Here is a 57,671-nt window from a genome sequence, read left to right on the forward strand (position 1 = left end):
TGGTTTTAAAGCAACAATATTGATTCCGGGCTTGAAGCCGATCAATTTGAATTTACAAGATCGCAAAGAGGATTATATTCGTCTAGGATTATTTCAAAAAAACGGCACATTAAATGAACCAACGGAATTAATGATCGATCCGATTGCTTTTTATGAAATTGTACAAGTGAAAAATAAGGGTGGGGCTGGATTAAAAAGCTATCGACAAATCAGTGGTGCTTATCATGCAGATGGACTAGGTACGGTTGAAACGATTTGGTATTATAACAAAGGGAAGTGGGAAACCATTCATACGGAGTGGAAATCACGATCAAAATAAAGATGCATCCTTTTCGGATGTATTTTTTTACGGCTGGAGAGCGGTAGGATTAAAAAATATATGACCTTGGCGTTGAAACATTGCGCCCTTCGTTCATTAAGCGTCCTCTAATATCCCATTGCTCGTTGAAGATCGCAAACGACGTCGATAAGAATTGCTCTAATATCCCGTTATCTAATAAAAACCCCATACTTTGTCCAATAGGAGTTCATTAATCGCCCATCTTCCGTTGAAGATCGCAAACAACGTCGATCAAGATAGCTCTAATATCCTGTTATCTGAAAAAAACCACATACTTTGTCCAATAGGAGTTTATTAATCGCCCGTTTCCTGTTGAAAATTGCAAACTACGTCGATAAGGACCGCTCTATTGTCCCGTTATCTATTAAAAACCATCTACTTTGTCCAATAGCAGTTCATTAATCGTCCGTTTCCCGTTGAAAATCGCAAACAACGTCGATAAGGATAGCTCTAATATCCCGTTATCTGAAAAAAACCCCATACTTTGTCCAATAGCAGTTCTCTAATCGCCCGTTTCCCGTTGAAGATCGCAAACAACGTCGATAAGGATAGCTCTAATATCCTGTTATCTAATAAAAACCCCATACTTTGTCCAATAGCAGTTCATTAATCGCCCGTTTCCAGTTGAAGATCGCAAGCTAAGTCGATAAGGACAGCTCTAATCTCCTGTTATCTAATAAAAACCCCATACTTTGTCCAATAGCAGTTCTCTAATCTCCCGTTTCCCGTTGAAAATCGCAAACAACGTCGATAAGGATAGCTCTAATATCCCGTTATCTGAAAAAAAACCCATACTTTGTCCAATAGCAGTTCTCTAATCGCCCATCTTCCGTTGAAGATCGCAAACAACGTCGATAAGGGCCGCTCTAATATTCCGTTATCTAATAAAAACCCCATACTTTGTCCAATAGGAGTTCATTAATCGCCCGTTTCCTGTTGAAAATTGCAAACAACGTCGATAAGGATAGCTCTAATATCCTGTTATCTGATAAAAACCATATACTTTGTCCAATAGCAGTTCTCTAATGTCCCGTTATCCGATAAAAATTACAGTCTTGTCCATTAGCTTTAGACTACCTCTCATAGTCATATGCAATCTACAAACAATAGGCCTACTATCTTTAACAGAGAACTTAAGATAGCCATGTTTATATTAAAAATGGCATATTTGTGAATTGTTGAACAAACAACTTGCCAAAAATGGAAAAACAATGTATCTTATAAGTAAGAAGTAAATGTGAATAAATTCACAAAAATAAAAAGAGATCTAGCAATTATATTTTTTTAAATGCGAATGTGAAAATATTCACAATAAAATATAAGGAGTGATTCAAATGAGAAAATGGTTTGAAAACAAGATCGTTGCAGTCGTTTGGACCGTGTTGCGTGTGTGGCTTGGTGTTCAGTGGTTACAAGCAGGTTGGGGAAAGGTGACAGGTGGATTTGATGCGAGCGGTTATTTACAAGGAGCAATTGCAAAAGCTGGGGGAGAAGCACCAGTCGTTGCCGCATGGTATGGAACATTTTTGGAAACAGTTGCTTTACCAAATGCGAAGCTGTTTAGCGTTCTAGTCGCTTGGGGTGAACTGTTAGTCGGAATTGGCTTAATCGTTGGTGCATTAACGATTCCAGCATTAATCGCCGCAGGATTTATGAATTTAAACTTCTTATGGGCGGGAACAATTAGCACAAACCCTACACTGTTACTAATAGCAATCGTTCTCCTCTTCGTTTGGAAAGGTGCAACATATTATGGAGCTGATCGCTTTATAACCCCAATGGTAAAAACAAAAATGAATGAGCGGAAAAATAAACCGAAGGCAAAAGGCGAGATCATTGCAGAAGGGCAAGCATAATCAATAATCAGACAGTAGTAGCACAGTCAAAGATCGTAAGTCTGTGCTACTGCTTTTTCGTATCGGTAAAGTTCAATTAAAACATCCATTGACAAAAGGAGACGAAATCCAGCTTTTCACTCGTTTTATTTTCATCGACTTATGAAAAAATCCACTACGAATATATCATGAATTGATTTCTTCCATGATACAATAGAAATAGCATTTTGAACCAAAGGAGCTATTTCATGAACAATCAATTACATCTATCTGAAAAGATGACACCTAAACGTGATCCATGGGAAGCCTATTTAGATATTGAGGAACATGGAAAATTAACATTATCAAATATTGAATTCACAACGACTTATTTATGTAATATGCGCTGTGAACATTGTGCCGTTGGCTTTATGCTTCAACAAAAAGATCCGGATGCTTTGCCTATAGAGTTATTATTAAAGCGACTTGAGGAAATTCCTCATTTGCGGGCGATCAGCATAACCGGTGGAGAACCGATGTTTTCTAAAAAGTCGATCGATCAATACGTCTTGCCATTATTAGCCTATGCACATAAACGTGGCGTGCGGACGCAGATGAATTCCAATCTAACAATGCCTTTAGATCGTTATTTATTAATCGCTCCTTATTTGGATGTATTGCACATATCGCATAATTGGGGAACAGTCGATGATTTTATTGATGGCGGCTTTGCTAATATGGAAAGGAAGCCCCCGCGCGAGCGCCGGGCAGACCAATTTAAGCGTATGATTGAAAATAGTCAGGCGTTGGCCGAAGCTGGGGTGCTCGTATCGGCGGAAACGATGCTGAATCATCGCACACTTCCACATTTGGAGCATATTCATAAACAAGTTGTCGAAGAGATGAAATGTGCAAGACATGAAATCCATCCGATGTACCCAAGTGATTTTGCGGCTAATCTTGACATCCTTTCGTTAGCGGAAACGCGAGCAGCTATTCACCATTTACTTGATATACGTGATGAAAATGTATGGATGTTATTTGGCACTTTACCGTTCTATCCTTGTAATCAAAATCAGGAAGACCTTGCTTTGCTAGAACGACTTTATCAGTCTAAAAATGTATCGGTTCGAAACGACCCGGATGGACGATCACGATTAAATGTAAATATTTTTAATGGGGATGTCATTGTCGCAGATTTTGGTGACGAGCCATCGCTTGGAAATATTGAAAACGAAAGCTTAACGACGATGTTTGATCGCTGGATTGATAAACCGTTGGCGAAATCACTTAATTGTCATTGCCCAGCGGTTCGTTGCCTAGGTCCGAATTTATTAGTAAAAAATGCGTATTATCCTGAACAAGATTTTCAGCAACGAAGATCACTTTTGTAATCAATCGTTCATCATCCGTTCATAATCCTCTTCTATATTGAAAATATAAGAGAGAGGAGAGTTTTTGATGAATGGAAAAAACATTGTACTTATTCGATTTTCGGCTATCTTTGCGGTTGTCGGTACCGTGCTCGGGGCTCATATGGCTGGGGCTGGTTCCTACGCATTTCGTCCGATTCATGCACATATTTTAATCGTAGGCTGGTTATCACTCTTCGTTTGGGGTGTTTATTATTCTATTTTTACGATAAAGGTAAAAAAAATCGCCAATTGGCATACATGGACTGCAATTATTGGATCAATCGGTTTAACTTTTGGTATGTGGCTAAACGTTCTCCAACCTTTTTCGATAAGCGCTGGACTATCCTTAGTCATTTATATTGCTGGAGGAGTTACTCTACTTATTAGCTTTGTATTATTTTTAATAACGACATTTTATATTACTGAAAGAGCGGCGGGCGAATAAACTCGTCCGCTCTTTTTTTAGGCATTAAATGACCATCCTAATCGTCAATCTACCTCGGTAAGTTGACGCAAGATTCACTCGACATGTAAAATGAAGGCGAATACATTATGGAATGTGGAGTTTTGCCAATGATCAGGGCTTTTTATCGGTTAAGAGATTCATATTATAATCAAACGATCAAAAAGAAGCTGTTTATTTTAGTTTCGTTGATCATGGTCATTTCCTTTATGTTTACTTTAGTAGGATTGCAGCATGTATTGGGTGTTTATGATGAACAAATGTATAGTAAATCTTCACAAGTATTAAGCACATCTTCGAACAGCATTGAAAACGGGTTGAAAAACATTGAGGATGTTTCTTTTGCCATTGCCTCTGACCCACTCATTCAACAATACTTAACAACGTACGACGCGTATGAAAATAATGATTATGAAAAATATCGAATCCGTACGGAAATCATCGATACATTGCTAGGATATATTAATTCAGAAAGCGTTATTCATTCCGTCCATTTAGTAAGCGCTACCGGTGAAGAATATAAGGTCGGAGCGAGGCCCGTGAATATTCCCGAAACGATCTTACTTAACGCTGAAACTCAATCATCAGAGGCTGCCGGCAGTCATATTTGGCTGCATCAACTAGGGGAACAGTTTGAACTCGTATCGTCACGAGAGATTAGAAGCTACAAAGATTTAAGTTTCGATCATTTAGGCACGCTAATCATTAGAGTGAATTTGGACAAGCTTGTCCGTGGATTAATGGAAGGATCACGGCAGCTTGATGGTCACTTCGTTATTTTAAATGGTGAAAATATTATGTATCCGAATGAATACAATCAATCTCTCGAACAATTAGCTTATTCATTTCAGACGAAATCGGGTTACGATATACAGACGATCGATAATAGAAAGTACTTTATCGTTCATATGCAATCCAATAATTCAAATTGGACGTATTTAAATGTTATTCCTTTTCATCAAATTTTTGAAAAAACGACGATGATTAAAACATTTTTATGGCTTGTTTTTATTTGCATGTTTTTCATTGTCGCTTTTATAGGAATGAGGTTTGCTCGGAATCTTACTTCACCACTAGAAAAATTAGCCGCAAGCATGCGTCATGTTCAACAAGGGAATTTTAAGGAAGCGAAAGAGGAGACGTTGGATATTCCAAATGTTCATGATGATGAGGTTGGAAAACTTCACCAAAGTTTTTTAACGATGATTGACCAAATCGATGAACTTATCCATGAAAATTACTCCAAACAAATTACAATTAAAGAGACAGAATTTAAAGCATTGCAGGCCCAGATTAATCCACATTTTTTATATAACACGCTTGAGTCGATTAATTGGCTGGCGAAAAGTAGTGGCCAACAGAAGATTTCGAGAATGGTAGAATCACTTGGTTTTTTGCTTCGAAGTTCAATCAGTTTAAAGGAGCCACTTGTTACAATTTCCGAAGAGCTTCAAATTGTTTCAAGCTATATTACGATTCAATCTTATCGATTTGAAGAAAGGCTGGATGTTCATATTGAAATAGAAGAGAATTTACAGAACGCACAAATACCGAAATTGACATTGCAACCACTTGTTGAAAATGCCATCCAATATGGATTGGAACAAATGATGGAACCATGTCATATTCAAATTACTTCTGAAAAAGGGAAGGATCATTTTAAGTTAATCGTTGAAGATAATGGCCCTGGAATGGACGCTACTTATTTAAGGAAGGTAAGAAAAGGAGAGGTGAAAACAAAAGGGCAAGGAATTGGATTACAAAATATTGATGAACGAATTAAGCTTTCTTTCGGCGAAGAATATGGCGTTCAAATTGAAAGTGAGCAAGGGAAAGGAACACGGGTAATCGTATCATTGCCTTATGGGGAGAGGGGATAAGCATGTATAAAGTGTTGCTCGTGGATGATGAAAGAATTATTTTGGATGGGATATCAAGTTTTATTCCGTGGGAAGAAGTTGGGACAACATTAATTGGAACAGCGAAAAATGGGATAGAAGCGTTTAATATGATCGAAAATAATCAGCCACACATCGTCATTACAGATATAAAAATGCCCGGCATGAATGGGCTTGAACTAGTAAACAAAACATTTCATACATATCCCAATATACGATTTATTATGTTATCCGGCTTTGGCGAATTTGATTATGCAAAACAAGCGATGAAATATGGCGTGAAGCATTATCTTGTTAAGCCATGCAATGAACAAATGATTTTGGCTGCGATGAAAGAGATCATAGCTGACTTTGAGCAAAAGAAGCAACAAGAGAAATTTGTCATGGATATGAAAGAGCGACTTGATCATGTTCTGCCATATGCGAAAGAACAATTATTCAAAGAATTCGTCACGAGGGATATTTATGGGGAGCGAGATCTGAATTATTACCAAAGAATCTTTCGTTTGGAATTGGATAATCCAGCAATCAAGCTTATTCTTTTTCAAATTGAGGGAAATTTTGATTTTGAGCATATGTTTGCGATTAAAAATATTTCGGAGCATATTCTGGCAAATATTATTCTGAGTTGTACGATCAAAGATTATATATTAATCATTATTAAGGATTGCCATGAAGAACTTCAAACGTATATGAACCAAATACGACACACTTTTTATACATATTATCAACTTGATATGACGATTGCGGTGAGTCAATCCGGGAAACTGGATGAAGCAAAAACATTATACAAGGAAGCGCTTGAATGTTTACAGCATCGCTTTTACATCGGGGAAGGAACGATCATTACAAAGGCGGATATCTCAACACAAACGGTGAAAACCCACACAGATATCTCCTATGATGAACAGACATTTTGTTTACTTATTAAATCTGGACGATGGGACGATGCCAAAAATCAATTAACAGTATTTTTCGAGCAATTGTATGAAAACAGATTGGATATCCAATTAACGAAATCATATGTTATCCAGCTCTTTAATTCAATGATCCGACTATGTGAGCCAGATCAGATGAATTCGTATTTAGTTAATCTTTCTCAGTTTTTAGAGATGGAAACAATTCAACAAATGGAAAAGCTATTTGACAACATAGCAAAAGAGATAACGATGCAATTTTACGAACAAAACAAACATACCCATTCGTCAATCGTTCAGAAAATCATGCAGGCAGTCGAAGAAGAAATTGGAAATCCTGAACTATCTCTCAATTTTATTGCCCAAGAGGAATTGTATATGAGTGCGGATTACGTTGGGAAATTGTTTAAAAAGGAAACTGGAGAACGCTTTTCCAATTATGTATCCAGAGTAAGAATTGAAAAAGCGATGGACATCATTCAAAAGGGAAATGATGTGAAAATTTTTGAGCTCGCTGAAAAACTTGGATATAGTGATCCCCAATATTTTAGCCAGGTTTTTAAAAAGCTGACAGGATTCACACCTTCAGAATATAGAAAAGAGTCGTTATCTATATAAGTTGAAATATCATTTACCTAATCGCTGATTTCGGTTCCGGACGGGCGCTTTCTGTGGCGCTTGGGTTGAGCCTAGCGTCAGTAAAATGTTTATGGTCACGAAAATGCGTTCCGGCGGGTTTTCAGCTCGCGCTATTCTTGCTGGAGTCGCTGCTCTATTCCAATTAGCTGGTGAGTAGTAAAATCATAACTTCAACGTATATAGTAATTTACAAAAAAGGGGCTGAACAAGATTAAGAAAATCGGCTTGTCTATTCTATCCCTCATGCTTGTTATCCTTAACGGCTGTTCAAGTAATGATGTTGAACCATCCCTTACTAGGCAAAATGAAAAAACAATCACTTTAAGATTAGCGTGGTGGGGAGAGCAGCCAAGACATGATTATATGATGAAGGTAATTGAACGATATGAGGAAAAGAACCCTCATATTCATATCGAACCAGAATATGCAAACTGGGACGATTATTGGAAAAGAATAGCTCCGATGGCTGCTGCTAATCAGTTACCTGATATTGTCCAAATGGATTTACTCTATTTAAACCCTTACGCTTCTAACGAATTGCTTGAGGATTTAAAGCCATATATTGAAGAGGGGATCATTGATATCCAATTTATGAATGAGGACATTTTAATTGGTGGGGTGATTGATAAACAGTTATATGGATTTCCACTTGGGATGAATGCACCGGCGATCTTTGTTGATCCGGCATTGCTTTATTCTGCCGAAGGATCACTTCCTACAACTGACTGGACGTGGGATGACTTTAAACATACCGTTATTCATATTAATCAACAATTGGGAATTTATGGGACTAATGGTATGAAGCCACCCGAAGTATTTTTCCCTTATTATTTAAGAACGAAAGGGGAACGTTTTTTCAACGAAGAAGGTAATACATTAGGTTATGATGATGACCAATTCTTTATTGATTATTTTACATTCCAACTTCAATTAGTGGAAGAAGGAGCTTTTCCAAAGCCAGATGTAACAGAGAAAATAAAAGGAATCGCAGATGAACTTCTTGTCAATCAGCAGGCGGCAATGAGTTGGGGCTATTCCAACCAAATTTATGGTTTTTTGCATGCAACAGATCGCTCGCTGGAGCTATACCCTCCACCCGGACCTAATCAAAATGATGGGTTAGTCTTGAAGCCAAGTATGCTTTTTTCAATTGCTAAAAGTTCGACACAAAAAGAAGAGGCAGCAAAATTTATTGATTTTTTTCTGAATGATATTGAGGCAAATCAATTAATTAAGGGAGAACGAGGTGTACCGATTTCTAGTAAGGTAACAGAAGCCGTTTATCCAGAGCTTGATGTAGAGCAAAAGAAAGTGTTTGATTATGTAAATAGCGTGATGAAAAATAACAGGCAAGTGGAAAAACCCGATCCGCTTGGAGCTATTCAAGTCATTTCCCTTTTACAAGATATATCCGAGCAAATCTTATTTATAAAAATCACTCCAGAGGAAGCTGCGAAACAGTTTCGAGAGGAGGCAAATCATATACTTTCAAATAAGTAAATTGATTTATATGTGCAAGGTTGCCTAGTAAGGGCAATCTTTTTTATATTCATTTAATTATGCATCGCCGTCATTGTGTCCAGATTTTTCGAGCTTGCTCTTTCATGACATTTGCCGTGAGTTGGACTCCCCCTCTGATTCATTCCACCATTTAAAGATTTGCTGATTCAAGTGAAAACAACTGTTTTTTAAACAAAATGAACGGTTTTTTAAATTCTTATCCTATTCCGAATACATATATAATTGTCTTGAAAGCACTTTCATTTAAAGGGGGAAACGAAATGAAAAGACTGATAACGTTATTTTTATGTGCCGTGATGGTGCTTGCCTTAGCGGCATGCAGCGGTGGAAGTGAAAGCTCATCTTCTGGAGCGAATACAAGCGGAGAGAAAGATAAAGAAGAGAAAATTACTTTACGCATTGCCTGGTGGGGGTCAGAGCCAAGGCATAATTACACATCAGAAATTCTTAAACTTTATGAAGAGCAAAATCCAAATGTGAAGATTGAATCTGAATATGCTAGCTGGGATGATTATTGGAAAAAATTAGCCCCATCAGCAGCGGCGAATGAACTGCCGGATATTATTCAGATGGATCTATCCTACTTCTCTCAATATGCAGAAAACAATCAACTAGAAGATTTGACTCCTTTTATTGGCAATCAAATTGATACAAGTGATTACAATGATAATATCATTTCTGGCGGTAAGTTAGGTGATCAATTATTCGGATTTAATGCAGGTGTCAACGTTGTTGGTTTTCACTATGATCCGGCACTTTTGAAAAAAGCTGGCGTTGATTCGATTAAAGACGATTGGACTTGGGATGATCTTAAAGAAATTGCAGCAAAAGCAAAGGATGCTGGACTATATCTCGATAGCAGTATGCAACCAGATGTGTTTTTCAACTATTATTTACGGACGCTAGGAAAATCACTTTATAGTAATGATGGATCAACACTTGGTTATGACGACGACCAACTATTCATCGATTTCTTTACGATGCTATCAGAAATGGTTGAAAAAGGATATTCTCCTACTCCAGATTATATCGCTCAACTAAAAGGGATTGAAGATGAGCCTGTTGTAAAAGAGGAAGCAATTGGGATTTGGCAATGGTCCAACCAATTCGTTGGATTGCAACAAGTAGCAGATAGACCGATGGAAATGCATGCAATGCCTGGACCTGGAACAAAAGAGGGGCTATTTATGAAACCGAGTATGTTCTGGTCAATGGCAAGCAATTCAAAGCATAAAGAAGAAGCAGCAAAATTAATAGATTTCCTTGTCAATGATATTGAAGCGAATAAATTAATGCTTGGTGATCGTGGAGTTCCTGGTTCATCTGTCGTAAAGGAAGAGTTAAAACCGTTGCTTTCTCCAGCACAAGTACAAGTTTTTGAGTTTGTCGAAGCTGCTGAGCAAAACAGTTCACCATTTAACGGTCCAGATCCAGTTGGAGCAGGACAAGTAATCGAGCTTTTGGACAACTTATCTGAGCAAATGAACTTTGGACAGTTAAAGCCTGAAGAAGCAGCAAAAGAGTTTAGGCAGCAAGCAGATAGCATATTGTCGCAAAATAAATAATCATTCAGTCTTATTAGGTTCCTTCGTCCGCAAGTAGGCGGAGGATCCTGTTTTTTTAGCTATCGTTTACTTCCATGAGAAAGGAGACAGAAAAATGAGTACTCGAGCATTTAAGCAAAATCTCAGAGGCTATCTATTTATTAGCCCCTTTGTTATTGGTTTTCTAGCATTTACCCTCATTCCAATATTAACTTCATTATATTTTTCATTTACAAAATATAATTTATTTTCACCACCGTCATGGATTGGTTTAGACAATTTCAAAAAAATGTTTACGGAAGATGCAAGATATTGGCAATCATTAAAGGTTACGCTTATTTATGTGTTTGGTGGGGTTCCATTAAGGCTTGCTTTTGCATTGTTAATTGCAATGATTTTAAATACGACTTCAAGAGCCGTAGGATTGTACCGAACGCTATTTTATTTACCTTCATTAATTGGAGGAAGTGTCGCAGTAGCGATTATGTGGAGAAATATCTTTGGCGATACAGGGATCGTAAATCTTGCGCTTACACTTATCGGTCTTCCAGGTGTGCGTTGGTTCGGGGACCCACTTGCGGCACTATGGATGTTAATCTTTTTATCTGTTTGGCAATTTGGTTCTTCAATGCTTATCTTCCTTGCTGGATTAAAAGGGATTCCGTCGACATATTATGAAGCGGCAAGCGTAGACGGAGCGAACTTTTGGCAAAAATTCTTTAAAATTACATTGCCAATGCTCAGTCCGGTTATTTTATTTAATACGATTATGCAAACGATCGCGGCCTTTATGACGTTTGTTCCAGCGTTTATCATTTCGAAAGGGACTGGAGGTCCGCTTGACGGGACATTGCTCTACTCACTATATCTGTTCAAACAAGGCTTCGAATTCTTCAATATGGGCTATGCATCTGCGATGGCTTGGGTGATGCTCATCATCGTCGGTGTGTTAACAGCAGTTGTTTTTTCCACATCTAAGTTTTGGGTTCATTATGAGTCGGAAGGAGGTAACTAATTGATGAAGACAGAGACGGTAAAATCAGTCGATTCAATTGAATCCAGAGAACCATCTAAAGCGGGCAAGTTGGCTAAATGGTGGGTTTATCACATCATCGTCGGCGCATTTGCGATCCTTATGTTATATCCGGTCATTTGGCTCATCATGAGTTCATTCAAGCCAAGCTCATCGATTTTTATTACAGCAAAATCGCTTATTCCCGATCCATGGGTTTGGGAGAACTATTCACAAGGCTGGCAAGGAATTGGTGGAATTGGCTTTGGCATCTTTATTAAAAACACGGCAGTACTTGTCGTCTTAACGATGATTGGCCAAGTTGTCTCATCCGCCTTAATCGCTTTTGGTTTTGCAAGATTGCAATTTTTTGGCAGAGGGTTTTGGTTTGCGTTAATGATGGTCACATTAATGTTACCTTACGAAGTCGTGATGATTCCTCAATATATTATCTTTGCAAAGCTTGATTGGTTGAACTCGATCAAACCACTTGTCATTCCGGCCTACTTTGGACATCCATTTTTTATTTTCCTGCTCGTTCAGTTTATTCGTACGATTCCAAGAGAATTGGATGAAGCAGCAACGATTGACGGGTGTGGAACATTTAAAATCTTTTATAAAATCATTTTGCCATTAATCACGCCAGCGCTTGCGACAGCAGCGATCTTCTCATTTTACTGGACATGGGACTCCTTGCTTGGCCCTGTTCTTTATTTAAACAGCCCAAGTAAATATACGGTTTCCATGGCATTAAATATGTTTCTTAGTAATGAAACTGTATCAAATTGGGGAGCGATGTTTGCGATGTCTGTTGTTTCACTCATTCCTGTCTTTATCATCTTTTTCATGTTCCAGCGTTATGTGGTGGAAGGAATTAGTACGAGCGGGCTAAAAGGATAATTAAAGGAGGGGTGAATGATGGAAACGGCTTCGGGATTTATGGGCGGATTATATCGCCTGTTGGATTGGGTGACAAAACTTGCCTACGTAAATTTATTATGGATTGGTGGGATGTTTGCGGGATTCGTTCTATTTGGAATTTATCCCGCAACGACGGCCATGTTTGCTGTCGTGCGAAAATGGGCGATGGGAGAGCTTGATACCCCTATTTTTAAAACTTTTTTCAGCTCATATAAAAAGGAATTTTTCAAAAGCAATATACTTGGGATCATCATTACTTCATTTAGTCTAGTGTTGTATATTGATTATTATTTTATCAAAACGATGTCGCTCCAAATATTATTTATTCCCTTTTGGATTTTTGTGCTGCTGTTTATTTGCACTTTATTTTATCTATTTCCGATGTTTGTCCATTACGAAATGAAATTAAGAGATGTGATAAAAAACTCATTTTTCGTTATGATCATGAATCCAATTTCTACGGTCATGATGCTTGTTGCTAGCGGCGGCATTCTCTTTTTATTATCGTTCGCCCCTCCACTGCTAATTATTTGTAGTGGTAATATCCTTGCTTTGATTGTTATGAAACCAGCATATAATGCATTCAAAAAAATGAATAAAGGAAAGAGTGCCTCATTTGTTTGAGGTGCTTTTTCTGTAAAATTCCAAATAGTCTTATATCACTATTTACAATATAATCCCAATTCTGTATACTTCATTAACAACGTTGTTATTTTTGGAGGTGAAAATGAAGGCGTTTTCGCAAGGTGTATAATTAAGGGGGAGTTTTATATGAGAAACGGAAAGTGGTTTGTATGTATATTGATTGCTTTTACGATGTTACTTAGTGCTTGTCAAGGTGAGCGAGCGTCAGAAACAAATAATAAAGAATCAATAGACAAGCAGGAAAATAAACCGACAGAATTTTCATTAATGTTTAATTTACACGTTCCCGAAGTACCAGATAAAAGATTGCAAACGATGCTTGAAGAAGCGACGAATACAAAATTGAATATCCAATGGATTCCAGATAATACATATGAAGAAAGATTAAATGCAACAATCGCAACAGGCAGTCTTCCACAGGTTTTTCTTATAAAAACTGTGACGTTTGAACAGCAAAAAGGGGCGATTCGTGATGGACAATATTGGGAAATCGGTCCATACCTTGACGAGTTTGAAAACTTAAGCAAGTTAAAGCAGGAAATTTTAAATAATACATTAGTTGATGGAAAGCTTTATTCTTTATATGCAGGAAGACCTTTATCCCGTCAAGGGCTTATTTACCGAAAGGATTGGGCCGATAAATTAGGGCTTTCAGCGCCGACCAATTTAGATGAGTTATATGAAATGATGCGAGCTTTTACAGAAGATGACCCAGATGGAAATGGAGTGAAAGATACGATCGGTTTAACAGACCGCGGGATTTTAGGAACATTTAATAACTTTTTGACGTGGCACGGAGCCCCGAATGAATGGGGAGAAAAGGATGGGCAACTTCTTCCAGAGTTTATGTTTCCGGAGTATAAAGATACGTTAACCTATTTTAAAAAATTATTTGATAACGGGTACATTAACACAGATGCGCCGGTAACAAGTAAAACCGATCAGCAAGCAATGTTGAAAAACGGAACGGCTGGAATTTATATCGGTACGATGGGCGATGTCATTACATTATATGAAGACGCAAAAACAATCAATCCTGATATTGAGTTTGATGTCCATCACTATATTGAAGGACCTGAAGGAGAATATCGAACTCGTTCGATCCCCGGATATGGTAGCCTGCTCATGTTTCCAAAATCTGCTGTGAAAACCGAGGAAGAATTAAAAAGCATTCTTGCATTTTTTGACTATTTAATGACTCCAGAAGGCTCTAATTTATTATATTGGGGAATTGAAGGAGAACATTATGAAGTGATTGATGGCAAAGCATCCATTATTCAAGAAAACTTAACTGCTTATGATCGGGAAATTCGACCGTACACTCCGTTTGAAATTGGTGAACCAGAAACAAATGGAAGATATGATGGATATTTTGAATACGAACCAAGAGCAAAAGCAGATGAACTTTATAAGGATAACGACAACTATTTAGTTCATAACCCAACAGTCCCATTAGACTCAGAAACATTTACCACTTATTCAGAGAGGTTAACACAAATCATTGAAGACGCAACATACAAATATTTACTCGGTCAAACGGATGAAGCTGGATTTGATGCAGCTGTTGAAAACTGGCTAAAACAAGGTGGAAGCAAGGTGATTGAGGAATATAACGAGCAATACAAAGCGTTGAAATAAATATGAAAGGATGAAAGCCGATTTGAAGTAAAAATGTCAAATCGGCTTCTAGTCATTATTTTAAACTAATTGAAGATGCAAATTCTTTTACCTGGTTTTTGAGCTTGTTTCGTGCTTTTTCATTTCTCATTAAATAAGCTGCACCAAGTGCAACTGTTGTAAGCAGAGCTTTGTTTTTCATTGATTTCTCTCCTTTAAGAAAAATTTCCTTCTATTTTGTTATTCCCTAAAAGGGAGTAAATTATCTCGAAGCTCTCTTTCAGTTGCTCAAATACTAAAAAGACTTCTAAAGCAAAAGGCTTACAAGTCTTGACTATCTATCAACCTGTGAGGACCTTCTTTTTACGAATTAGTGATAAGATCCAAAGCTCCCCCAATAAAAATTAATAAAAACCATATGGGTAGCATATTCAAATGATCCTGCTAGTAAGTCCCCAGTTGCAAGCCCGCCAAAAATGGCAAACCGAACCCCAAACCAACTCCAAGCGGACGGTCAAAACCGAATGGACGCCCACCAAATCTGAAAAGTTTTCCAAGATCAAATCGGCCGACGGAAGTCTCTTTGGGCGATAAGAATGAAAATTCTCGTACGTAAATATGCGCAATTTCACAATAAGGGTGCTAAGGAGAGTAAAATAGAAGAGAATGGGTATTTACCTTGATGATGCTTGAAATAAGTGGCATGAAAAGGAGCGAATTAACAAAAAACTAAACCTTATTAGGTTAAACTAATTCATGCCTCTGTCGATATTATGAGTAAGTATATACATATTTGTCTGAAGGGGAGAAGCTGAATGGTGAAAATGGTGGGAGATTTTTCATCAACATCGGTAGTTGGCACGTCATCAAATAAAATGGAGACTACTTATATTACAAATGAGGCAATCTCATCAAAGGAGCATTTACAACCAGATATCATTCCTTCCAAGCAACAAGTTGAAAAAATCGTGGACGGATTGAACGATTTTTTAAAAGCGACAACACATACGAATTTAAAGTTTGAGTTTCATGACAAATTAAATGAATATTACGTGACGATCGTGGATGAAGTGACGAAAGAGATTGTGAAAGAAATACCTCCGAAAAAAATGCTAGACATGTTTGCAGCCATGACGGAATTTCTTGGCTTAATGGTCGATAAAAAGATTTAACGGTTGAAAGGAGTGATGAACATGCGGATAGCTGGATTAGCAAGCGGCATGGACATTGATTCGATTGTAAAAAACTTAATGATGGCTGAGCGAATGCCATTAGATAAATTAAAACAGAAAAAGCAATTATTAGAATGGAAGCGTGATGATTTCCGATCAATCAACACACTTATGCTTAATTTTCGCGATAAACTTTCGCAATTGAAATTAACAGCAAATTATCGAGCAAGAACAGTAACATCGTCAAATGATGACCGCGTATCAGCAACGGTTACGAGCGGGGCAGCACAGGCTTCGTATTCTATCTCTCAAGTGGAACAATTGGCTACGGCGGCGACACGGGTGAATGGCGGTGTAATATCTAAAGGAAATAATAAAATAGATCCAACAAAAACATTGGCGAGTCAGTTAGGGTCGTTTGAGGAAGGTGCTAGTTTCGAATGGAAGTCTGGTGTCATTCAATCGAAAACGTTTAATAGTACCCAAACGATGAAACTTGAAGGCAAGCCCCTTGAGGCAAGCATAAAAGTAAACGGTAAGAAATATGAGATTGCTACTAATAAAGAGCAAATTGGTGATAACGAGGTATTTATCGAGGAAGATGGTACACTTGTTTTTAGTAAAGAATTACCAAAGGATAGCGTAGTGAAAGTGGATTACGTACTCGAAAATAAAACTGCAAATTTTACTTATCCAGCAAATGCTGAAACACCGTTAACCATGTGGAATGTTGGGGCGACGGGACTTGCTAGTGCTACAATAAAGATCAATGGGCAGGAAATAGAAATTGGGAATGCAGACGAAAACGGCAATGCTCAACTTGGTTCATACGGAACAATCAACCTAAAAACAGGAACAATTACTTTTGATCAAGATAATGAAGAAATTAAAGAACAAGAAGTAAAAATTGAAGTCACCTACACGCAAAATTACTCTACTTTCAATATTAATACGCACACCTCAAAAGGTGAGCAAAATGAGCAGTTTTTTATTACTGACAATGATACGTTAAATAGCGTTATCCGCAAGGTGAACGATTCGGATGCTGGTGTGACAATGTTTTACGATTCTTTTACGGATCGAGTGACATTGACGAGAAAAGAAACCGGCGATTTTAATGAAGGTAATGAAATTAATGTCGATGGCGATTTCATTACAAAAATTTTAAAATTTGATAATGAAGCAAATAACGAAACCGGCGGTACAAACGCCAAATTCACAATCAATGGTCTTGAAACGCAACGCAATTCCAACACTTTCGATATGAGTGGCGTTACGATCACATTAAAACAAACCTTTACAGAAAGCGATGGGACGGTTTCCCTCGCGGTCGCCAATGATTCAAATCAAGTGTTTGAGAACATTAAAGGGTTTGTGGAGCAATATAATGAGTTAATTGCGGAAATTGGAAAAAAATTAAACGAAGAAAAGCATCGCAGCTATAAGCCGCTTACAGATGATGAGCGTGAAGATCTTTCGGAAAAGCAACAAGAAAAATGGGAAGAAATGGCTCGGAGCGGTTTGCTAAAAGGTGATCCGATTTTATCCAGTGTGTTATCGGCAATGCGACTTGATATGTCCAACCCGGTTGAAACACAAGGTCTATTCAAACAACTGGCAAGCATTGGAATTACAACGACAGCAAACTACTTAGAAGGCGGAAAACTAGAAATTAATGAAGCGAAGTTAAAGGCGGCACTTGAAGAAGATCCAACTTCAGTCGAGAATTTATTTCGCGGCAATGGTACTGGAGCTGATCGCGGTATCATCCATAAATTGTATGATACTGTTGATGCATCGATGAAGAAGATTCAAGAAAAAGCGGGCCGAGCGACTTCCACGAATCAGCAATTTGCGATTGGTCGTGAGCTAATAAATGTTGGCGATGGAATCGATCGCTTTGAAGTCAAGATGAAGATGGTGGAAGCACGTTATTGGAAGCAATTTACCGCGATGGAAAAGGCGATCCAACGGGCAAATGAACAGTCAGCATTTCTCATGCAGCAGTTTTTTAATTATTAAAGGCAGCTATTGAAGAAAGCTAGTGTGTGAATGAATAAGGGGTTGAAAAAATGGCAAGGAATAATCCGTACCAAGCTTATAAAACGAATGCTGTTACGACAGCATCACCTGGAGAACTAACATTGATGCTCTATAATGGTTGTTTAAAATTTATTAACTTGGCCAAAAAAGCAATAGAAGCGAACCAAATTGAGGAAAAAAATACAAATATCAAAAAAGCGCAAAACATTATTTCAGAATTAATGGTTACGTTAAATATGGATATGGCGATTTCGAAAAATATGATGGCTTTATATGATTACGCACATCGAAAATTAATCGAAGCCAATATTCATAATGATACGGCGATGCTCATTGAAGTAGAAGAGCTTATGACGGAATTTAGAGATACGTGGAAGCAAGCCATTCAAGTGAATCGCCAGCAGCAACATACAATGGCTAGTGGCGGAGTATAATGGAAGTAATCAAGAAATGTTTGCACATTACGGAACAGCTCGTTGTTTTAGCAAAATCAATCGATCATCAAGATCGGGATCAGGCAATTGAGCAAATTGAGCAATTACTAAGCGGGCGAGAAGAATTGCTGCCACTCATCAAAGGACCATTTTCGATAGAAGAAAAGAGCCTTGGAGAGAAGTTAGTGGAACGAGATCGCGAGTTGATGCCATTGCTTGTTAACATCCAAGCGACGGTTCAAAAAGATATCAATGAACTTTCAAGGAAAAGAATTTCCGCTGGAAAATACGCAAATCCGTATGCGGCAACACAACAGCATGATGGGGCTTTTTATGATAAACGTAAATAATTGGGCGTAATGCACCTCTTGTAACATATTTCGCCTTTTTTCCACTAATTGTTGCAAATTCGACAAAAAATTTATGATGATTAAGAAGGATTTCCTTGTGGTATGTAGAAGTATATATACATAGCCTTTAAATAAGGAGGAATTATATATGCTAAATTACCAAATTCGTGGAGAAAACATCGAGGTTACAGAAGCAATAAGAGATCACATCGAAAAGAAGGTAAGCAAGTTAGGCCGTTATTTTAATGAATCTCCTGAAGCTAACGTTCACGTTAATTTGAAGGTGAATCCAGATAAAAAAGCAAAAGTCGAAGTAACAATACCGATTCCGCAACTTGTGCTTCGTGCTGAAGAGACGCATGATGATTTATATGCGGCAGTCGATCTAATTGTAGACAAACTTGAACGACAAATTCGTAAACATAAAACAAAAGTGAATCGGAAATTCCGTGAAAAAGGAAATGTAAATGAGTTCTTCTCAACAAGGGTGAATGATACTGCTGTTGCACTTGAAGAGGAAGAAGAGGAATTAAATATTGTCAGAACGAAACGCTTTGATTTAAAACCAATGGATAGTGAAGAAGCGGTCTTGCAAATGAACCTATTAGGACATAGCTTCTTTATATATACGGATGCTGAAACAGACGGAACACATATCGTGTATCGCCGCCGGGACGGCAAGTATGGCTTGATTGAAACGAACTAAATATATGATCAATCCTGAAGAAAATGGATTTTTCTTCAGGATTTTTATGTTTTTGTCGAAGGAAACTATAATCAATCAGTAAAACGGGATCATATATCCGCATTTTTATGATTATAATAGGACCTATCTGAAGCGGATAGAAAATCATGCGACTGTTCCTAGGAAAGACATTTGTTCTATTTTTTAGAAGGAAGCTGATTTTACATGAAACAAACAGACATTTTTATTGCTTTTTTTCGATCGGGCATTCTAGGATTTGGCGGTGGACCTTCTGCTATTCCGCTTGTACATCGCGAGGTCGTTACAACATTCAAATGGATGAATGATGAAGAGTTCTCAGATGTGCTTGCACTAGCAAATACACTTCCTGGTCCAATTAATACGAAGATGGCTGGATATATCGGATGGAGAGTGGGCGGATTTTTTGGCATGATCAACGCGCTTATTGCCACCGCCGTCCCAACGGTCATACTTATGATTATTTTTTTAACACTACTTACAAGTCATAAAGATAAGCCGTGGGTTGCGGGAATGTCCAAAGCTGTCATCCCAGTAGCCGGTGTTTTGATGGGAATCTTAACTTGGGATTTTATTAAGAAGTCGAGGGCATCCTTTGGCTGGATACCGGTATTATTTATAATCATATTAAGTGTTGTGCTCATGCAATTTTTCAATATTCATCCTGCAATATTAATTCTTGCCTTACTTGGAATGGCCTTCTTCCCTCTTAGAAAAAAAGGTGAAAAAGGAGATCAATCATGATTTACTGGCAAATCTTTCTGGCGTTTTTTATTCCAGGCATTCTCGGTTATGGCGGGGGCCCGTCGTCTATTCCTCTCATCGAAAATGAAGTTGTTGGACGCTATGGGTGGCTAACGGTGAATGAATTTAGTGAAGTACTTGCACTTGGCAATGCGCTTCCTGGTCCGATTGCAACAAAAATGGCGGGTTACATCGGCTATGAGCAGGCAGGAGTTCTCGGAGCTATCGTTGCTTTATTTGCTACAATCGCTCCTTCACTTATTATGATGCTGGCTTTGCTTAGTTTATTATTAACCTTTAAAAATTCCCCCCAAGTGAAAAGAATGACGCAGCTTGTTCGACCAGTGATTGCTGTGCTGCTTGGCATGATGACTGTGAATTTTTTTGTTACTTCGATATCAATGGATGGTTCAGGCTATTTCCATACAATTTTAATCGGTGTTGTGAGCTTGCTACTGTTCGAAAAATGGAAAATCCACCCTGCTTACGTTATTGCAGGGGCCCTTGTGTATGGGGCTCTATTTTTACAATAGATAAAGATGACTCGCGATTAATGGCTAAATCGCGCCACCATTGAACATGGTTTCCATTAGTGTTAAAATTAATTAGATGGTCAGTCTCTTTTTGTGTAAATAACATCAATGAATTGACGATAACAAATGGGTTATTTTCAATAAATAGATAGAATGAATAAGTATCGCCCATATATTGATAATAAAGGGAGCGTTATGAATGGTTGCTATTCTCAATAAACTTTTTGATCCAAATAAACGCGAATTAAAACGTCTTGATAAAATTGCTGAACAAGTATTGAACTTGGCATCTCAAATGGAAGCTTTAACGGATGACCAGCTACGTGAAAAAACGGAAGAGTTCAAGAAGCGTTATCAAGATGGCGAACAATTGGATGATTTACTTGTTGAAGCTTTTGCTGTTGTTCGTGAAGGTGCGCGAAGAGTACTCGGTCTTTATCCATATCCTGTGCAAATTATGGGGGGAGCTGCCCTTCATGAAGGCAATATCGCTGAAATGAAAACAGGTGAAGGGAAAACATTGACAGCAACGATGCCTGTTTATTTAAACGCGCTTACCGGAAAAGGCGTGCATGTCGTGACAGTCAACGAATACTTGGCAAGCCGTGACGCCACGGAAATGGGTGAGCTCTATGAGTTTCTCGGTTTAACAGTTGGTATTAACTTAAACAGCATGTCGAAAGAAGAAAAACAAGCGGCTTATGCTGCTGATATCACATATGGAACAAATAATGAATTTGGTTTCGATTATTTACGTGACAATATGGTTCTTTATACAGAGCAAAGAGTGCAAAGACCTTTGCATTTTGCCGTTATTGACGAGGTTGACTCGATCTTAATTGATGAAGCGAGAACACCGCTTATTATTTCGGGACAGGCACAAAAATCCACCCAATTGTATAAATTGGCAAACTCATTCGTAACCATGTTGAAAAAAGAAGAAGACTATACGTATGATGAAAAAACAAAAGGGGTTCAGTTAACAGAGGAAGGGATAAATAAGGCTGAACGATCCTTTAGAATTGATAACTTATTTGATATTACGCATGTGACTTTAAACCACCACATTAATCAAGCGTTAAAAGCACATGTCAGCATGCACCTTGATGTTGATTATGTCGTACAAGAAGGCGAAATCATCATCGTCGATCAGTTTACAGGACGATTGATGAAAGGGCGACGCTTTAGTGATGGCTTGCATCAAGCGATCGAGGCAAAAGAAGCAGTCGATATTCAAAACGAATCGATGACAATGGCGACAATTACGTTCCAAAACTTTTTCAGAATGTATGAAAAGCTTGCTGGGATGACGGGAACGGCGAAAACAGAAGAAGAAGAGTTTCGCAACATCTACAATATGCGCGTTATTGCAATTCCAACAAATAAACCAATTGAGAGGGAAGACCGCCCTGATTTAATTTATGCTTCGATGGAAGGGAAATTTCGTGCGGTAGTTGAAGATATTGCCGAGCGCCATAAAATGGGACAGCCGGTCCTTGTTGGTACGGTAGCAATTGAAACATCCGAGTTAATCTCATCAATGCTGACGAAAAAAGGGGTTAGACATAATGTATTGAACGCTAAAAACCATGGCAGGGAAGCGGAAATCATTATGGAAGCTGGACAACAAGGAGCCGTCACAATTGCAACAAATATGGCGGGACGCGGAACAGATATTAAGCTCGGTGAAGGGGTAAAAGAATTAGGTGGCCTTGCGGTAGTTGGGACCGAGCGTCATGAATCACGAAGAATCGATAATCAGCTTCGTGGTCGTTCAGGACGTCAAGGTGATCCTGGGGTAACCCAATTTTATTTATCAATGGAAGACGAGCTCATGCGTCGCTTTGGCTCTGACAACATGAAATCGATGATGGAACGGATGGGAATGGATGATTCTCAGCCAATACAAAGTAGAATGGTGTCAAAAGCTGTTGAATCCGCCCAAAAACGAGTCGAAGGGAATAACTTTGATGCTCGTAAACAGCTTTTACAATATGATGATGTGTTAAGGCAACAACGGGAAATTATGTATCAACAACGTAATGATGTAATGGAATCGGAAAATCTTCGTGAGATATTAGAAGGAATGATTCGTTCTGTCATTGAAAGAACAGTTGATGCATACACACCAAAAACGGAAGACGAAGAAAATTGGAATTTACAAGGGATTATTGATTACTTAAGTGCGAATTTACTTCCTGAAGGTGATATAAGCGTCAATGATTTGATGAGAAAAGATCCGGAAGAGATGGTCGAACTTATTTTTGAGAAAGTAAAAGTTCGCTATGATGAAAAAGAAGAGAAATTAACACCTGAGCAAATGCGGGAATTTGAGAAGGTCATCTTGCTTCGTTCTGTTGATACGAAATGGATTGATCATATTGATGCGATGGAGCAATTGCGTCAAGGTATTCACTTGCGAGCATACGGTCAAATTGACCCACTTAGAGAATATCAGCATGAAGGCTTCGCAATGTTTGAAAGTATGGTAGCGGCAATTGAAGAAGATGCAGCAAAATACGTCATGAAGGCCGAAATTCGCAATAATCTTGAGCGCGAAGAAGTCGCTAAAGGACAAGCGGTGAATCCGAAAGAGGAAGGCGGTCCAGTCAAAAAACAGCCGGCTCGTAAATCAGAAAATATTGGACGTAATACACCGTGTCCATGTGGAAGCGGGAAAAAATATAAACATTGTCACGGTCGATTAGCATAAGTTGACAAAAGAACAGCTGATTTACAACGTAGGAAATTTTCAAAATCGAGGTGGAAGAAATGGAATTATTTGAAGTAAGAACGGAATTGGAAAGAGCAAAAGAACGGTTAGCCGATTTTAGGGGGTCTCTTTGACTTAGATGAAAAAGAGACAAGAATTGCTGAGCTTGATGAAAAAATGCTTGAACCTGGATTCTGGGATGACCAGCAAGCAGCGCAAGCCGTTATCAATGAAGCAAATGGAATTAAGGACGTCGTAAACGAATTTAAAGAGCTTGCTGAAACATACGAGAATCTAGATCTGACGCAGGAGCTTGTAAAAGAAGAAGCAGATCCTGATCTTGAAGCAGAGCTTGAGGCGGAATTAAAAGATTTAATTCACCGTCTCAATGACTTCGAGTTACAGCTTTTACTAAGTGAACCGTATGATAAAAACAATGCATTGCTTGAACTTCACCCAGGTGCGGGAGGAACAGAATCGCAAGATTGGGGTTCGATTCTTCTGCGCATGTATACGCGCTGGGCAGAGAAGAAAGGCTTTAAAGTAGAAACGATTGACTATTTACCGGGGGATGAAGCAGGGATCAAAAGTGTTACGCTGCTCATTAAAGGCCATAATGCGTACGGCTATTTAAAAGCAGAAAAAGGTGTTCATCGCCTTGTGCGCATCTCGCCATTTGATTCTTCAGGTCGTCGCCATACTTCTTTCGTTTCATGTGATGTGGTGCCAGAATTTACCGGCGACATCGAGATTGAAATTCGCACTGAAGATATTAAAATTGACACATATCGGGCAAGTGGTGCAGGTGGTCAGCACGTAAATACGACAGACTCGGCCGTACGGATCACACATACGCCAACTGGAATTGTTGTTACATGTCAAAACGAACGTTCACAAATCAAAAACCGTGAGCAAGCGATGAAGTTTTTGAAGGCAAAGCTTTATCAACGCGAAATTGAAGAACAAGAAAAAGCGATGGCGGAAATTCGTGGGGAACAAAAGGAAATTGGCTGGGGAAGCCAAATCCGTTCTTACGTATACCATCCATATTCAATGGTAAAAGATCATCGGACAAATACGGAAGTCGGAAATGTTCATGCGGTTGCCGATGGTGACATTGATCCATTTATTAATGCTTATTTACGATCAAGACTGTAATACGACGAAAGATGAGTACATGAAGTTTCTGTGTACTCATCTTTCACATTTCAGATACAATTTAGCGAACGTAAGCAGGTCAAGGCTGGATGATCTCTGATTGCTTAAAATCCCATTAACACGCTGGAGCAATATTGTTTTAAAAAGAAGAATTGTTGGTATACTAAAATAGAGCAATCATTTATAAGGAGCTGGATTCAGTTGAAAAAAATTCTAACTGTATTAATGGGCGTTACGATGGCAATTATCCTTTCTGCTTGCGGCGGCGGAGATAAAAATGCCGGTAACGGCGGTGAAGCCACAGCGATGGATGCTGAACAACTTGTAAATAGAAGCTGTATTAGTTGTCATGGTGAAAACTTAGAAGGTCGTGGCAATTATCCTGCATTGAATGATGTAGGCTCAAGGTTAACAGAAGCTGAAATTTTAGACGTAATTGAAAACGGAAGACCAGGAATGCCAAAAGGAATTTATAAAGGCGAAGACGCAGAAAAAATCGCTGAATGGCTAGCAGAAAAAAAGTAAGTTAATAAAAAACGCAATTGCTACACGGATAGCAATTGCGTTTTTTTTGTTTGAGTTTAAGAATATTATTGTAAATGTGATCTAAAGTCCGTTTCTTGTTCAGTATCGTGAACATTGTCCATGAGGTATTCTATAATGGACAGAATCTCGTGAAAAATCGTGCATATTGTTCATAAGGTATCCTTTAAAGTCCTGTTTCCCGTATAAAATTAAGTACGCTGTCCAAAAGGCGCTCCCTAATGGACAGAATCTCGTATAAAGTCGGGCATACTGTCCGTGAACCATCCTCTAAAGTCCGATTCAGTTTAAAACTAGTCAAAGTCAGTCAATGAACATTCAGCCCCCCGGCTAAAGGGCATGCTAACTTCATTTTAGGCAAGAACCAAAGGACTTATTTTATTGTGTAAAAAGTCATATGAAAAAGGGATTAGCGAAATGTTTCGAATATTGATAGAGAAACGTAAAATTGAAATGAAATTGTAATATAGATTTCTCTTAACATATCAAAATCTGATGTTATAATTAGTTTGGGACTAAGATTCGTCAGTACATGTCGAATCATCTCAATAAATGCCGCTAAGCGGACAATCATACGAAATAACCATCTTTTTGTTCTGAAAAATATTGCATGTTAGGAACAAAACCACTTCGATGGCACAAGTTGGTATAGGCCAGGTGATGATTATGATAGACATGCAAAATGTAACAAAAAAATATTCCAATGGAATTATTGCAGCCAATGGATTAACGATTCGCATCGATGAGGGCGAATTTCTCTATGTAGTTGGGCCAAGTGGTGCAGGAAAATCTACATTTATTAAAATGATGTATCGTGAGGAAAAGCCAACTTCAGGCAAGATTATTGTGAATGGAATCGATTTGGCAAAGCTTAAAAATAAACAAGTACCATACTTAAGAAGAAATATCGGAGTAGTCTTTCAGGATTTCAGGTTACTTCCTACGTTAACTGTCTTTGAAAATGTGGCGTTTGCTTTAGAAGTAATTGAGCAGCGTCCGGCGGAAATAAAAAAGAAAGTAATGGAAGTACTTGAATTGGTTGGGTTGAAACATAAAGTCAGAATGCTTCCAACGGAGTTATCGGGGGGAGAACAGCAACGTGTTTCCATTGCAAGATCGATTGTAAACAAGCCTAAACTTGTCATTGCAGATGAACCTACTGGAAATCTTGATCCAGAAACGTCTTGGGAAATTATGAGTTTGTTAGAGGAAATTAATTTGCAAGGTACGACTATTATTATGGCAACCCATAATAAAGAGATTGTTAATACAATTAAACATCGTGTTGTGGCAATTGAAGCTGGAAGAATCGTCCGTGATGAGCAACGGGGGGAATACGGATATGAAAGCTAGAACGCTTCGAAGACATTTTAAAGAAAGTATCAAAAGCCTACGCCGCAACGGATGGATGACATTTGCTTCTGTTAGTGCAGTAACGGTTACACTTCTTCTTGTTGGTGTTTTCATCGTCATTATGATGAATATGAATAAATTTGCGCATGACATTGAAAATGATGTTGAAATTAGAACGCATATTGACTTAACGGCAACAGTAGAAGAACAAGATCAATTAAAGCAAAAGCTTGAAAAATTACCGCTTGTTGAGTCTGTGACATTTTCATCCAAAGAAGATGAGCTTGAACATTTAATTACAACGATGGGGAGTGCCTTTTCCCTACTAGAGCAACAAAATCCATTGCATGATGTATTTATTGTAAAAACGAAGAAACCGACTGACACACCTAAGGTGGCTAAGGAAATCGAGAAAATGGAATTTGTTGACTCGACCGTATACGGTGAAGAAAAGGTCGAAAGTTTATTTCGCATCTTACATACGAGTCGGAATGTTGGTGTAGTTTTAATTGTAGGTCTATTATTTACTGCGATGTTTTTAATTTCTAATACAATTAAAATTACAATTTTCGCTAGACGTCGTGAAATTGAGATTATGAAACTAGTAGGAGCGACCAATTGGTTTATTCGCTGGCCGTTTCTTTTAGAAGGAATGTGGTTAGGATTAATCGGTTCGATTATTCCAATTGCAGCAGTCGCTTCGGGCTATTATTATGCTTATGATTTTCTTGCAGCACGTATTCCAGGAGAGTTATTAAAGCCTTTAGTTTACAGTCCGTTTGTATATCAAGTAAGTCTTTTAATCCTTCTCATTGGCGTTGTTATCGGTGGTTGGGGAAGTTTTATGTCTGTTCGAAAATTCTTAAAAATCTAGTCTAGCATTTAAGCTACGTTTACCCCAATAGGGGACAAAAAAACATTTTTACAAACATGTGAGAGTAAGAAAGGGGAACATTTTTTTGAAGAGTCGTTCATTACTTTCGTTTTCTTTAGCTGTAACATTGGGGTTTGGGGGATTATTTGCGAATACGAGCACGTCCTATGCAGCATCATTATCTGATTTACAAAACGAAAAAAGTACAATTAATAATAAACAATCGAATGTCAACAGTTCCATTAATGAAATATCGGGACAAATTTCAGAAATTATGACTCAGCAAAATACATTAGAGGCTGAGATGAAAAAGCTTGAAATGGAAATTGCTGAAACGAATCAGAACATCCAAGCAAAAGAAACAGAGATTGCTGCAACGCAAGCAGAAATTGAAAAGTTGCGTGCAGAAATTGAAGAATTGAAGCTAAAAATCGAAAAAAGAAATGAGTTGCTGAAAGAGCGTGCTCGAAACATACAAATGAATGGCGGATCTGTGAAATACATAGATGTATTGCTAGGAGCAGAAAGTTTTAGCGACTTTATCGATCGTGTAAGTGCTGTTTCAACACTTGTGAAGGCAGATCAAAAGATTATGGAAGAGCAGCAGGCCGACAAAGAACAGCTTGAAAAGAATAAAGTTGAAGTAGAAAACAAGCTTGCAAGCTTAAATGATATGCTTGCAGAATTGGAAGCATTAAAGGAAAATTTAAATCAACAAACTGCTAAAAAAGCAGAAGTTATGAAACAATTGGAAGCTGAGAAATTACATGCTGAGAGCGAAAAGATGGAGCTGGAGGAAGAAGCACAAGTATTAGCAGAACAAAGTGCTGCAATTGAAGCAGCTATCCAGTTAGAGCAAAACCGTCTTGCAGAAGAAGCTCGTAAAGCGAAAGAAGAAGCAGAGCGAATAGCACGTGAAGAAGCGGAGCGACAAGCGGCAGCTTCTGCATCTCAAAATAGCGGCGCAAGCAGCAATCAGACACAAAGCTCAGGTAGTAGCAATGTAGTCGCTCCACCGCCAGCTTCATCTGGAGGGCTATTCATTAAACCGGCAAATGGACGTTTTTCTTCCGGGTTCGGTTACCGTGCTAGTTTCGGTGGAATGCATTACGGAGTTGATATCGCGGCAGGAGGTACAGTTCCAATCGTCGCAGCTGCAGCTGGTGTCGTGAGCAGTTCTTATTATTCTTCGAGTTACGGAAATGTTGTATTTGTTTCGCATCACTTGAATGGAAGAACATACACAACGGTTTACGCTCATATGAGCAGTCGTAGCGTTTCGGCAGGAGCAACGGTTTCCCAAGGACAATTACTTGGCTATATGGGAAATACAGGTCAGTCATTTGGTCAACATTTACATTTTGAAATCCATGAAGGACCATGGAATGCTGCAAAATCAAACGCTGTAAACCCAACAAAATATATTAATTTCTAAAATGACGAAACCGCATCTTGCTTAGGTGCGGTTTTTTTCGCTTCATTGTAAGCATATGTTAATATATTGAGTGAGAGATAAGATTAAAGTTCTGTATAGGATGCGGGGGCTCATTATGACATTTACAGGAATTACGACGACCTTAATAGGTTTAATTCTTCTATTGAATATTGTATTAGCCATTTTTGTTGTTTTCCTAGAACGGAGAGATGTGGGTGCAACATGGGCATGGCTCCTCGTTTTATTTTTTGTTCCAATAGCAGGATTTATCCTCTATTTAATTTTCGGACAAAATTTAAGCCGGAAAAAGATCTTTAGTTGGAAAGATAAAAACAAAATTGGAATTATGGATATTACGAAATATCAGATCGAAATGTTGCAAGAGGGTGACTTTCCTTTTCATGACGAACGAACGGCACAATACAAAGATCTTATTTATATGTTATTAGTCAATGATCGGGCTGTGCTCACCCAAGATAATAAAGTAAATATATATACGGATGGCTATCATAAATTTCGCGCGCTTCTTCAAGATATAGCTGATGCAAAGGACCATATTCATTTGATTTACTATATATTGCGCAACGATCAGCTTGGGAATGAATTGCTTGATATGCTTGTTGTGAAAGCGAAGGAAGGGGTCGAAGTTCGGGTTTTATTCGACGCAATGGGATCAAGAAGATTACCAAGGAAATTTTTCCGTCCTTTAATTGAAGCAGGAGGAGAAGCAAGTGCCTTCTTCCCGGCGATTTTGCCGCATCTTAATTTACAAGTCAATTATCGAAATCACCGCAAGCTTGCCATTATTGACGGGAAGACGGGGTATGTTGGTGGTTTTAATATCGGTGATGAGTATTTAGGACTTGATAAAAAGTTCGGATATTGGCGTGATACTCATTTGCGGATTTATGGAAAAGCAGTATATGCGATGCAAACCCGCTTTGTCCTTGATTGGAATCAAGCATCAACGAAGAAAATAAGCTATCAGGATCGTCTATTTCCACATATCGAGCCTCAGGGCGAAACGGATGTACAAATCGTTTCAAGCGGCCCTGATTCCGAATGGGAACAAATCAAGTACGGAATGTTAAAAATGATTAGCTCTGCTGAACATTATATCTATATTCAAACACCATATTTTATTCCTGACGCAAGTGTGCTTGATGCAATAAAAATTGCCGCTTTATCAGGCGTAGATGTTCGATTAATGATTCCGAACAAGCCAGATCATCCTTTCGTCTATTGGGCGACATTATCGAATGTCGGTGAACTCTTAAAATCAGGTGCAAAAGTATATATATATGAAAATGGCTTTATCCACGCAAAAACAATTGTAGCGGATGGAAAAATTGCAACAGTTGGAACAGCGAATATGGATGTGCGCAGCTTCAGACTTAATTTTGAAGTGAACGCTTTTTTATATGATCCGGTGCTCGTCGAGGAATTAGTACAAATCTTTGAAAAAGATATCGAGAAATCACATGAATTAACTGTTGAGGACTATCAAAAACGATCGCTCTTTATTCGCTTTAAAGAATCAATCTCACGCTTGCTCTCCCCGGTATTATGATTGAAAGGAATGTTCACATGTGGCTTTCATTTGGCTCGCTCACTCTCCCAACGGCTTGGTTAGCAATCATCATTGCCTCTTTATTAACGACTGGAATGCTGTTCCTTTTAAAAAGAAAGAAAGAAGCCGATTATTATAGTAATGCCATTCTTTTATTTATTTTGACGTGGAAATTAAGTGTTATTATCTTTCAGTGGTCATTTGTCGTTGCCAATCCAATGACGATCATCTATTTTGATGGCGGGATAAAAGGATACTGGCTAGGAATTATCGTTGCATGCACGTATCTATTTGTGACAATAAGGAGACAAATGGATTGGGCGACCATATTTCAGGCGTTTTTATTGACGATGGTCATATATGAGCTTACGATCAAGATAGTCGAGGAAATTTCAATAACGATGAAACTCATTTTTCTGCTTGTGAATGGAAGCTTTGCCATCGCAACGATGTTGAAAGGGCGGGAAGACAGCTGGAGGTCGCAGCTGATCATCTTATTTCCGATTATGCAAATACTTTTATATTCTTTTCATGACCGGATCTTTTCTTCACCGATTATTACGTATGTCGTCGCCTCGATGATGTTACTCATATTAAGCAAAAAGAAAGGTGTTACCCGTTGAAAAAAAATATATTTGGATTGCTCATCATCATTATTTTAGTCAGTATTGTAACGGTCAATATTGTACAAGAAACTCGTGCGAAAAAAGAAGCTGAAAAAGCACAGGAAGAATATTTGGCGGAAATGGATCGTTTGGCGAAAGAGGTCACCGCTACGGGATTTACTGCTGGAGAGGTACCACCTGATTTCGAGTTACAGACCATTGATGGAAATACGATTAAATTATCCGACTATAAAGGGAAAAAGGTCATTTTAAATTTTTGGGCGACATGGTGTCCACCGTGCAAAGCAGAAATGCCCCATATGGAAAATTATTATAAAACATCTGCCAAAGATGAAAATGTAGAAATCATTGCGGTCAATTTAACGATGGCTGAACGCGGGACAAATGTGATGGAAAAAGTAAGTAATTTTATCAAGGAGTATGAATTAACATTTCCAATTCCACTTGATGAAGAGGGGAAAGTTAGTGATGTATACAAGCCGTTGACCATTCCAACAACGTATTTAATTAATACGGATGGATTGGTTCACAGAAAAGTAGTTGGACCAATGGATGATGAAAGAATTAGAAATTACGTAAAAGAGATGAATTAAAAACTGATTTATATAAAGGGAAAAATTATTTTGAAAATATAGTTGACATTATTTGTCGAAGCGCTATAATGATAATTAACAGTTCAAACAATGAATGTAAATGAATAAGCTTTACTCTTATCTAGAGCGGCGGAGGGACTAGGCCCTACGATGCCCGGCAACCTTCAGAGATTTATTCTGAAAAGGTGCTAATTCCTACAGGTGATGAACCTGAAAGATAAGGGGAGGAATTGTACATACACCCTCTTCTTATCAAGAAGAGGGTTTTTTGTATATCTAATAAGATTGCAAATTGATACATGCAGTCTCATAACCTAGTATTCACATCAAAATAATTAGGAGGATGAATAACATGTCAGAACAAAATTACAGACCAGAAACAGTTTTACTTCACGGTGGACAGGAGCCAGATGCAACGGGATCAAGAGCAGTCCCTGTATATAGAACAACATCTTACGTATTTAATGACACAGAGCATGCACAAAAATTATTCGCATTGCAAGAATCAGGAAATATTTATACACGAATTATGAACCCGACGGTAGACGTATTTGAAAAGCGCATCGCTGAGCTTGAAGGAGGAACAGCGGCGGTTGCTTTATCTTCTGGAATGGCTGCGATCGCATTCTCTATTTTTAACTTAGCAAGTGCTGGGGACGAGATTTTAGCTGCAACAGATTTATATGGCGGAACATATAATTTATTTGCTGTATCACTTCCGAAATATGGCATTAAAGTGAATTTTGTTGATCCGAAAGATCCGGAAAACTTCCGTAAAGCAATTACTCCAAAAACGAAAGCCATTTTTGCAGAAGTAATCGGAAATCCAAGCCTGCACATTTTAGATACAGAAGCAGTTGCTGCGATTGCCCATGAAAACGGGATTCCATTAATTGTTGATAGCACATTTGCAACACCTTATTTAAATCGACCAATTGAACATGGCGCAGACATTGTTGTTCATTCTGCTACAAAATGGATCGGCGGTCATGGAACAGCGATTGGCGGAGTTGTTGTCGATAGCGGGAAATTTGATTGGAACAATGAAAAATTCCCTGGATTTACTGAGCCAGACCATACGTATCATGGCATTCGCTTTGGGATCGATGTACCACAAGCGGCGTTTGCAACAAAATTACGCGTGCAGCTATTGCGTGACTTCGGCCCATGCTTAAGCCCTGACAATGCATTTATTTTCTTGCAAGGATTGGAAACATTGCATTTACGTATTACAAAGCATGTGGAGAACGCAAAAGCAGTTGCGGAATACTTACAAACAAACGATGCGGTTGAGTGGGTAGCATACCCAGGTCTTGAAAATCATCCATCATATGAATTGGCACAAAAGTATTTCCCGAAAGGTGCGGGCGCAATCGTCAACTTTGGTATTAAAGGTGGACGTGAAGCAGGCAGAAATACGATTGACAATGTGAAATTATTCTCTCATGTTGCGAATGTCGGTGATGCAAAATCATTAATCATCCACCCAGCGTCAACAACGCATCAACAATTGAGCGGTGAAGAGCTGAAATCGACAGGTGTTACAGAAGAATTAATTCGCTTGGCGGTTGGAATTGAAGCAATTGAAGATATTACAGCAGATCTTGAACAAGCAATCGCAAAAGCAGTTGAGGCGGTAGCAGCTTCAAAATAATGTCGTATTTTATAAAAGGGCTAGGCGCGATGCGCTTTGGCCCTTTTGTTTTTTACCCGAAGCGGCAGAAGTTCTCTATGGCCGATAAATGTCGTATGCCAATTAGGCTTCCTGTACGTGATGCTTCGCTTTCAGTACAAAAAGATTTGTTGATTTTCAAGTACCAGCAAATGTCGCAGATATCTTTGAATGAGTTTGAGCGGAATTACACCGAGGCGTATTTGATTAATTAAGGAGGAAAAACAGATGACAGTCATCAAGGCAGCATTACTTGGTTTTGGAACAGTAGGAGAAGGGTTATACGAGGCGATACAAACACATCAGCAACAATTGCAAGCCCTGCTAGGCGCTGAGGTGCAGGTTGCTGGTGTGCTTATTCAAGATCCATATAAAAAACGCAATATTGCCGAAAATGTGCTAGTAACAACAGACTTTGAAGAGATTTTACGTATACCAGACCTTCAAGTCGTATTTGAAGCAATCGTTGGAGAAGATCCTAGTTATCAATATGTAAACAGGGCCATAGAGCGGGGATGTGATGTCATTACTGCGAATAAAGTGATGTTTGCGCGGCATGGAGAAGAACTATTGACAAAAGCGAAGAAGCATCGCGTCAAGATCGGTTATGAGGCAACAGTGGCTGGGGGTGTACCGATCATTAGGACGATTGCTCAGCAACTGCAAGTGAATAAAATTGAGCGTATTCAAGCGATTGTAAATGGTACATCAAATTTTATATTGTCAGAAATGAGGAAGAAGCAAATATCTTTTGAGGAAGCTTTGGAGACGGCACAAAAACTTGGTTACGCGGAGGCCGACCCGGCAAATGATATCGAAGGCTTTGACGCGTTTTATAAGCTAATGATCGTAAGTAGACTTGCATTCGGCATTCAGCCTGCTTGGAACGATGTAAAGGTGGAAGGTATATCATCCCTTTCACTGAAAGAGATTGAGGAGGCCGGCAAACTCAATCAACGTTTTAAACATGTTGCGGAAGTGGCAAATGTAGACGGCAAGATCCAAGCATCTGTTCAGCTTGTTATCACAGATTCCGACCATCCTTTATACAATGTCGAAGGAGTAGACAATGCTCTAGTAATTCAGTCTAGTTTGGCAGGTACGATTGCTGTGCAAGGGCCAGGGGCGGGGAGTCGTCCTACCGCAAGCGCTATGATTGAGGACTTTGCCTATATTTTTCAAAATAAAAAGGCTGCTCTTGCGTTGACTTAATCATCTTTAATCTTATTTTTCATCCTAAGTCTCCTGATTCGCTTATTCATAACTTGTCCCTCACACGCATATCATGTACGGATACAGCGCAAAGAGCACAGTATTTAATCTTGCATGAGCGGGTGGAGGGATATGATGAAAAAGAAGTGGCTTGCGGTAATTTCGATTTGCTCTTTGCTACTCGGGGCGGGCGGCACATATGCAGGAATGACCTGGCTTGTGCCGTATTGGCAGACGACAGCTAAAGAATCTCCGCAAGAATCGAGTGGATTAAGCATTGGTGCTGAGCTTGATAAGGTTGCACAAGCATATGAATTAATCCGTAACGCATACGTAAATGAAGTCGATGAAAAGCAACTCATTCAAGGAGCCATTCAAGGGATGATCGGTACGTTGAAAGATCCTTACTCTGTATATATGGATGCGGACACGGCAGAAAGCTTTGAAGATAGCCTTGATTCGTCATTTGATGGAATTGGAGCACATATTGCCATTGAAGAGGGCAAGCTCATTATCGTATCACCAATAAAAAATGCACCTGCCGAAAAAGCGGGCCTAAAGGCGAAAGATCAAATTATTAAAATCGATGGAGAAAACGTAGAAGGGCTCGATATAAATGAAGCCTCATTAAAAATTCGCGGTGAAAAGGGATCGGTTGTTAAACTTGAAGTCGTTCGAAGAGGATTAGCTGAGCCAATTACTTTTTCTGTCACTCGAGATGAAGTGCCTATTTTAACGGTCTTCTCTGATGTGAAGCAAGAAAAGGGGGGGAAAATCGGCTATATTGAAATTACTTCCTTTGCGAAAGGCACAGCAAGAGATTTTAAAACAGAGCTGCAAAAGCTAGAGGAACAACAAATTGCTGGTTTAATCATTGATGTACGCGGCAACCCCGGTGGTATGCTTATTAGCGTTGAAGAAATTCTTGGTGAGCTCGTAACGGGCAAGAAACCAATTGTCCAAATTGAGGAGCGCAACGGCAATAAAAAACCGTATTATTCTGGACTGAAAAAGCGAAAGCCATATCCGATCTCTGTATTGATTGATGAAGGAAGCGCATCAGCTTCAGAAATTTTAGCTAGCGCCCTCGAAGAAATCGAAGGATATGCTTTAATCGGAGAAAAAACGTTTGGGAAAGGAACGGTCCAGCAACCCATTCCTTTAGATGATGGAAGCAATATTAAGCTCACAGTGTTCAAGTGGTTAACACCTGATGGGAATTGGATTCATGGGAAAGGAATTGAACCAACGACTGAAGTAAAACAACCGTCCTATTTCTATACCCAATCTCTCCCAATTGAAGAAACGTTAAGTAAAGATATGAATAACGAAAAAGTAAAGATTGCCCAGGAAATGCTTAAGGGATTAGGTTATGGTCCTGGTAGAACGGACGGTTATTTTGATGAGCAGACAGAGCGTGCGGTGAAGGCATTCCAGACGATTGAAAAAATAGATGTAACGGGTGAACTCACAGTTGATGTCGCACAAAAACTAGAAGAGTCAGTGATTCGCGCGATCCAAGACGAGAAAAATGATATCCAACTCCAAGTTGCCTTGAAAACTATATTAAAATAAAGCTCTATTAAGATAATTATGATTTATTAGCGGTGCGGAAGGTGTTTTAGCTTTTAGTGCCGAGGAGGCTTCCTCGAACTACCCTAGTGGAACGGGTTTAGAATAAAGAAAATGAGCCATTCATCTTGGAAGACATAGATGATTGGCTTTTTGTTTTCAATTTCATAAGCGAAGCTTCAAGAATTCTGATAGAATAGAGGAAAGGATTTTGTCCGGGGAAGGTTGTGGCCTTTATGGAAATTTGGAGCATAGAACTTGCCAAAGGAATTGGAAGAATGTTCTTACATCCAGTTTTTTATTTTTCGTTCATTCTTGCATTAAGCGCAGGCTATTTAAGAGTTAAAAGAGAGCGACGAGATTTTCATGTTCGGGTGAATCACTTAACCTATGAGATTCGTCATTTATTCGTAGCCGGCATTTTAGCCGGGTTGATATTATCGATTATTTCGGCAGGAATTGGATTTATTTTACCTAAGGAAATAATCATTGCCATTGCCGCAGCTACTATTTTTTTAGGCGTGATCGGAAATGCTCGACTTTTATCACCCGCATACACAATTGGGATACCATTAATATGTTTGATTGCGGCTATTTATTTTGAGATAAACATTCCGTATATCGATTATTCGTCGATTATTGCTAAGCCGCAATTTTACATGGAAGTAGCGGTCATACTTGCGGTCATGCTCTTTGCTGAAGGGATGCTCATTTACAAAAATGGATTAATGGATCTGTCGCCGAAACTAAGGACAAGCCGCAGAGGCCTAACGGTCGGGGCTTATCAGACAAAGCGTCTCTGGTTCGTGCCGGTTTTATTCTTTCTGCCTGCCGGCCCAATTACTGCTCCGTTTGAATGGTGGCCTGTGTTTGCTTGGGGAAATGGAGAGTACGCACCGATTCTCCTTCCGTTTCTAATCGGATTCCAAATTCAAATTCAAAGTGTTTTACCTAAAGTAGCAGTTCAACAAATGGGAAAGAATGTTTCAATGTTGGGGATTCTCACACTAATTCTTGCCGCGTGTGGCCTGTGGCTGCCAACGATATTGCCAATCGTTGCAATTGGATTTGCGATCTTAGGCAGGGCATGGATCTCACACCGTCATCGTGTGCGTGAGGGGAACACACCTTACTATTTCACACCGAGAAATAATGGAGTTATGATTTTAGGCATCATTCCCGATTCTCCGGCAGATAAAATGGAATTAAAAACAGGAGAAGTCATTGCGGCATGCAATGGGAAGCCAGTGAAAAACAAGCAGGAATTGTATGAGGCCCTATTAATGAACCGTGCCTACTGCAAATTAGATGTGTTGGATGAGAATAAGGAAATACGTTTCGTGCAACGTGCTCTATACGAAGGTGATCATCATGAATTAGGTCTACTGTTTGTTGAACAACGTTCAGCGCCCCAAGCGCGGGATGTTGGGTAAACCAATATTAAAATCAATTAACTATTCTCCAAAAACATGTAAAGGATATAATGAAAAAGCGATTATTTCATTAAAAGTATAAAGCCGATGAAGAAAATTCTTCATCGGCTTTATGTAATTTTAAATAATAAAATACGCCAAGATCGAAAGACAAACCGAAGTAATCGTCATCGCGATCAACGGCTTCATTGCTCTCGTTCGCAAATCCTGTAAGCTCACATTTAATCCAAGTCCGACCATCGCAGCGGTTAACAACCATGTTGTACTCGTATAAACGCCACTCATTACATTATCTGATATAGGGATGGAGTGACCGAAAACATAGCTGCCTAAGACACTTAATATAATGAATCCGAGTAAAAACCAAGGGAAGTCAACTTTATTTTCTGATTGACCACTGTCTTTATTTTTCCTTTTCATTATATAGATAAAAATAAAGCAAAGTGGCACGAGTAAAAATACCCGACCTAATTTCGCTAGCAGTCCGATCGCAAGCGCATCCTCTCCAGCTGGCGCGGCCGCAATAGCCACATGGGCTAGTTCGTGCAAGCTGATCCCAGACCAAATGCCATATTCAGTCGGAAGAAGCGGTAAAATTGGCCTTAATATCGTATAAATAATCGCAAAAATTGTGCCCATCAATGCAATCAGTCCAACCCCGATTGCAGTATCTTCATCTTTTGCTTTTACGATCGGTGCGATCGCTGCAATTGCAGCCGCACCGCAAACTCCCGTTCCAACCCCCGCCAACAGAGATATCATTTTATCTGCTTTTAATAGTTTGGCGAGCCAGATCGTAGCTAATATCGCAAAAGCGATCACAAAAGCATCGCGGACAAGCAATCCTAAACCATCTTGAAAAACAATCGCCATATTTAAGCGCAAACCATATAAAATAATTGCCAACCGCAGTAATTTTTTTGTTGAAAAGGTAATGCCAGAACGGAGTGCCTCTGGATAACCAAAAAATTGGCGATAAGCAACAGCGACGATAATCGCGCATGCAAGCTGACCTACGTGACTAAATCCGGGTATTTTCGCAAGTAACAATCCAAGAAAAGCGATAAAAAAAGTAAATGCTACGCCAGCCGTCCACATCACGTATGTACGTTGCTTTGGCTGTTTCTGTTCATGGTTCTCTTTCTTTTGTTGTATTTGTTGTGAAGCCATCAAAACACCTCCATACATACAATAGTATGAAATCGTTTATAAGGGAAGTAAGAAAATATAATGATGATAATAAGTAAAATGATATAATTAAGGAAAAGCGGAAAAGGATGAACGAATAGTGGATCAACATTTGCACGTATTTGTAATCGTTGCAGACAAGCAAAACTTTTCACGTGCAGCCGAAGAGCTTCATATGACACAGCCGGCTGTAAGCCAATATATTCGGGCATTGGAAGACAGGGTCGGCACACGATTATTAGAAAGAACGAATAAATATGTCCGTCTGAATAAGGCGGGGGAAATTGTCTATCATCATGCGAAGGAAATACTTGGTCTTCATACAAAAATGCAAAATTTAGTAGACGATTTAGTGAATAAAGTAAGTGGACCATTATCGATTGGTGCAAGTTATACGTTTGGAGAATATGTCCTCCCGCATATTATTGCAAATTTAAAAAAGGATTATCCCGATATTCATCCGTCAGTTACGATTGGCAATACTGCGAAAATTGCTGACTTAGTTGCTAGTCATCAACTCGATATAGGCATTGTCGAAGGTCATTTTAATGACGCGCAATTAATTGTGGAAGACATTGCAGAAGACTCCATGGTCATTGTTGCTTCACCACAGCATGAACTTGTACTAAAGGGTGTGGAAATCGATCGAAAAGAAGTGGAGAAGGAAATGTGGATTGTTCGAGAGCATGGATCTGGGACAAGGGAAGCAACGGAAAAAGTATTTCAATTATTAAATGTATCCCCAACACAATATATGTATTTCAGCAGCACACAACCAATTAAAGAGGCGGTGGAAGCAGGATTAGGAATTAGCTTATTATCGGAATGGGCAATTAAAAAGGAATTGCGAAATGGCGATTTGAAAAAAATCCATATAGAGGGGTTGCCGCTAATGCGGAAATTTTCGATCGTAACGAAATCTCCATTTCAAACGAAAGCATTAGAAGTATTTATCGAACGATTGCGTTCCAATGAGATGTTAACAACTTTATGAGGAAGATAAATAGAACGATTATGAAATTGATGACGGAAATCGCGACTTCATCTCGGTAATGCTTGATTATTCATTCGGGAACAGTGAACTAGTGCAAACAGTGCAATAACTATGTTGAATTGCTACTTGATCTCCAAATTGAATTAACGCTCGTCTATTATCCAATATGCGTTGTTTATTGAAAAGAAGAGCGTCTTTTTTAAAGTTCAAAACTGGGGAAAAATGTTTTTAATGTCCCGACCAATAAAAATGCTGACCGCTGTCCAATAGAAGTGCTCTAATATCCCATATCCCGTTAAAATTGCTAATCGCTGTCCAATAGAAGTGCCCTAATGTCCCATATTCCGTTAAAAATGCTGACCGCTGTCCAATAGAAGTGCTCTAATGTCCCATATTCCATTAAAAATGCTGACCGCTGTCCAATAGAAGTGCTTTAATATCCCATATCCCGTTAAAATTGCTGATCGCTGTCCAATAGAAGTGCTTTAATATCCCATATTCCGTTAAAAATGCTAATCGCTGTCCAATAGAAGTGCTCTAATGTCCCAATTCCCGTTAAAATTGCTAACCTTCGTCCAATAGAAGTGCGTTAATATCCCGTATTCCGTTAAAATTGCTAATCGCTGTCCAAAAGAAGTGCCTTAATATCCCATATCCCGTTAAAATTGCTGATCGCTGTCCAATAGAAGTGCTTTAATATCCCGTATTTCGTTAAAAGTGCTGACCGCTGTCCAATAGAAGTGCTCTAATGTCCCATATTCCTTTAAAAATGCTGACCGCTGTCCAATAGAAGTGCTCTAATGTCCCATATTCCGTTAAAAGTGCTGACCGCTGTCCAAAAGAAGTGCTCTAATGTCCCATATTCCTTTAAAAATGCTGACCGCTGTCCAATAGAAATGCTCTAATGTCCCAATTCCCGTTAAAAATGCTGACCGCTGTCCAATAGAAGTGCTCTAATGTCCCAATTCCCGTTAAAAGTGCTGATCGCTGTCCAATAGAAGTGCTTTAATATCCCGTATTTCGTTAAAAGTGCTGACCGCTGTCCAAAAGAAGTGCTCTAATGTCCCATATTCCGTTAAAAATGCTGACCGCTGTCCAATAGAAGTGCTTTAATATCCCATATCCCGCTAAAAGTGCTGATCGCTGTCCAATAGAAGTGCTTTAATATCCCATATTCCGTTAAAAATGCTGACCGCTGTCCAATAGAAGTGCTCTAATGTCCTATATCCCGTTAAAAGTGCTGACCTTCGTCCAATAGAAGTGCTCTAATGTCCCATATTCCGTTAAAAGTGCTGACCGCTGTCCAATAGAAGTGCTCCAATGTCTCGTTTCCCATTAAAATCAGGAACCTCGTCCAATAGGCATGATCTAATATCCCATTTCCCAATAGTCGCAGCGCTCAATAAACAATGGTTTGCTGGCTGCACTCATATTTTATATTAATGAATAGTCGTGAAGTAAATTAGGAAAACTTTTTATATGATTAAAAATGATAAAGAAATGGGTGAAATCTATGCGCCTACCTATTATCTTCACATTATTCATGAGCATCCTTTTCGCCCAAAGTGTTCCTGTTTTCGCGAAAAATGAAGGAGTGAGCTTGCACATCGACCTGCTTGATTGGGAAGAGGTAAATGAGATTTTGCCAAAGTATAGTAAATTTACTGTGCTTGATGTAAAAACAGGGAAAAGATTTGAGGTGCAAAGGAGAGCTGGGAGCAGTCATGCTGATGTTCAGCCATTGACCGCAAAAGATACGGAAATCATGAAAGAAATCTATGGTGGTGAATGGAGCTGGAAACGTAGGGCAATCATTGTCATTCACGGAGATCAGTGGATAGCTGCCTCAATGAATGGGATGCCACATGGAGCAGGTACGTTAGACAATAATTTTCGCGGGCATTTTTGCATTCATTTTAATGGGAGTAAAACCCATCGTAAAAATGCGATGGATGAGTCGCATAAGTTGATGATCTTAAAGGCAGCAGGCGAGCTTGATGCTTACCTTGCGAATGCCGATCCATTTACAGTCATTTCTTCCTTTATTGCTGGAATGAAACAGCAGGATGCTGACATTACATCCTTGATTTCTTTTCAAACAATCGATTGGAAGAACATTTTTCGCTCTGTTGAAAATATAAAAATACGGCAGGTTCATGATGTATCGGTCGAGAATAAAACTGTTCTTGAAGTTCCTGTTGAGATTGAATGGATTGATGACCGATCGGAAAGAAGGATCTATCAAGGCGATGTTCATCTTATTCGTATTGCCCCAACAGATGTTTGGAAAATAGATAGTGTTCGCTTCTTTAAGGAAAGCGGAATGATACAAAAATAAACAAAGAGGGTGATGAAAATATGATTCATCACCCTTTCTTTAATGCTTCCTCTTTCATAAACGGACAAGTATTTAAAGGATCTGTTACTTGATCTTCAGTAATATGGACTTGGCATGTTTTATGATTATCGATAAATTTGAACACGCCATTATTAAAGTCAGTACCAATTTCTTTATAAAAAATTCCCTCGTATTGTACATCTTTTGAACTTGAGAAACGAAGGTGATATTGGTCTCCTTCTTTTACTAAATATCCGCGTACACCCTTTTCATAGTATTCCTCTTCGACACCTTTGATTGAGCGGTCAACAGATATGACGTGAAAATCAACGAATGGAATATCTCTTAATAGGACATTAAGAAAGGAACCTTTTGTAATTTCTTCCCATCTGCTTTGGGCCGTCTGGCCGATAATAATTTGGGTTGTATTATATGCTCTGGCAATTTCACCAATGACTTTACTTGGTGGACGTTTTTCTTTATCACGCATAATGAAGCCATCGATGTTTAATTCTTCGATTAATTCTTTCCAGCTTTCAATGTATGCTGATTTTTCTGCATCAAATTCATCGTATGGAAGGGGATCTACTGTCAAGACGTAAATAGGACAGTTAAACATACTAGCCAATTTATGTCCACGCCTAATCAGACGTTCTCCATTCGGCCCATAATATACACAAACGAGAATGCATTCGTCCATACGACCATTTGCTTTTTTCACAGCGGTATTCACCTCTTAAAATAATATCTCACCATAATGGCTAGATTGTAAAACATAAATAAAAATGTCAATGTCAATCTTAAAACGAAGCAAGCTTCTAGTCAAGTGGAGGTTTCTTATTGTACAGAATATGATTCTTTAGTGTATAATTCATACTGAATATACTATGCAGTCATCTCATACGTAGACTGTTCTGTTAACTCAACGTATACGCTCTTTTAATTGGAAGGGTCCTCTAAAAAGTCTTCATACATTGCCAAGGTCAAACGATATATTAATTTGATTAGGCTTTCCAGAGTTCTTCATATTTTTATTATGATTTGTTCGTTATTCATAAATAATGCGCGGTAAGGAACGCTCCATCACTGTGCCAACGTAAGAGCTATGCACCTCTGGGTTAACTCCCACTCATCATTATATGGAATTGGAGGTTTGGCTTTGAACACTGTCATCACCGCGATTATGTTGCCTTTTTTAGCAGCAGTACTTATTTCACTTCTTTACAAGCGATTGCCGCGGACACGTATTGGTTGGTTCGTCCTTTTTGTTCCTGTCTCATTATTTATTATCCTTGCCCGCTACATCCCTGCGATCGCCAAAGGAGAAACATATTCATATTCAATCGATTGGATTCCATCCTACGGAATTCGTTTCTCAACCTATTTGGACGGTTTGAGCATGATTTTTGCTCTTCTGATTACCGGAGTAGGTAGCTTGGTCATACTTTACTCCATTTACTATTTATCTGCAAGGGAATCTCTTCATCATTTTTACATATACTTGCTTTTATTTATGGGCGCTATGCTTGGGGTCGTATTTTCTGACCATCTTTTCGTATTATATGCGTTTTGGGAATTAACGAGTATATCTTCGTTCTTGCTAATCGCTTTTTGGTATCATCGAAAAAATTCAAGATATGGAGCACAAAAATCATTACTTATTACAGTGAGTGGCGGAATTGCCATGCTCGTAGGCTTTATTATGTTATTCGTAATGGCTGAGTCAGCAAGTATCCGTGAGTTAATAGCAACGTTTCCTTCGTTATCGAATGAATCGTTATTTTTACCTGCAATGATTTTAATCCTGCTCGGTGCTTTTACAAAATCTGCGCAATTTCCCTTCCACATATGGTTGCCTGATGCAATGGAAGCCCCGACACCTGTCAGTGCTTATTTGCATTCAGCAACGATGGTCAAAGCAGGCATTTACCTCATTGCCCGGTTTACACCAATTTTTGGCGGCGATGCGATCTGGTTCTGGCTAATTAGCGGTGTTGGAATATTCACTCTGTTTTGGGGTTCATTGAATGCGGTTCGTCAGATCGATTTAAAGGCATTGCTCGCCTTTTCAACGGTTAGTCAACTTGGTCTCATTGTAAGTTTATTCGGTCTTGGCTCTGTTGCACTTTCTTTTGGCTCAAGTACCGAGTCAGTTATTTATACGCAAGCAACATTTGCAGCACTTTTTCACCTTGTGAACCATTCAACATTTAAAGGCGCACTTTTCATGGTCGTTGGAATAATCGACCATGAACTAGGGACAAGGGACATTCGAAAACTTGGTGGACTAATGGCATTAATGCCAATCACCTTTACGATCGCGATGATCGGAAGCTTTTCGATGGCCGGATTACCTCCATTTAATGGTTTTTTAAGTAAGGAACTGTTTTTTGCGGCTACCTTGAATATACAACAAGTTGATCTCTTCTCACTAGCAACATGGGGCTGGTTATTTCCAGTCATAGCTTGGATCGCCAGTGTGTTCACTTTCGTTTATTGTATGATTATTGTATTTAAAACGTTTTTTGGTGCATATCATCCAGAAAAACTGGAGCATCATGCGAAAGAGGCGCCAATTGGCATGCTGATCTCACCGATCATCCTCGCTTGTTTTGTCATTGGAATTTTCCTTTTCCCGAATGTTTTAGGAGATTCATTATTACGTCCCGCAATGACAAGTGTTTTTCCTAGCATCGCCCAAGTAAGTGAGCAGTTGCCATCTATTTCGATTTGGCATGGTTTCAATGGTCCTTTATATATGACGATCGGAGTCATTGCAATGGGCGTACTTCTGTTTCGCATTCTCCGCCGCTGGCAACCGGTATATCGTCTCTTACCGCCTGAGTGGAGTTTAAATGCATTGTATAATCTTGCTCTTGTCCAAGCTGAGGAGCGTTCTGAAAAGATTACAAGATCGTATATGACCGGTAATTTGCGTGACTATGCGTTATATGTGTATTTGTTCTTTTTTATAACGATTGGCGGCGGATTGTATTTAACAGGGGCATTTTCATTCGATATGTCTAACAATGCTCAGATACGAATATATGAGTGGATATTGGTATTTGTTATGATGATTGCTGGGGTTGCAATTCTATTTGCAAAATCCCGATTGACTGCGACATTATTAAATGGGGTGCTAGGCTATTCAATTGCTATTTTCTTTGTATTGTTCCGTGCCCCAGACTTAGCACTTACTCAGCTCGTTGTGGAGACCGTAACGACGGCATTATTTTTACTATGTTTCCGCTTTTTGCCTGAATGGAAAAAGGAAACATACAAGCGGAAGACGAAAGTGTTTCATGCCATTATTGCGATTGCGACTGGCACGCTTGTCACCTTGCTAGCATTATCTGTTCAAAGTAATAAAATGTTTGAAAGCATTTCAGTCTACTTTGAAAATGCCTATGAGCTTGCAGGTGGAAACAATATTGTTAATACGATTTTAGGGGATTTCCGTGCCTTTGATACAATGCTCGAAATTGTTGTCCTTTTCATCGCAGGGCTCGGTGTATTTACGTTAATTAAGCTGAAGGCTGGAAAGGAGGAGCAGAACATTGAAAATAAATGATGTCATTTTACAAACTGTGACAAGAATCGTTGTGTTTATTATTTTGACACTCGGTGTATATTTATTTTTATCCGGTCATCATAATCCGGGTGGTGGTTTTATCGGTGGTCTTGTTCTTGCTTCAGCCTTCGTATTGCTTTATCTTGCCTTTGATATTGAGACTGTTCATAAAGGGACGCCATTTGATTTTAAAATTGTCGCCGCAATCGGTGTATTTATTTCAGTGACGACAGGTCTTGGTTCTTTATTGTTTGGTTCTCACTTTTTAACGCAAACATTTGCTCATGTCCATTTGCCTGTTCTTGGGGAAACAGAACTAGCAACGGTCGTCCTGTTTGAAGTAGGTGTTGCTTTAACCGTTGTTGGTACAGTCGTAACGATTATTTTAAGTATAAGTGAGGATGTGTAGCCTATGGAAACGTTAATTACCATCCTTGTTGGGATATTAGTAGCTGCTGCTACGTATTTAATTCTTTCACGTAATTTAATTCGCGTCATTTTGGGAACATCCCTTCTTTCACATGCGGCGCATCTTCTCATTATGACAATGGGCGGGCTTAAGAACGGGAATGTTCCATTATTAGGGGCGGGAGCGCCATTTGTGGATGCTTTGCCACAGGCGCTCATATTAACGGCGATTGTCATTAGCTTTGGAGTGACTGCATTGCTCCTCGTCTTAGTGTATCGATCCCACCAAGAAGCAGAAAAAGACGATGTCGCCCAAGTAAGAGAGGTAGACGATGAATAATATTATTGTATTACCGATGGTCATTCCAATTTTGACGGCAATTATTCTTGTGTTCTTTCGCTCTTATATCCAAGTACAACGATGGATGAGCATACTTGCCATGATTGGAACGACCGTAGTTAGTTTATATATTTTAAATCAAATTCAAGCCGAAGGAATTTTGCATCTTGAATTTGGTGGCTGGGCCCCACCTTATGGGATTATTTTTGTCGCTGATTCATTTTCGATGCTGCTCGTTTCAACGACAAGTATCGTTACGGCGATCTGTCTTTTATATGCATTTTCTTCAATTGGACAAAAGCGAGAAAAGATGTTTTTTTATTCGTTTGTTCAATTATTAGTCGCAGGAGTGAATGGTTCATTTTTAACGGGTGATTTATTTAATTTATTCGTTTGCTTTGAAGTCATGCTCGTTGCTTCATATGTTCTCATTTCACTCGGCGGAGAAAAAAGGCAATTAAAAGAATCGATTACGTATGTAGCCATCAATGTATTGTCTTCATGGTTTTTCCTTATTGCAATCGCATATGTGTATGGGAGCGTAGGAACGTTAAATCTCGCTCATTTATCATTAAGAATTGCAGAAGTAGGACAAGGGCCGCTATTGACGACGATCAGTATTTTATTTTTGCTCGTCTTTAGCCTAAAAGCAGGACTCTTGCTTTATTTCTGGCTTCCGGGATCATATAGTGTGCCGCCGGTTGCGGTTGCTGCTTTATTTGGAGCGTTATTAACAAAGGTGGGAATATACGCGCTCTTCCGTGTATTCACATTGCTCTTTTATCATGAACCTTCAATCACGCATACTATTATCGGAATTATGGCTGCACTCACCTTAATAGGGGGGAGTATTGGAGCGATTGCTTATAAAGATATTCGCCAAATTGTTGCCTATAATGTTGTCATTGCAGTTGGATTTATTTTAGTCGGTTTAGCTGTTTCAACAGAGGTAGCCATTGAAGGATCTATTTATTATTTAGTACATGACATGATCGTAAAGGCGTTGCTTTTCCTCCTAGCAGGAACAATTATTTCTTTAACGGGAGTGGCTAGCATTGATAAGATGAGTGGACTCATTCGAAATTATCCATTATTAGGCTGGCTGTTTTTCATCGTTACATTATCATTGGCGGGCATTCCTCCATTCAGTGGCTTTCTCGGAAAAATATTAGTCGGTCAAGGGGCGATTGAAGCTGGTTCATATGTATTACTTGCACTGGCGTTTATTTCAAGTATTTTTGTCCTTTATTCTCTTCTTCGTGTATTTATGGGATCTTTCTGGGGAGAAACGACAATTAGTGAAGAAGATGAGGTTCCGCTAAAACGTAGTCTGCTTATTCCGTGTTCACTGCTCGCTTTTGGAACAGCCATTTTAGGGCTTGGCGCAGAAGCCATCTCTGTTTACGTGAGTGATGCTGCGTATACGTTAATGAATCCAAGTGTGTATATTGAATCGATTTTAGGTGAAAGCAAATGAGAAGTTTTCTTAAAGGAAGAGGTGAAGATGCATGCCAGCCCAATTTATATTGAACTTATTCATTGCTACGCTTTGGATGTTATTAAGAGATGAGGATGTACCGAGATTTTCCACTTTTTTTGCTGGCTTTCTCGTCGGAATCCTTATTATATTTTTAATGCAGCGTTTCTTTGGAAAACAATTTTATTTACGGCGAGCCTATTCTATATTGAAGTTAATCCTTATTTTTATCTCTGAACTTTTACAATCAAGCTATGTTGTGCTCGTACAAATATTAAGTCCAAAGCTTCGGATAAAACCCGGCATTTTTACTTACGAAACAAAATTGAAAAGTGACTGGGAAGTAACGACTTTGGCGATGCTCCTCACGTTAACACCGGGTTCAGTCGTCATGGAAGTAACACCAAATGGTAATAAATTTTACATTCACGGAATGGACTTAGAGAAATCGAAAACTTCTTTATTACAATCTCTTGCAAAATTTGAAAAAGCAATCATGGAGGTGACACGATAATGATCGAAATGATGTTGCATATCTCTCTTATATTATTTATTGTGGCCATCGCAATTGTACTTTATCGAATTGTTCGGGGACCATCGATGCCTGATCGGGTTGTGGCGATGGATACATTGGGAGTAAATCTTATATCGGGAATCGCCGTCATCTCAATATTATTAAAAACGAGGGCTTTCCTCGAAGTTATCCTCATTATCGGGATATTGGCATTTATTAGTACAATTGCCCTTTCGAAATTTATTGAGAGGGGTGTAATCGTTGAACATAAACGAGATCGTTGAGTTTTCCGCTGCTTTGCTTATTTTATTAAGTGCGATTATTAGCGTGATTAGCGCAATTGGAATGATTCGTTTTCCCGATGTTTATACACGAATTCATGCGGCGACAAAAAGCACGACATTGGCTGTTTTGCTCACATTGACAGGTGCGTTTATTTATATTTGGTCGACAGAAGCATTCATTAGCGTCAGGCTTCTGCTTGGAATTGTCTTCGTATTTTTAACTGCACCCGTTGCTGGTCATCTCATCATCCGAGCGGCCTATCGCTCCAATGTAAAGCTATCCGATTTATCAATTGAAGACGAATTGGGAAAAAAGTTTAGTAAGGAAAAATAAAAGTGGAATCTGAATGAAGTGAGTCAATGGATTTTCGCTCCAGGCGGAAGCTGACCACTCCAATCAAAGGTGTTCTAAAGTAAAATTATTTAAGGGACTTTTTAAGTGGTCTAAAGAAGGGGGAACGGGAGGCCCCGCAGGTGCGTTCGGCACCGAGAAGGCTCCCGATCCGCCTGAAGCGTAAATCAACAGTATAGATGAATCTTTGTATTAGTTTCCAGTGCCGAAAAACGCGGTCGAACCATTACAATTATTGCGCTGCTCCAAAAAATTCACGTGCTTTTTCTAGATAGACTTCGTCTTCTGGAAGAAGTTCTTCCTCGTGGAAAATGGCATCAACAGGACATACTGCCTGACATGCACCACAGTCGATGCAAATATCTGGGTCAATAAAAAACATATTTTCCCCTTCTTCAATGCAGTCAACTGGACATACTTCTACACATTCGCCAAACTTCTCACCTTCACATGGTGAAGTAATTACATACGCCATATAAAAACCACCTTTATTAAAAGTTAACTAAGTTAGCGCTTTATCCATTGTAACATAGATTCCATTTGATGAAACATGACGAGTAGCCGTTCGCAATGATTGGATATTACTGTAATATGTTATATAATAAAGAAAAATCTATTTTTTTACACAAAAGGAGATTCGAATCATGACACATCAAGAATATGAAGTACTGATTGATAAGGCGATTAAAAATGCACCAGACTGGCTCAAAACGGATCTTGAACAAATTGCTGCGAAAGAAAAAGTAGACTTACGTATTAGTTATGTAATATCCGAACTCCATCAAAAATACACGTTCAATGTTCAGCATATCATTGCGGCTATGGGACTAATGACGTCCGAATGGACAGTTACTTCCCGTCACCGTTTAAATTATATTGACAATAATATTGACTTAATTCAACATATGATCAAAAGAATAAATGAATAAAAAACGCCATCAGGCGTTTTTTTTTGTTTGACATTTTTTCATGTATTGCATACACTAACATTAATAGATGAATACATATTCATATATGAATATTGGTGAAAGGTGTGAATGGAATGAAAAATGAGCAAATAAATCCTCAGCTTCAGGATGTGGATGATCTAGATGAGGAAACACTATTTATTGTCTCGCAAACATTTAAAGCATTATCAGAGCCGACGCGAATTCGCATCCTGCACTTATTATCTGATCGAGAATGTTCGGTGAATGAAATTGCTGATAAGCTAGGACTATTACAATCAACGGTTTCCCATCAACTGCGTTTTTTAAAGAATTTACGGTTAGTGAAGTATCGCAGAGAAGGGACGACTTTATATTATTCTCATGATGATGATCATGTCATGAATGTGCTTGAACAGACAATAGATCATGCCAGACATCATTGATTCAATTAGGAAAGGGGCATGAGTAACATGGCAGAATATAAGCTTCAAGGTCTATCTTGTGCGAACTGTGCGCGGGAAATGGAAGAAGAAATTCAGAAGCTTGATCATGGGGAAGATGCAAAACTCCTTTTTAATTCGAGCAAGCTCATAGTTTCTGACGAGGTCGCACTTGAAAAAGTTGAAAAAATACTAGCAACAGATGGAGCAAGACTTGTAAAAGAAACAGCAGATGATGATCATGAGCATCACCATGGAGATGGAAAAAGGCTTCTATGGTTCATTGGTATATCTGCACTTTTATTTATTGCAGCAATCATTGTAGAAAGTCAATGGAGCGCAACGGCAGCTATTTTTCTATTCCTGGCAGGAGCTGCATTAAGTGGTTATTCCACTTTTATGAAAGGTTTGAAAAACTTATTTGCATTCAAATTTAATATCGATACATTAATGACGATTGCTTTAATCGGTGCTTTCGGAATTGGCGAATGGAAAGAAGGAACATTAGTCGCCATTTTGTTTGGAATTAATGAATATCTCGAAGGACTCGGGATGGAAAAAGCACGAAGATCAATGGAAGCATTGTTAAAAGTGGCACCAAAGGAGGCGACTCTTCTTCAAGATCATGGTGAAAAGATCATTCAAATTGCCGAATTACAAGTGGGTGATCTCGTCCTTGTAAAATCAGGAGAAAAAATTCCGTCAGACGGCGTGATCGAAGAAGGGAATAGCTCCGTTAATGAAGCCGCGATAACAGGTGAGTCAATGCCGATTAATAAAATGCCAGGTGAGCAAGTGTTTGGCGGCAGTATTAATAATGAAGGCGTGTTAAAAGTCCGAATTACGAAAGGGTATGAAGATTCTTCACTCGCGAAAATTTTGCATCTCGTTGAAGAAGCACAAGAAACGAAAACACCGACGGAGCAATTTATTAATAAGTTCGCGAAATATTATACCCCGCTTATTATGGTGATTGCCGCAATCGTTATGATTTTACCGCCTTTATTTGGCGGTGATTGGGGAGCTTGGTTTTATCAAGGGTTAGCTGTCTTGATCGTTGGCTGTCCTTGCGCATTGATCATCTCTTCGCCGATTGCGATTATTTCTGGAATTGCCCGCAACGCTCGCAACGGCATATTAATTAAAGGCGGAGTCTTTTTAGAGCAGCTCGGCTCAATTCAAACAATCGCTTTCGACAAAACCGGAACATTAACGAAAGGTGAGCCGCATGTTGAAAAAATGAGCGTATTCAATGAGCAATTATTTTTCCAAGTGGCCGGCTCAATTGAAAAATCGTCCTCGCATCCATTAGCAAAAGCAGTGATGAAAAAAGTAAATGAGTATGAGTTTACCTTTGAAGATCCAGCCCATATTGAAACGATTGCCGGTCAAGGAATAATGGCCGAAGTTTTCGGGACAACGTATTGGCTTGGAAACGAAGACAGCATTCCACCATCTGCCAAAACATCAGAAATTCAAAAACAAATAGAAGCTTATGCGGACGAAGGACTAACGATTGTGGCAGTTTCTGATCAAGAACATGTACTTGGCATCTTCGGGATCACGGATGAAATTCGCCCTGAAAGTAAAGGAATCGTCTCTGAGCTTTATAAAGCAGGGATAAAAAATGTTGTCATGTTGACAGGAGATCATGAAAAGAGTGCTGAAAAAGTGGCGAGCGCGACAGGTTTAACGAACTATTATGCTCGTTTATTACCTGATAAAAAAGTAGAAAAAGTAAAAGAGTTAATTAAAACGGGGAAAACTGCGATGGTTGGAGACGGAATCAATGATGCGCCAGCACTTGCGAGTGCGGATCTGGGCATTGCAATGGGGAAAGGAACCGATAGTGCAATTGAAACAGCCGATGTCGTGTTAATGCAAGATCATTTAGGGAAATTACCAACGGCTATTCAAATCGCTAAACGCGTGAATACAATCATTAAATTAAATATTTCGCTTGCATTAGGACTGAAAGTAATCGCCCTCCTGTTAACGATCCCAGGCTTATTAACATTATGGATTGCTATACTTTCTGATATGGGCGCAACCGTACTTGTCACATTAATCAGTTTGACAATTCTGATCGAAAAGCGTAAAAATTAAGATAGAAAATATACCTCTATGATTTGCTTCATAGAGGTTTTTTGTAGGAGGCGGGGAAGTGAAAAAAGTGCTTGTTGTTGAGGATGAGCCCTCAATTGCTATGTTGTTGCAATACAATTTAGAAAAGGCGGGATTTTCGGTCATAACAGCAAACGAGGGAAATACAGGTTTGCAAATTGCTATGGAAGAAAAGGTAGAGATGATTATTCTTGATTTAATGCTCCCGGGGATGGACGGGATGGATATATGTAAAACACTTCGGCAGGAAAAGATCAAAACGCCCATTTTAATGCTAACCGCTCGTGACGATGAATTTGATAAAGTGCTTGGCCTTGAGCTTGGAGCCGATGATTACTTAACGAAGCCGTTCAGTCCTCGCGAAGTGATTGCAAGGGTTAAGGCGATTTTGCGTCGCTCTAAAATGAATGAAGAATCGATTGAAGATACAGAAGAGAAGACGAATATTCAGATTGGCGACTTGACTGTTTTTCCAGAAAAATACGAGGCAGAACTGGCGGGGGCAAAGCTCGATCTCACGCCAAAAGAATTTGAGTTATTGCTTTATCTCGCTAACAATCAAGGGAAAGTATTAAGTCGAAATCAGCTCTTAGATGCGGTTTGGAATTATGATTTTGCCGGTGACTCCCGCATTGTTGATGTTCATATTAGTCATTTGCGTGAGAAAATCGAAGAGGATACGAAGCGCCCTCTTTACATTAAGACGGTTCGTGGCTTTGGTTATAAATTGGAGAAACCGTAACGATGCATAAATTATGGCTACGAATCACATTTTCATTTTTACTACTGATGTCTTTTCTTCTACTCATTTCTGGATTTTTTCTTGCGGAAATGATGAAAAATACATATTTTGATTTGAAAGAAAATCACCTTATTCAAACGGCTAATCTGACTTTGAAAGCTATTGAAATGGATGAAGCCTCTCTTTCAGAAGACCAATTGGAAGAGAAGATCAGAGCCTTAACATCAACGATCACGGCCCGGGTTACGATCATCGATCGTAATGGAGCGGTCATTGCAGATTCCGAAGATGATCACTACAAAATGGAGAACCACGCTAATCGTCCTGAATTTCAGCAAGTGATCGATGAGAATCAACAATCGGGTCTGTCCATCCGATACAGTGATACACTCGGATACAATATGATGTATGTAGCAGTTCCGATCGTGATCGATCAGGAAATAACCGGTGTAATTCGGACATCCCTTACGCTCAAAGAGATTGAACAGGCGATACGAAAACTGTGGGTAAGTATTGCCCTCGTCTTGTTGACAGCCTTTTTATTAACGGGTCTTATTGGGATGAGATTGGCAAAAGGAATTTCGGGCCCAATTGAAGAGATGATTCAAGTATCTGAGAAACTAAAGGAAAAAGACTATACCGCTCGAGTAAAAGCAACGCCTAAAGGTGAACTAGGTCAATTGACCAATGCGATCAATATTCTTGCCGCTAGCTTGAAAAACCAAATGGATAAAATCCAAGAAAATGAACAGCGGCTTTCAGGTGTATTGACGAATATGGTGAGCGGTGTTCTCCTTGTCGATATTGACGGTCATATCCTTTTAGCTAACCGGGCAATGGGGCAGATGTTAGGGGAAGATCCCGATCAATTTATTGGAAAGCTCCATATGGAAGTGGGAAGAAATGCGGACTTGAGCGGACTAATTGACCAATGCCTATCAACGGGAATGGAATTAAGAGATGAAGTCCACTACTATTATCCGAGAGAGCGGATATTAGATGCCCATCTTGCCCCATATGTTGATGAAACAGGGAAAATTAAAGGGATTATCGCCGTTCTCCACGATGTGACGAATATGCGTAGGCTAGAGAAAATGCGAAGTGAATTCGTAGCCAATGTTTCCCATGAATTAAAAACACCAATTACCTCTGTAAAAGGATTCGCCGAAACATTACTGGATGGGGCGATGGAAGATGAGGCGCTGCATCGCAGTTTTCTTACGATTATCTATGAGGAAAGCAGCCGGATGCATCGACTGATCAATGATTTGCTTTATCTTTCAAGTATTGAACATCACCGGATTCCGTTAACGAGCGAAAATGTTAATTTTTCCGATGTAGTAGCGAGTACTGCAAATACGGTGCTAGAAGAAGCGGCAAAAAAGAACTTAAAAGTGAGCCTACCTGAAAAGAAAGAGATTTGGATCGAAGGAGACAGGGACCGGATTCAGCAAATTGTCCTTAATCTACTTTCCAATGCGATTTCCTATACACCTGCTGGTGGAGAAATTTCTGTTGCAATCGATGTTGAGAGAGAAAACGTAAAGTTGAAAGTGAAGGATACGGGAATTGGGATTGCTCAAAAAGAGTTGCCAAGAATATTTGAACGCTTTTACCGTGTTGATAAAGCCCGCTCACGCAGTTCGGGTGGTACCGGGCTTGGACTTGCGATTGTAAAGCATCTTGTGGAGTCGCATCATGGAATGATTGATGTCAAAAGTATTGAAGGGGAAGGAACGATCTTTATCGTTACGCTTCCGATCAAGCAAGAAACAGAAGATTGATTTAGTGTACCCTACATTCATTGTAAAGGATGTAGGGTGTTTTTATATATTTTCAACAGGATCTTTACAATATCTTTACAATTGATTAATCGTAAATTGATAAATAAACAGTAAGATAGTCCTTGTAGCAAACAAATAAAACGAACAAAACAGGGGGAAATCTTACAATGAAATTAAAATCCGCATTCGCTACATTGACATTGGCTTCAGCATTTATGCTTGCAGCTTGTGGCAATGGTGATGGAAGTACTACAAATAATGGTAATGCTTCAAATGAAAATCCATCAAATTCACCAAAAGTAGAGGATACGGCTAATGACAAATTAACCGGTTCAGTAGGAATTGATGGTTCATCAACAGTTTTCCCAATTTTTGAAGCTATTTCAGAAGAATATGCTGCGGTTCAACCAGATGTGAAGGCACCTGTTGGAGTTTCAGGAACTGGCGGAGGTTTTAAAAAGTTTATCGCGGGTGAAACAGATATTAGCAACGCCTCGCGCCCGATTAAAGATGAGGAAGCCCAATTATTAAAAGATGGTGGTATTCCATACACAGAATTTGAAATTGCCTACGATGGTCTATCTGTCGTCGTTAATAAAGATAATGATTTTGTAGATAATTTAACAGTCGATGAATTGAAAAAAATGTGGGTAGAAGATGGTAATGTGAAAACGTGGGCAGATGTACGTGAAGGTTGGCCAGAAGAACCGATCACATTCTATAGCCCAGGAACAGATTCAGGAACATATGACTATTGGAATGAAGTCATTCTTGAAGATGAGCAAATGAGGAAAGACGCAACATTATCTGAAGATGATAATGTCCTCGTACAAGGTGTAATGGGAGATAAAGGCGGTATTGGTTTCTTCGGATTCTCCTACTACATCGAAAATAAGGACAATCTAACAGTTGTTCCAATTGTGAATGGCGCGGGTGAAGCTGTTACTCCAGATCATGACACAATTATGAATGGGGTATATGAACCACTTTCACGTCCATTGTATTTCTACGTTCGCAATGATTCTTTGTCAGGCAAGCCTGAAGTATATGACTACGTAAAATTTGCAATTGAAAATGCAGGTACATTGTCAGAGGAAGTAGGCTACATTAGCTTGCAAGAAGATGAATATAAAGAAGCTCTTACGAAATTAGAAGAAGCTGCAAAATAATATCCGAAGGTGAGAGGAAATTTCCTCTCACCTTAACTATGAAAATAGATGAGGAGTTTTCATATGGCTTTTAAAACAGAAAAAACATCTGTTGCAACGATCATTGAAGAAAATAAAAGAAAAAACAAGTATAAACAAGGGTTAGTTGAAAAATCTGTTCCTATCTTTCTTTTTATTATGGCAATTATCTCGATTTTAACGACAATTGGTATTGTCGTTACATTACTATTGGAAACAATTACGTTCTTTGGACGTGTTCATATTATAGATTTTATTACGAGTAAAGAATGGTTCCCATTTTTTGAAGCAGATCCTCAATATGGAATCATGCCACTTATTAGCGGAACATTGCTCGTTGCATTGATTGCGATGCTCGTTGCGATCCCAATCGGTCTGGCAACGGCAATTTATTTAAGTGAATATGCAAGTGAGCGAGTTAGAAAAGTAGTGAAGCCGATTCTAGAAGTATTGGCTGGTATACCAACGATTGTATATGGATTCTTTGCATTAACATTCGTTACTCCTTTTTTACAAAAGCTTGTGCCAGACTTAAATTTTTTCAATGCATTAAGTCCAGGAATTGTTGTCGGGATTATGATTATTCCAATGATTGCCTCCCTTTCAGAAGATGCGATGAGCGCTGTACCAAGATCAATGAGAGAAGGGGCGTTAGCACTAGGCTCAACAAAATTAGAAGTATCATTAAAAGTCGTTTTGCCTGCTGCTTTATCAGGAATTATCGCTTCGTTTGTTCTCGGTATTTCCCGTGCGATCGGTGAAACGATGATCGTGACGATTGCAGGTGGTTCCAAACCGAATTTAACCTTTGATCCGACCGAAACGATTCAAACGATGACTGCTTATATTGTGCAAGTTAGTTTAGGTGATGCGTCATACGGATCAACTATTTATTACAGTATTTATGCCGTTGGAATGACGTTATTTATTTTTACACTTATCATGAACATCATTGCCCAATGGATCTCTAAACGATTTAGGGAGGAGTATTAATGGAGTTAATTAATAAAGAAAATGTAACGAAAAGAATCGGTTCACGAATTTTGAAAAACACGCTATTAAAGTGGCTGTTTTTACTCGCTACTTCATTTGGTTTAATCGTATTAGCGGTTTTGATCTATCGAATTTTTACGCAGGGATTTGGCTATTTGGATCTTGATTTTTTCACGAATTTTGCTTCGCGCAGACCTGAAGATGCAGGAATAAAAGCGGCGATCTTCGGGACGATATGGCTAATGGCTGTAACTGGTCCGGTATCGATCATATTAGGAGTTGGCTGTGCGATCTACCTTGAACTATACGCAAAGAAAAATAAATTCACTCGTTTTATTCAAATGAATATTTCCAATCTAGCGGGCGTTCCTTCAATTGTATTTGGTTTACTAGGTCTTACCGTATTTGTTCGGATGATGGAAATGGGAAGAAGTGTGCTTGCAGGTGGATTAACGATGAGCTTGTTAATTTTACCGATCATTGTCGTTGCTTCCCAAGAGGCGCTT

Annotated in this window: 53 protein-coding genes and 1 riboswitch (2 of these 54 cut by a window edge); of the genes, 49 read left to right on the forward strand and 4 right to left on the reverse strand. The window is 39.0% G+C overall.

Annotated features, from left to right (window positions below):
* The 12 genes from KHA95_RS09670 to KHA95_RS09725 all read left to right on the forward strand — a co-directional run.
* A protein-coding gene (locus KHA95_RS09670; RefSeq protein ID WP_213137288.1) for a hypothetical protein crosses the window boundary here: on the forward strand, window positions 1–319 show its 3' portion. 422 nt of this gene lie to the left of the window's left edge; the window shows 319 of its 741 coding nt (coding positions 423–741); the start codon falls outside the window, past its left edge; it ends in the stop codon at window positions 317–319.
* A 1,355-nt stretch (window positions 320–1,674) separates the two neighbouring features.
* Entirely contained in the window at window positions 1,675–2,196 is a 522-nt protein-coding gene (locus KHA95_RS09675) for a DoxX family protein (protein ID WP_213137289.1), read from the forward strand.
* Window positions 2,197–2,423: 227 nt separating this feature from the next.
* Window positions 2,424–3,548 carry a radical SAM/CxCxxxxC motif protein YfkAB gene (gene yfkAB / locus KHA95_RS09680; RefSeq protein ID WP_213137290.1) on the forward strand — a complete coding sequence of 375 codons (1,125 nt, stop codon included), beginning with the start codon at window positions 2,424–2,426 and terminating at the stop codon, window positions 3,546–3,548.
* Between the two features lie 67 nt (window positions 3,549–3,615).
* Window positions 3,616–4,014 carry a hypothetical protein gene (locus KHA95_RS09685; RefSeq protein WP_213137291.1) on the forward strand — a complete coding sequence of 133 codons (399 nt, stop codon included), beginning with the start codon at window positions 3,616–3,618 and terminating at the stop codon, window positions 4,012–4,014.
* A 128-nt stretch (window positions 4,015–4,142) separates the two neighbouring features.
* Window positions 4,143–5,912 carry a sensor histidine kinase gene (locus KHA95_RS09690; RefSeq protein WP_213137292.1) on the forward strand — a complete coding sequence of 590 codons (1,770 nt, stop codon included), beginning with the start codon at window positions 4,143–4,145 and terminating at the stop codon, window positions 5,910–5,912.
* A gap of 2 nt (window positions 5,913–5,914) precedes the next feature.
* The gene (locus tag KHA95_RS09695) at window positions 5,915–7,465 is read left to right on the forward strand and encodes a response regulator transcription factor (RefSeq protein WP_213137293.1); all 1,551 of its coding nucleotides are present in this window, start codon (window positions 5,915–5,917) and stop codon (window positions 7,463–7,465) included.
* A gap of 231 nt (window positions 7,466–7,696) precedes the next feature.
* Complete coding sequence (locus KHA95_RS09700) at window positions 7,697–8,986, forward strand: ABC transporter substrate-binding protein (RefSeq protein ID WP_349305464.1); 1,290 nt, start codon at window positions 7,697–7,699, stop codon at window positions 8,984–8,986.
* A 281-nt stretch (window positions 8,987–9,267) separates the two neighbouring features.
* Window positions 9,268–10,572: an ABC transporter substrate-binding protein gene (locus KHA95_RS09705; protein ID WP_213137294.1), complete on the forward strand. Its 1,305-nt coding sequence runs from the start codon at window positions 9,268–9,270 to the stop codon at window positions 10,570–10,572.
* 94 nt (window positions 10,573–10,666) lie between these two features.
* On the forward strand, window positions 10,667–11,566 hold the full coding sequence (locus KHA95_RS09710) for a carbohydrate ABC transporter permease (RefSeq protein WP_213137295.1): 900 nt from the start codon (window positions 10,667–10,669) through the stop codon (window positions 11,564–11,566).
* 3 nt (window positions 11,567–11,569) lie between these two features.
* Window positions 11,570–12,463 carry a carbohydrate ABC transporter permease gene (locus KHA95_RS09715; protein WP_213137535.1) on the forward strand — a complete coding sequence of 298 codons (894 nt, stop codon included), beginning with the start codon at window positions 11,570–11,572 and terminating at the stop codon, window positions 12,461–12,463.
* Between the two features lie 18 nt (window positions 12,464–12,481).
* A complete protein-coding gene (locus KHA95_RS09720) occupies window positions 12,482–13,108 on the forward strand; it encodes a YesL family protein (RefSeq protein ID WP_213137296.1) in 627 nt (208 codons plus the stop codon).
* A gap of 147 nt (window positions 13,109–13,255) precedes the next feature.
* On the forward strand, window positions 13,256–14,767 hold the full coding sequence (locus tag KHA95_RS09725; RefSeq protein WP_213137297.1) for an extracellular solute-binding protein: 1,512 nt from the start codon (window positions 13,256–13,258) through the stop codon (window positions 14,765–14,767).
* Window positions 14,768–14,822: 55 nt separating this feature from the next.
* On the opposite strand, the gene KHA95_RS23160 is transcribed toward KHA95_RS09725, so the two are convergent.
* Window positions 14,823–14,948 carry a hypothetical protein gene (locus tag KHA95_RS23160; protein WP_283248153.1) on the reverse strand — a complete coding sequence of 42 codons (126 nt, stop codon included), beginning with the start codon at window positions 14,946–14,948 and terminating at the stop codon, window positions 14,823–14,825.
* A gap of 622 nt (window positions 14,949–15,570) precedes the next feature.
* On the opposite strand from KHA95_RS23160, the gene flaG reads away from it, so the two are divergent.
* The 20 genes from flaG to KHA95_RS09825 all read left to right on the forward strand — a co-directional run bounded on the left by flaG (window position 15,571) and on the right by KHA95_RS09825 (window position 37,500).
* Window positions 15,571–15,918 carry a flagellar protein FlaG gene (gene flaG, locus KHA95_RS09730; RefSeq protein WP_213137536.1) on the forward strand — a complete coding sequence of 116 codons (348 nt, stop codon included), beginning with the start codon at window positions 15,571–15,573 and terminating at the stop codon, window positions 15,916–15,918.
* Window positions 15,919–15,939: 21 nt separating this feature from the next.
* On the forward strand, window positions 15,940–17,940 hold the full coding sequence (gene fliD / locus KHA95_RS09735) for a flagellar filament capping protein FliD (RefSeq protein ID WP_213137298.1): 2,001 nt from the start codon (window positions 15,940–15,942) through the stop codon (window positions 17,938–17,940).
* Window positions 17,941–17,990: 50 nt separating this feature from the next.
* Entirely contained in the window at window positions 17,991–18,395 is a 405-nt protein-coding gene (gene fliS / locus KHA95_RS09740; RefSeq protein ID WP_213137299.1) for a flagellar export chaperone FliS, read from the forward strand.
* Window positions 18,395–18,745 carry a flagellar protein FliT gene (fliT, locus tag KHA95_RS09745; protein WP_213137300.1) on the forward strand — a complete coding sequence of 117 codons (351 nt, stop codon included), beginning with the start codon at window positions 18,395–18,397 and terminating at the stop codon, window positions 18,743–18,745. The genes fliS and fliT overlap by 1 nt, the downstream gene beginning before the upstream one ends.
* A 148-nt stretch (window positions 18,746–18,893) precedes the next feature.
* Complete coding sequence (gene hpf / locus KHA95_RS09750; RefSeq protein WP_213137301.1) at window positions 18,894–19,451, forward strand: ribosome hibernation-promoting factor, HPF/YfiA family; 558 nt, start codon at window positions 18,894–18,896, stop codon at window positions 19,449–19,451.
* A gap of 204 nt (window positions 19,452–19,655) precedes the next feature.
* Window positions 19,656–20,213 (forward strand): chromate transporter, encoded by a 558-nt coding sequence (locus tag KHA95_RS09755; RefSeq protein ID WP_213137302.1) that lies wholly within the window; start codon window positions 19,656–19,658, stop codon window positions 20,211–20,213.
* The gene (locus tag KHA95_RS09760) at window positions 20,210–20,746 is read left to right on the forward strand and encodes a chromate transporter (RefSeq protein ID WP_213137303.1); all 537 of its coding nucleotides are present in this window, start codon (window positions 20,210–20,212) and stop codon (window positions 20,744–20,746) included. The genes KHA95_RS09755 and KHA95_RS09760 overlap by 4 nt, the downstream gene beginning before the upstream one ends.
* A 199-nt stretch (window positions 20,747–20,945) precedes the next feature.
* Window positions 20,946–23,459, forward strand: a complete 2,514-nt coding sequence (gene secA, locus KHA95_RS09765) for a preprotein translocase subunit SecA (RefSeq protein WP_213137304.1) — start codon at window positions 20,946–20,948, stop codon at window positions 23,457–23,459.
* A gap of 59 nt (window positions 23,460–23,518) precedes the next feature.
* A protein-coding gene (gene prfB / locus KHA95_RS09770) for a peptide chain release factor 2 (RefSeq protein ID WP_213137305.1) occupies window positions 23,519–24,617 on the forward strand; the annotation gives its coding sequence in 2 pieces (ribosomal slippage) (window positions 23,519–23,590 and window positions 23,592–24,617; 1,098 coding nt in all).
* 201 nt (window positions 24,618–24,818) lie between these two features.
* A complete protein-coding gene (gene cccB / locus KHA95_RS09775; protein WP_349305456.1) occupies window positions 24,819–25,142 on the forward strand; it encodes a cytochrome c551 in 324 nt (107 codons plus the stop codon).
* 684 nt (window positions 25,143–25,826) lie between these two features.
* Window positions 25,827–26,513 (forward strand): cell division ATP-binding protein FtsE, encoded by a 687-nt coding sequence (ftsE, locus tag KHA95_RS09780; protein WP_213137306.1) that lies wholly within the window; start codon window positions 25,827–25,829, stop codon window positions 26,511–26,513.
* Window positions 26,503–27,387 (forward strand): permease-like cell division protein FtsX, encoded by an 885-nt coding sequence (ftsX, locus tag KHA95_RS09785; RefSeq protein ID WP_213137307.1) that lies wholly within the window; start codon window positions 26,503–26,505, stop codon window positions 27,385–27,387. The genes ftsE and ftsX overlap by 11 nt, the downstream gene beginning before the upstream one ends.
* Before the next feature lie 85 nt (window positions 27,388–27,472).
* On the forward strand, window positions 27,473–28,822 hold the full coding sequence (locus KHA95_RS09790) for a murein hydrolase activator EnvC family protein (protein WP_213137308.1): 1,350 nt from the start codon (window positions 27,473–27,475) through the stop codon (window positions 28,820–28,822).
* 115 nt (window positions 28,823–28,937) lie between these two features.
* Window positions 28,938–30,392 (forward strand): cardiolipin synthase, encoded by a 1,455-nt coding sequence (cls, locus tag KHA95_RS09795; protein ID WP_213137309.1) that lies wholly within the window; start codon window positions 28,938–28,940, stop codon window positions 30,390–30,392.
* A 17-nt stretch (window positions 30,393–30,409) separates the two neighbouring features.
* Complete coding sequence (locus KHA95_RS09800; protein ID WP_213137310.1) at window positions 30,410–31,015, forward strand: hypothetical protein; 606 nt, start codon at window positions 30,410–30,412, stop codon at window positions 31,013–31,015.
* The gene (locus KHA95_RS09805; protein WP_213137311.1) at window positions 31,012–31,611 is read left to right on the forward strand and encodes a redoxin domain-containing protein; all 600 of its coding nucleotides are present in this window, start codon (window positions 31,012–31,014) and stop codon (window positions 31,609–31,611) included. Before KHA95_RS09800 ends, KHA95_RS09805 begins: the two co-directional genes overlap by 4 nt.
* Window positions 31,612–31,725: 114 nt before the next feature.
* Window positions 31,726–31,835, forward strand: a riboswitch (SAM riboswitch).
* Between the two features lie 128 nt (window positions 31,836–31,963).
* The gene (locus KHA95_RS09810) at window positions 31,964–33,265 is read left to right on the forward strand and encodes an O-acetylhomoserine aminocarboxypropyltransferase/cysteine synthase family protein (RefSeq protein ID WP_213137312.1); all 1,302 of its coding nucleotides are present in this window, start codon (window positions 31,964–31,966) and stop codon (window positions 33,263–33,265) included.
* Between the two features lie 246 nt (window positions 33,266–33,511).
* Window positions 33,512–34,495: a homoserine dehydrogenase gene (locus KHA95_RS09815; RefSeq protein ID WP_213137313.1), complete on the forward strand. Its 984-nt coding sequence runs from the start codon at window positions 33,512–33,514 to the stop codon at window positions 34,493–34,495.
* Between the two features lie 135 nt (window positions 34,496–34,630).
* Complete coding sequence (locus KHA95_RS09820; RefSeq protein ID WP_213137314.1) at window positions 34,631–36,070, forward strand: S41 family peptidase; 1,440 nt, start codon at window positions 34,631–34,633, stop codon at window positions 36,068–36,070.
* A gap of 233 nt (window positions 36,071–36,303) precedes the next feature.
* The gene (locus KHA95_RS09825) at window positions 36,304–37,500 is read left to right on the forward strand and encodes a PDZ domain-containing protein (RefSeq protein WP_213137315.1); all 1,197 of its coding nucleotides are present in this window, start codon (window positions 36,304–36,306) and stop codon (window positions 37,498–37,500) included.
* A 120-nt stretch (window positions 37,501–37,620) separates the two neighbouring features.
* Here the strand turns inward: KHA95_RS09825 and KHA95_RS09830 are convergent, their stop codons facing one another.
* Entirely contained in the window at window positions 37,621–38,598 is a 978-nt protein-coding gene (locus KHA95_RS09830) for a YeiH family protein (protein WP_249316812.1), read from the reverse strand.
* A gap of 190 nt (window positions 38,599–38,788) precedes the next feature.
* Here KHA95_RS09830 and KHA95_RS09835 point away from each other — a divergent pair, with 190 nt between their 5' ends.
* Complete coding sequence (locus KHA95_RS09835) at window positions 38,789–39,682, forward strand: LysR family transcriptional regulator (protein ID WP_213137317.1); 894 nt, start codon at window positions 38,789–38,791, stop codon at window positions 39,680–39,682.
* Window positions 39,683–41,195: 1,513 nt separating this feature from the next.
* A complete protein-coding gene (locus tag KHA95_RS09840) occupies window positions 41,196–42,020 on the forward strand; it encodes a hypothetical protein (RefSeq protein WP_213137318.1) in 825 nt (274 codons plus the stop codon).
* 28 nt (window positions 42,021–42,048) lie between these two features.
* Here the strand turns inward: KHA95_RS09840 and KHA95_RS09845 are convergent, their stop codons facing one another.
* Window positions 42,049–42,741: a universal stress protein gene (locus KHA95_RS09845; protein ID WP_213137319.1), complete on the reverse strand. Its 693-nt coding sequence runs from the start codon at window positions 42,739–42,741 to the stop codon at window positions 42,049–42,051.
* Between the two features lie 438 nt (window positions 42,742–43,179).
* Here KHA95_RS09845 and KHA95_RS09850 point away from each other — a divergent pair, with 438 nt between their 5' ends.
* Genes KHA95_RS09850 through KHA95_RS09880 form a run of 7 tightly spaced genes read left to right on the forward strand, consistent with a single transcriptional unit; the run spans window position 43,180 to window position 48,948 of the window.
* On the forward strand, window positions 43,180–45,591 hold the full coding sequence (locus KHA95_RS09850; RefSeq protein WP_213137320.1) for a Na+/H+ antiporter subunit A: 2,412 nt from the start codon (window positions 43,180–43,182) through the stop codon (window positions 45,589–45,591).
* Window positions 45,578–46,000, forward strand: coding sequence for a Na(+)/H(+) antiporter subunit B (locus KHA95_RS09855; RefSeq protein WP_213137321.1), 423 nt, complete (start codon window positions 45,578–45,580; stop codon window positions 45,998–46,000). The genes KHA95_RS09850 and KHA95_RS09855 overlap by 14 nt, the downstream gene beginning before the upstream one ends.
* Window positions 46,001–46,003: 3 nt before the next feature.
* Window positions 46,004–46,339: a Na(+)/H(+) antiporter subunit C gene (locus KHA95_RS09860; protein ID WP_213137322.1), complete on the forward strand. Its 336-nt coding sequence runs from the start codon at window positions 46,004–46,006 to the stop codon at window positions 46,337–46,339.
* A complete protein-coding gene (locus KHA95_RS09865) occupies window positions 46,332–47,816 on the forward strand; it encodes a Na+/H+ antiporter subunit D (protein ID WP_213137323.1) in 1,485 nt (494 codons plus the stop codon). The genes KHA95_RS09860 and KHA95_RS09865 overlap by 8 nt, the downstream gene beginning before the upstream one ends.
* A gap of 31 nt (window positions 47,817–47,847) precedes the next feature.
* Window positions 47,848–48,330 (forward strand): Na+/H+ antiporter subunit E, encoded by a 483-nt coding sequence (locus KHA95_RS09870; protein ID WP_213137324.1) that lies wholly within the window; start codon window positions 47,848–47,850, stop codon window positions 48,328–48,330.
* On the forward strand, window positions 48,330–48,614 hold the full coding sequence (locus KHA95_RS09875) for a Na(+)/H(+) antiporter subunit F1 (protein ID WP_213137325.1): 285 nt from the start codon (window positions 48,330–48,332) through the stop codon (window positions 48,612–48,614). The genes KHA95_RS09870 and KHA95_RS09875 overlap by 1 nt, the downstream gene beginning before the upstream one ends.
* Window positions 48,592–48,948: a Na+/H+ antiporter subunit G gene (locus KHA95_RS09880; RefSeq protein WP_213137326.1), complete on the forward strand. Its 357-nt coding sequence runs from the start codon at window positions 48,592–48,594 to the stop codon at window positions 48,946–48,948. The genes KHA95_RS09875 and KHA95_RS09880 overlap by 23 nt, the downstream gene beginning before the upstream one ends.
* Window positions 48,949–49,198: 250 nt before the next feature.
* On the opposite strand, the gene KHA95_RS09885 is transcribed toward KHA95_RS09880, so the two are convergent.
* Window positions 49,199–49,441: an indolepyruvate ferredoxin oxidoreductase subunit alpha gene (locus KHA95_RS09885; protein ID WP_213137327.1), complete on the reverse strand. Its 243-nt coding sequence runs from the start codon at window positions 49,439–49,441 to the stop codon at window positions 49,199–49,201.
* A gap of 169 nt (window positions 49,442–49,610) precedes the next feature.
* Between KHA95_RS09885 and KHA95_RS09890 the strand changes: the two genes are divergently transcribed.
* From KHA95_RS09890 to pstA, 8 genes are all read left to right on the forward strand, one after another.
* A complete protein-coding gene (locus tag KHA95_RS09890; protein ID WP_213137328.1) occupies window positions 49,611–49,895 on the forward strand; it encodes a hypothetical protein in 285 nt (94 codons plus the stop codon).
* Between the two features lie 113 nt (window positions 49,896–50,008).
* Entirely contained in the window at window positions 50,009–50,338 is a 330-nt protein-coding gene (locus KHA95_RS09895; RefSeq protein WP_213137329.1) for an ArsR/SmtB family transcription factor, read from the forward strand.
* A 27-nt stretch (window positions 50,339–50,365) separates the two neighbouring features.
* On the forward strand, window positions 50,366–52,441 hold the full coding sequence (locus KHA95_RS09900) for a heavy metal translocating P-type ATPase (protein WP_213137330.1): 2,076 nt from the start codon (window positions 50,366–50,368) through the stop codon (window positions 52,439–52,441).
* A gap of 58 nt (window positions 52,442–52,499) precedes the next feature.
* Entirely contained in the window at window positions 52,500–53,201 is a 702-nt protein-coding gene (locus tag KHA95_RS09905; RefSeq protein WP_213137331.1) for a winged helix-turn-helix domain-containing protein, read from the forward strand.
* Between the two features lie 2 nt (window positions 53,202–53,203).
* Window positions 53,204–54,985 (forward strand): two-component system histidine kinase PnpS, encoded by a 1,782-nt coding sequence (gene pnpS, locus KHA95_RS09910; RefSeq protein ID WP_213137332.1) that lies wholly within the window; start codon window positions 53,204–53,206, stop codon window positions 54,983–54,985.
* A 167-nt stretch (window positions 54,986–55,152) separates the two neighbouring features.
* Entirely contained in the window at window positions 55,153–56,154 is a 1,002-nt protein-coding gene (locus KHA95_RS09915; protein WP_213137333.1) for a PstS family phosphate ABC transporter substrate-binding protein, read from the forward strand.
* 63 nt (window positions 56,155–56,217) lie between these two features.
* Window positions 56,218–57,165: a phosphate ABC transporter permease subunit PstC gene (gene pstC, locus KHA95_RS09920; protein WP_213137334.1), complete on the forward strand. Its 948-nt coding sequence runs from the start codon at window positions 56,218–56,220 to the stop codon at window positions 57,163–57,165.
* On the forward strand, window positions 57,165–57,671 hold the 5' portion of the coding sequence (pstA, locus tag KHA95_RS09925; RefSeq protein WP_213137335.1) for a phosphate ABC transporter permease PstA. The gene runs 372 nt beyond the window's last position; the window shows 507 of its 879 coding nt (coding positions 1–507); the start codon lies at window positions 57,165–57,167; its stop codon lies beyond the right edge, outside the window. Before pstC ends, pstA begins: the two co-directional genes overlap by 1 nt.

This window comes from Bacillus sp. FJAT-50079, assembly GCF_018343515.1.
GTDB lineage: Bacteria > Bacillota > Bacilli > Bacillales > Bacillaceae_C > Lederbergia.

Excerpts from the sequence above, each read along its gene's own strand:
- KHA95_RS09830 (WP_249316812.1), bottom strand. The coding sequence starts at position 38,598 with ATGTGGACGGCTGGCGTAGCATTTACTTTTTTTATCGCTTTTCTTGGA.
- ftsX (WP_213137307.1), top strand. The coding sequence starts at position 26,503 with ATGAAAGCTAGAACGCTTCGAAGACATTTTAAAGAAAGTATCAAAAGC.
- secA (WP_213137304.1), top strand. The coding sequence starts at position 20,946 with ATGGTTGCTATTCTCAATAAACTTTTTGATCCAAATAAACGCGAATTA.
- KHA95_RS09885 (WP_213137327.1), bottom strand. The coding sequence starts at position 49,441 with ATGGCGTATGTAATTACTTCACCATGTGAAGGTGAGAAGTTTGGCGAA.
- KHA95_RS09875 (WP_213137325.1), top strand. The coding sequence starts at position 48,330 with ATGATCGAAATGATGTTGCATATCTCTCTTATATTATTTATTGTGGCC.
- KHA95_RS09705 (WP_213137294.1), top strand. The coding sequence starts at position 9,268 with ATGAAAAGACTGATAACGTTATTTTTATGTGCCGTGATGGTGCTTGCC.
- KHA95_RS09800 (WP_213137310.1), top strand. The coding sequence starts at position 30,410 with ATGTGGCTTTCATTTGGCTCGCTCACTCTCCCAACGGCTTGGTTAGCA.
- KHA95_RS23160 (WP_283248153.1), bottom strand. The coding sequence starts at position 14,948 with ATGAAAAACAAAGCTCTGCTTACAACAGTTGCACTTGGTGCAGCTTAT.
- KHA95_RS09825 (WP_213137315.1), top strand. The coding sequence starts at position 36,304 with ATGGAAATTTGGAGCATAGAACTTGCCAAAGGAATTGGAAGAATGTTC.
- KHA95_RS09895 (WP_213137329.1), top strand. The coding sequence starts at position 50,009 with ATGAAAAATGAGCAAATAAATCCTCAGCTTCAGGATGTGGATGATCTA.
- KHA95_RS09690 (WP_213137292.1), top strand. The coding sequence starts at position 4,143 with ATGATCAGGGCTTTTTATCGGTTAAGAGATTCATATTATAATCAAACG.
- KHA95_RS09675 (WP_213137289.1), top strand. The coding sequence starts at position 1,675 with ATGAGAAAATGGTTTGAAAACAAGATCGTTGCAGTCGTTTGGACCGTG.
- KHA95_RS09865 (WP_213137323.1), top strand. The coding sequence starts at position 46,332 with ATGAATAATATTATTGTATTACCGATGGTCATTCCAATTTTGACGGCA.
- hpf (WP_213137301.1), top strand. The coding sequence starts at position 18,894 with ATGCTAAATTACCAAATTCGTGGAGAAAACATCGAGGTTACAGAAGCA.
- KHA95_RS09760 (WP_213137303.1), top strand. The coding sequence starts at position 20,210 with ATGATTTACTGGCAAATCTTTCTGGCGTTTTTTATTCCAGGCATTCTC.
- KHA95_RS09915 (WP_213137333.1), top strand. The coding sequence starts at position 55,153 with ATGAAATTAAAATCCGCATTCGCTACATTGACATTGGCTTCAGCATTT.
- fliS (WP_213137299.1), top strand. The coding sequence starts at position 17,991 with ATGGCAAGGAATAATCCGTACCAAGCTTATAAAACGAATGCTGTTACG.
- fliT (WP_213137300.1), top strand. The coding sequence starts at position 18,395 with ATGGAAGTAATCAAGAAATGTTTGCACATTACGGAACAGCTCGTTGTT.
- KHA95_RS09725 (WP_213137297.1), top strand. The coding sequence starts at position 13,256 with ATGAGAAACGGAAAGTGGTTTGTATGTATATTGATTGCTTTTACGATG.
- ftsE (WP_213137306.1), top strand. The coding sequence starts at position 25,827 with ATGATAGACATGCAAAATGTAACAAAAAAATATTCCAATGGAATTATT.
- KHA95_RS09900 (WP_213137330.1), top strand. The coding sequence starts at position 50,366 with ATGGCAGAATATAAGCTTCAAGGTCTATCTTGTGCGAACTGTGCGCGG.
- KHA95_RS09685 (WP_213137291.1), top strand. The coding sequence starts at position 3,616 with ATGAATGGAAAAAACATTGTACTTATTCGATTTTCGGCTATCTTTGCG.
- KHA95_RS09695 (WP_213137293.1), top strand. The coding sequence starts at position 5,915 with ATGTATAAAGTGTTGCTCGTGGATGATGAAAGAATTATTTTGGATGGG.
- cls (WP_213137309.1), top strand. The coding sequence starts at position 28,938 with ATGACATTTACAGGAATTACGACGACCTTAATAGGTTTAATTCTTCTA.
- KHA95_RS09720 (WP_213137296.1), top strand. The coding sequence starts at position 12,482 with ATGGAAACGGCTTCGGGATTTATGGGCGGATTATATCGCCTGTTGGAT.
- KHA95_RS09840 (WP_213137318.1), top strand. The coding sequence starts at position 41,196 with ATGCGCCTACCTATTATCTTCACATTATTCATGAGCATCCTTTTCGCC.
- yfkAB (WP_213137290.1), top strand. The coding sequence starts at position 2,424 with ATGAACAATCAATTACATCTATCTGAAAAGATGACACCTAAACGTGAT.
- KHA95_RS09820 (WP_213137314.1), top strand. The coding sequence starts at position 34,631 with ATGAAAAAGAAGTGGCTTGCGGTAATTTCGATTTGCTCTTTGCTACTC.
- KHA95_RS09755 (WP_213137302.1), top strand. The coding sequence starts at position 19,656 with ATGAAACAAACAGACATTTTTATTGCTTTTTTTCGATCGGGCATTCTA.
- pstC (WP_213137334.1), top strand. The coding sequence starts at position 56,218 with ATGGCTTTTAAAACAGAAAAAACATCTGTTGCAACGATCATTGAAGAA.
- KHA95_RS09890 (WP_213137328.1), top strand. The coding sequence starts at position 49,611 with ATGACACATCAAGAATATGAAGTACTGATTGATAAGGCGATTAAAAAT.
- pnpS (WP_213137332.1), top strand. The coding sequence starts at position 53,204 with ATGCATAAATTATGGCTACGAATCACATTTTCATTTTTACTACTGATG.
- flaG (WP_213137536.1), top strand. The coding sequence starts at position 15,571 with ATGGTGGGAGATTTTTCATCAACATCGGTAGTTGGCACGTCATCAAAT.
- KHA95_RS09870 (WP_213137324.1), top strand. The coding sequence starts at position 47,848 with ATGCCAGCCCAATTTATATTGAACTTATTCATTGCTACGCTTTGGATG.
- fliD (WP_213137298.1), top strand. The coding sequence starts at position 15,940 with ATGCGGATAGCTGGATTAGCAAGCGGCATGGACATTGATTCGATTGTA.
- KHA95_RS09710 (WP_213137295.1), top strand. The coding sequence starts at position 10,667 with ATGAGTACTCGAGCATTTAAGCAAAATCTCAGAGGCTATCTATTTATT.
- KHA95_RS09810 (WP_213137312.1), top strand. The coding sequence starts at position 31,964 with ATGTCAGAACAAAATTACAGACCAGAAACAGTTTTACTTCACGGTGGA.
- KHA95_RS09715 (WP_213137535.1), top strand. The coding sequence starts at position 11,570 with ATGAAGACAGAGACGGTAAAATCAGTCGATTCAATTGAATCCAGAGAA.
- KHA95_RS09860 (WP_213137322.1), top strand. The coding sequence starts at position 46,004 with ATGGAAACGTTAATTACCATCCTTGTTGGGATATTAGTAGCTGCTGCT.
- KHA95_RS09815 (WP_213137313.1), top strand. The coding sequence starts at position 33,512 with ATGACAGTCATCAAGGCAGCATTACTTGGTTTTGGAACAGTAGGAGAA.